Consider the following 54,588-nt stretch of genomic DNA (forward strand, 5'->3'; position numbering starts at 1 on the left):
CGACGCCATCGTCGATACTGGCGGCTTCGCCGCCGGGCTTGTCGGCGGGGCACCGCTCTCCTGCTGCTTGCGCTGCCAGCGACGCAGCATCGTTTGCGTGATCCCCAACTCGGCGCCCACCTCGATCTGTAGCCGACCGCTCGTCTCCCACAGCGCCACCGCCTCGCGCTTGAACTCCTCCGTGAACCGACGCTTCGTCGCACTCGCAATCATACACCTCTTGGCTCCGCAGAGCCTATCATCGGTGTCCGTCAAACCGAGGGAACATCAGGCTTCAGATCCTCGCGGATGCCAGACAGATCCACGAACCGATCTATCGAACGCAATGGATGATCCGCCGGCACGTGCCGCTCCAGGCTGAAGCTGTAGAACAGCGCCTCCTGCGCCACCGTCCGCTCGCCCATCATCGGCTCGTCTCCGCTTACTTCGCGAAGATTGAATCAAACCATCACCACGACTGCAAGCCAGCCATTTTCGATACAATCGGGTCTTACGCGTCGTAACTGGCCACCGACTATCGCGCGATATGCGACGGGCTGCCGCGGCTCATCGCACATTTCTGTCATGTTGACGCGTTAGCATTCAGGTGGGGGTACTCGCGGGGGTGCTTACGGTCCGTCTTAGAAAATTACTCACAATTTCAATTTTTTAAAGTGTGCCGTGGTTGCAAAATCATCCTGCCCCCGCAACCATCACCATACCACAACCGCCCCGGAATATCCCGAGGCGGCTTCTTGCGTTTCTTCCTCCTGGCTTAGACTCGAGGCGCGCGGGCGCTCATCAAGCGCTGGCGGAGCTGAATTCGTCCAACTTAATTTGGTCGGACTCTAAGGGTTTTCTAGCCAACTCTACGCGTATCCAAGTGCGCCATGGCGCGCACCCTCAACCGCTGCGCTTGACCCGCGGGAAAACCGTCGAGCGTTTGACGATGCCATAGGCGAAGCTCGTGTCGATCGCCGCGATTCCGGCAATGGGGTGCAGTTTGGACCCGCTTGATGCCGGGCATGCCACCCGGCTGATGATCCGCCTCAAGCGTGATGTCTTTCCGATGCTCGGCAAGTTGGCACTGTCCGCCATTTTGTCAGGCGAGATGTATTTCTGCCCTGGTGTCTGTCACTGCCAAACAACTGGAAAAGTCTCGAAACCTCGAACCCGGGACGGCTTGTTCGGTCCCTATATATGGATCATTATTCCACATAGCGACTCATAAGATGTCGGGCAGGGTGGAGGGATGTATGCGGAAGTGGCTGATCAAGCACGGGTGCACTGCGGCGTTTTCGCTTATTGGAACGACGGCGATGCCCGTCATGGCGCAGCGGCAGATTGAGGCGTTGGACCGGGGACTGGTGGTGGTCCCGGCCAATGGCGGCGGTAATCTGGTCAGCTGGCGGATCACCGCCAACGATGCGGCGAACACCGGGTTCAACGTCTATCGCGGTTCGACCTTGCTCAATTCCAGCCCGATCACCGACCGCAGTAACTTCGTCGACACGGCCGGATCGTCGAGCTCCATCTATACCGTCAGGACGGTCGTGAACGGTGGGGTGGGCGCAGCGACACCGGCCGCATCAGTTTGGAGCGCGGGCTATCTCTCGGTCCCGATCCAACAACCGACGGGCGGGACGAGCGGCAATTCGGATTACACCTATGCCGCGAACGATGCGAGCGTCGGCGATCTCGATGGCGACGGCCAGTATGAGATCGTGCTGAAATGGGAACCGACCAACGCCAAGGACAATTCGCAGAGCGGCTATACCGGCCCGGTCATCATCGATGCCTATAAGCTGAATGGCACGCGGCTATGGCGGATCAATCTGGGCCGAAATATCCGCGCCGGGGCCCATTATACCCAGTTCATGGTGTTCGACTTCGACGGGGACGGCAAGGCGGAGGTCATGATGAAGACCACCGATGGCGTACGCGATGGACAGGGGGCCGTTATTGGCAGCGCGTCGGCCGATTATCGCAACAGTAATGGCTATGTTCTGTCCGGTCCCGAATATTTGACCGTCTTCAACGGGCAGACCGGTGGCGCGATGGCGACGATCAACTATAACCCGCCGCGCCACCCTGATACCCAGTCGCCCACCTCGGCCCAGCTGAACCAAGTCTGGGGAGATGGCTATGGCAACCGCGTCGATCGTTTCCTGGGCGCCGTCGCCTATCTGGACGGGCAGCGGCCGACGGCGGTGTTTGCGCGTGGCTATTACACCCGCACCACGCTTTGGGCGGTCGACTGGCGGGGTGGCAAGCTGACTCAGCGCTGGTTCTTCGACAGCGACACGGCGGGTAGCCAGTATCGTGGGCAGGGCAATCACAATCTGTCGATCGCCGATGTCGATGGCGATGGCCGTGACGAGATTATCTATGGCGCGATGGCGCTGGACGACAACGGCACCGCATTGTGGACCAGCAATCTCGGTCATGGCGACGCGATGCACGTCTCCGACCTTATCCCGTCGCGTCCAGGACTCGAGCGTTTCGGCGTTCATGAGCAGGTCGGGTCGAACGGTGGGATCGGGTCGGCGATGTTGGATGCGCGGACCGGGGAGCGGATCTGGACGACCAGCGCGAATTCCGACACGGGGCGCGGCTTGGCGATGGATATCGATCCGCGCCATGCCGGAGCAGAGGCTTGGGCGTCGAACAACAATAATCTCTACAGCGCAACCGGCAGTGTGATCGGCACCAAGCCGCCATCGGCCAATTTCGGCATCTGGTGGGATGGTGATCTGCTCCGCGAATTGCTCGATCGCGGCAATATCGACAAGTGGAACTGGATCGCCGCGACCACTACGCGGCTGCTGACCCCATCGGGCACGACCAGCATCAACGGCACCAAGGCCAATCCGTTGCTGTCCGCCGATATCCTGGGCGACTGGCGCGAGGAACTGATCCTGCCGACGAGCGACAACAGCTCGCTGCGTATCTACGCCACACCCTATCCCACCAGCTATCGGCTGAAGACGCTGATGCACGATCCGGTCTATCGGCTGGGCGTTGCGTGGCAGAACACGTCGTACAACCAGCCGCCGCATACCAGCTACTTCCTGGGCGACGGCGCAGACTTGTCAGGCCGGTGAGAATGGCGGCGGTGCGGCGTTATGCAGGGTCGCTCTTCATGGCGGCCCTGATCCTCGCGGCCATCCTCTGGTTCGTAACGAGGAATGGGGATCGTCCGGCAACTGATGCCATCGAGACGGTGACGGTGCGCAGCGTCCCGTCCGCGCCCCGCCCTGCGGGACCGGCTCCCGCCGCCAAGCCCCTGCTTGAGCCCCCGACGGCACCATCGTTGCCCGGCGCCGTTCCGGCCACTTCGGACAGCTTCGTCGGTGAGTGGAGGACCGCGCGGGGTGAGCGGTTACATGTCACAACCGCTGGAAATGATCGCTACAGCGTGACGCTGAACGACGAGCGTTATGACGGCATCCTGAAAGACGGGCATTTGCATTTCACGCGCGGCATTGACGGCGACTGGCTCCAGATGATGGAGAATGAACCCTGTCTGATGCTGGGGAGTGGAACACGCTTCTGTCGGTTGGGGCGCTGATCGGTCATCGCTTGCCAAATGGTGGGGCAGGGCGCTGGACTATCAGTATGGCTTTGACGCCTCTTACCGTCTCCCATATGGTGGATAATAATTCCATTATACGGAGAGGATGGCGATGATCGGCTGGAGCCGCAGGGCATTCCTGATGTCGAGTTCGGCCGCTTTGGTCATGCCCCTGCGGAACGCGGCCGCAGCCCCACTGGCGGAGGCGCGGCGCGATGCGGCCGGATCGACCGGAACGGCGACTTGGCTTGATGGCGCTCCGCCAGAGCAGCATGAGGGCATGACCTGGGGGCAGCCCTGGCCTCGCGGTACGGCCATTGCGCGTGATTATCGACTGGCGTCGGGTGACGCTCTTCAGAGCTGGCCGCTGGCGTGGTGGCCGGACGGATCGATCAAATGGACCGGCCACGCGGTGCCGGCCGATGCGGCGCGGGCCGATGGACTGCGGATCGAGCCGGGGCGGGGGCGGCCATCGGCCAGCACGGTGCAGATCCGCGAAACATCCGATGCGCTGACCGTCATCGTCGGCGACACCATTTGGACGGTCGGGCGGCAAGGGGCGGCGATTATCCGTCAGGCAACGACGGGCGGGACCGTCGTGATGCGGAACGTCGCACTGACCGCCACGGCTCTCGACCGTTCGGAGGATGACGGTGAAGACCCGGCCCGGTTGCTCCGCTATGCAGGCCGGATCGATCGTGCGGTGGTCGAACAAAGCGGGCCGATCCGCGCCGTGATCCGCGTCGAGGGCCAGCACGAAGGGGGGGGCGAGCAATGGCTGCCCTTTTCGCTCCGCCTCTATTTCCATGCCGGGGCGGCATCGGTGCGGATCGTCCACAGCCTGATCTTCGACGGCGATCCCGCACGTCGGTTTATCCGGGGGCTGGGCCTGCAAGGCGATGTGCCGATGCGCGATACGCTGGTCGATCGTCATATTCGCTTCGCCGGACAGGATGGCGGATTGTGGGCAGAGGCTGTTCGGCCGTTGACAGGGTTGCGCCGCGATCCCGGCAAGGCTTTTCGCCAGGCGCAGACCGAGGGCCGGGCCGTCCCACCGATCGCGACCATGGCGCCCGCCGTGCGCGACAAGCTCGACTATATTCCGGCCTGGGGCGATTTCCGCCTGCGCCAGCCCAATGCCGACGGCTTTGCGATCACCAAGCGGACCGGGGCGGGGCATGGCTGGATCGACGTGGATGGCGGCGCACGGGCGGCTGGTCTGGGCTATATCGGTGGGGCGGGGGGCGGCGTCGCCTTTGCCATGCATGATTTCTGGCAGCGCTGTCCGGTGGGGTTGGACGTGACGGGGGCGGCGGGCGACATGGCGCGCTTCTGCCTGTGGTATCATGCGCCCGACGCCCCGGCGATGGACCTGCGCTTCTACCACGACACGATGGGCATGGCCGACTATGCCCATCAGAATCTCGGCCTCGATATTACCTATGAGGATTATGAGCCGGGTTGGGGGGAGGCGACCGGGATCGCCCGGACGACCGAGTTCCGGCTCTGGGCGCTGCCTTCCACCCCGCCGCGCGAGCGATTGGCCCAGATGGCGGCACAAGTTGCCGCATCCCCGCGCATCGTACCCACCAATGCCGCGATCCATGCCGCCGGGGTCTTCGGCATCTGGAACCCGGCCGGTCCTGTCGGGCCGGGACTGCGCGGCATGGTCGAGGCGCGGGCGGCGCGAGAGCTGGATTTCTATATCGGGCAGGTCGATCAGCGGCGCTGGTACGGGTTCTGGAATTATGGCGACGTCATGCACAGCTATGACGACGACCGCCATGTCTGGCGCTACGACATTGGCGGCTTCGCCTGGGACAATAGCGAGCTGTCGACCGATCTCTGGCTCTGGTACGCCTATCTGCGCACCGGCCGTGCCGACGTGTTCCGCATGGCGGAGGCGATGACCCGGCATACGAGCGAAGTCGACGTCTATCACCTCGGCCGCTTCAAGGGATTTGGCACGCGCCACGGCGTGCAGCATTGGGGGGACAGCTCGAAGCAGCCGCGCATCTCCAATGCCGCGTTCAAGCGCATCTTCTATTACATATCCGCCGACGAGCGTTGCGGCGACCTGATGCACGCCCTGGTCGATTGCGACGAAACGCTGCGCCATGTCGAGATCGGTCGTAAGGTCGAGGCGCGCGTGGGCGGTGCCGCGCCGCCCGGCGGAACCGGCGCGGTCGTTGCGGACAAGCCGTTGCCGCCGGGGCAGGTCTTCGTTCAGTTCGGCACCGTCTGGGGACCGCTGGTCGCCGCCTGGATGACCGAGTGGGAGCGCACGCGCGACACACGCTGGCGCGACCGGATCGTGGCCGGGATGCAGTCGCTGGCTGCCTTGCCCAAACAATGGTTCGCGGGCGGGGCGCCCTTCGACCTGGCGTCCGGGCGCTTTATCGGCGGCGGAGACCATGTGAGCATGAGCCATCTGAACGGCGTGTTCGGGGTGTTCGAGACTATGGCCGAGTTGCTCGAATGGGTCGATGTGCCCGCCTATCGCGAAGCCTGGCTCGACTATTGCGCCTTCTACAATGCGCCCGAGGCGGCGTTCCGCGCGAAGACGGGCGAGCCCGGCAAGGGGCGGGGACTGACCCAGGCGCATTCGCGCTACACCGCCTATGCCGCCGTCCAGCGGCACGACCCGGCCCTCGCCCGTCGTGCCTGGGCCGAGTTTACCGGAGCGGGCGATCGTGCCGGACGCGACCAGCGGCGCGGGCCGACGAAGATTCTGCCGCCCGCTGTGCTGAAGCCGGTCGATGAACTGGCCGACGTCTCGACCAACGATGCCGCGCAATGGGGGCTGGCGGCGACCGCCAATCTGGTGCTGCTGACACCCTTGCTGGAGGGGAGCGTGTGATCCATCCCCTGGTCGCACTGGCCGTGGTGGCGACACCTGTGGCGTCGCAAGCCGATGCGTTCCGGGGCAACGACCTATCCCGCTGGCGGATCGAGGCGGAGCCGGGGGCACGGATTTCCGCTCGAAACGGTATCCTCGATATCGATGCCGCGGACGGTGCGACCCTATGGTACGCCCGCGCGCTGACCGGGCCGGTGGCGATCGACTATGAGGTGATGGCGGTAATGGCCGGTGGGCCACATGACGCGGTCAGCGACGTCAATGCCTTCTGGATGGCGCGTGACCCGGCGGTAGCCGGAGGCTCGGTCCTGGCGCGCCCACGCGATGGGCGTTTCGCCAGCTATGATGGGCTGGAGACCTATTATGTCGGGATCGGCGGCAATCGGAACACGACCACCCGCATGCGCCGCTATGTCGGACGGGCAGGGGACCGGCCGCTGCTCCCCCAGCATGACCTGGGAGACAAGACGGCGATGCTGGTACCCAATCGCTGGATGCATATCCGCTTGATCGCGAACGGAAACGAGATTGCGGTCGAGCGCGATGGGCGGCGGTTGTTCACGATGCAGGACGTCGCACCCTATCGCCAGGGTTGGTTCGGCCTGCGCACGACGCGGAGCCATTTGCGGGTGCGGAATATACGGATCACGCCGCTGCCCCGATAAGGCATGGTGGCCGGATCGTCGCCGATCCGGCCATTCCCGCCTTAGAATTTCAGGCTGAGCCCCGCGAAGAAGCGCTGGCCGGGATAGAAGACTTCGGACGTTCCGATATTCTTGATATAGGTGCGGCCGAACCCCTTGTTGATGTTCTGCATTTCCATGAATAGGCTGTAATGCCACTGCGGGAAGCGGAACGTCACCTTGGCGTCGAGATAGCCTTCGCCCTTGCGATAGATGGGCAGGTTGCCGTTGTTCGCATCGGCCACCGTCTGCAACCAGTCGGACCGGAAGTTATAGGCCAGGCGGGCATTCAACCAGCCCTTGTCATAAAAGATGCTGGCATTGTACGTCCATTTCGACAGGCCCGGATAGTCGTTCAGCGGCTGGCCGGTCGCGCTATTGGTCAGGTTGGTGCGCAGTGCACGGGCATAGGTCATGTTGGCGCTGGCGCCGAAACCGTCGAACGGAGCGGGCAGGAAGGTGAAAGCGGTCTGCGCGCTCGCCTCGATCCCGTCGAGCAGTGCGCCGAAGCCGTTTACCGGCTGGCGCACGGTATAGGTTAGGCCGTCCTGGAACAGGTCGACGCCCGAGCGTACGATGTTTTCGATGACAAAGCTGTTCTCATACTTCTTGTAATAGCCCAGGCTGACCAGCGTGTCTTTGTTGGGATACCAAGCTAGGTTCACCTCCCACTGATCGGCGCGGTAAGGTTGCAGCGCCGGGTTGCCTGCGGAACAGGCACTGTCCGCGGCGGCGATGGTCAGATCGTCGAGGCAGTTGATGTTGGGGACGAGATTGGTCGGCTTGGGGCGGGCCATGTTCTTGGCCCAGTTGCCCTGCAGAACGAGGTTGGGCGTGATCGCCAGCTGAAGGTTGAAGGTCGGCAGGATGTCGACGTAGTTATTGTCGAGCGACAGCTGCTGCGCACCGAGCACCACGGTTTCGGGCCGACCCGCCGCGTTCAGGCGGGTCTGGCGACGGACATTGGTTCCGGTTCCGACATCCTTGGTAAAGACATAGCGGACACCGGCATTGCCGGTCAGGCGCATGCCGAACACTTGCTGTTCGAAATTGCCCTGGACGTAGCCCGCCGCGATCGTCTCATTGATCTTCACCTGCGGGATTTGCGGCAAGCCGTTGGCCTGGCGCACCAGCGACTGGTTGAAGCCCGACAGATCATAGAATTGCCCAAGAATCTTCGGATCGAAATTGGCAAAGGCCAAGCGGGTCGGGATGGAGGACGGAATGCCTTGAATGCCCGTGAACATCGGCGCGCCACCGGTCGTCGTACCCAGCGCGCTGATGAGGTTGGCATACTCGTTGCGCGTCAGGAAATAGGTGTTGCCGATCGAGCGCTGCGGCACTGTCGCCGCATCGACGATCTGGGTGTTGTACGACACGTTCGCGCTCGTCTGATAGACGGCGGGCGTCGAACCCGACGCGGGCGTCAGCAAGCGGGAGCCGCCGCCCTGATAGGTGTAATAGTCCGCCCAGCGGAACTGGCCGCCGAAATCGATGCTCCGCAGCGGCCCCAGATCGGTGTCGTAGGTCCCGTCCAGTTTCAGCTGGTTCTCGCTATTGCCCTGATCGCTCGGACGATACTGGACGGTCGGGCCTGCGGCCATGAAGTTTCCGGTCCGCGTGTAGTCGGTATAGATGCCCGGATCGGCGGGGTTGACGTTACTGGGATAGATGAAGACCGGCACGCCCAGGTCGTTGCGGCGGTCGACCTGCATACCGGCGATGCCGGTGCTGAGCGAAATCAGGTTGGTGTTGCCGATCGTACGCGATTCACTGCGCGAGGCAAGCCCCTTCAGTCGCAGGCGGTCGACGTTCCATTCGAAACCGGTGATATAGTAACGCGACTTCTGGTTGTACTGGAAGTCACGGCGCTGAACGCCCAGGATGTTGGACGAGCCGTTATAGTTCGGTGCGGCCGCGCTGCCGATGTTCACCGCGTTGAGCGCCGTCGTATAGCTGGTGACGACATGGTTGGCATCGACGGTCGATGTGCCGTTCTGAATGACCGCCGTGTTCGGAGCCGCCAATTGGTAGCGCTGGATGCGGCCCATATCGAGCGCGTAGTTGACGTCCTGGAGCCGCTGATCGCGGTTGTTCCATTGCACTTCGGCATAGGCGCGGAAGTTGTGCGCAAACTCATACTGCGCCGTGATGTCACCGGACAGGCGCTTGTCGCGGCGCACGAGGTTGCGATAGCGCGGTACGGTCGGAGCCCAGTCATAGAACTGGCTCTCGCACGCGGTACGGCGCGTCGCCGCGCTCTGACTGGCCGACGCGCCGACGCCGGAGCAGCTGGCAAAGCTGTTGAACGCGGAATAATTCGGATCGGCGACCGTCTTTTCGTTCGAACGGTCAAAGTCGGCGATGCGATTCCAGTTGGTGTTGCTGGCGTAATCCTGTCGCGTGGTCACGTCGCTATAGGTGATGTTGGCGAGGACGCCGAGGCCGTCGATCAGGAAATGGGGCGTACCCACCAGCAGGGTTGCACGGGGGCGCCAATCCTTGGTCGTTTCCAGATGCTGGCCGGATAGGTTGACCGTCGCCACCCCCTTTTTCAACTCGAGCGGCTTGCGCGTCTCGATCAGCACGGTGCCGCCCAGGCCGCCCTCGGTCAGCTTGGCCTGATAGCCTTTGTACACATCGATCGACTTGACGAGTTCGGAGGCGAATTCGCGGAAGTCGCCCGCGCGGGCTCCCAGCGCCGAGGACTGGCCGACGCCGTTGATCTCGACGCGGTTGAGATCGGGTTCGACGCCACGGATCGAAATCTGATTGCCTTCGCCGAATTCGCGGCTGAGCTGGACGCCAGTGACGCGGGCCAGGCTGTCGCCGATATTCTTGTCGGGGAAGCTGGCGATATCGTCGGCGACGATCGAGTCGACGACGGTACCCGCATTGCGCTTGCGTGCGATGGCGGATTGCAGCGAGGCGCGTGTGCCGACGACGATGATGTCCCCGGCGCTTGCACCCCCCAGCGGGTCGGAGGACTGGCCGCTTGTTCCGCTATTGTCGTTCTGGCCGTTTGCTTGGGTATTCTGCGCAAAGGCCGGGGTGCCCAGTGCCAGCCCGGCGGCCAGGACGCCCCAGGCCGATGTCCGCAACATGCCGCGCAGGAATGGCCGACCATGGACCTGATGCGATCCGGTGATGGCGACGAAACCGTTCATGGTGTCCTCCCTCTCGCCCCGGTGCCGCCGATGTGTCTCGGCTGACGGTTCTGGGGCCCCCTTACTGTGTAAAATTGTTGTATATGACCACAATGTGGAATGCAATCATATAGATTGGAATTTTCTTCGGGTTCGCTATTCTTGCCTCCGTAGTCGAAATGGCGCGGCAAGCAGCCGGAAAGACGGTGTTTTTGGAGAGGATGGCGGATGAGGAAGCGGACGGGACGGGCGCTACGCGGCGGTATCGCGTCATGGGTTGGGATCGCTGCTGCGATTCCCTTGATGGCGATGCCGCCCGGCGGGAACCGGCAGGTTGAAAGGCTGGATCGGGGCGTCGTCGCTGTTCCGGCCATGGGCGGCGGTGTGCTGGTCAGCTGGCGGTCGCTGGCGGCCGATGCGAAGGGAGTGGGCTTTGACGTCTATCGCGATGGTCGAAAGGTCACGGCGCGTCCCGTCATCGATTCGACCAATTTCCGAGACGCGGCAGGCACGCCGGCCAGTCGTTATGCGGTACGCATGGTCGTACCCGGTGCTGCTGGCGCACTGACCCCCGACGCACCAGTCTGGGCGAAAGGCTATCTGTCCATCCCGCTCGATCCGCCGCCGGGTGGAGTCACTCCTGACGGCCAAGCCTATGGCTATACCGCCAATGATGTGGGGATGGGCGATCTGGATGGTGACGGGCAGCCCGATCTGGTGCTGAAATGGGACCCGACCAACAGCCATGACAACAGCCAGGCAGGCTATACGGGGCCGGTCTATCTCGACGGCTATACGCTGGCAGGCAAGAGACTGTGGCGGATCAATCTGGGTATCAATATCCGGGCTGGTGCGCATTACACCCAGTTCCTGGTGCAGGACTTCGATGGCGACGGTCGCGCCGAGGTCGCGATGAAGACCGCCGACGGCACCATCGATGGTACCGGGCAGGTGATCGGCGATGCCAAGGCCGACTGGCGCGAACATGGCGGAGAGGTGCCGCAGGCCGACAGGACGGGCGCGCATGTGACGGCCGATGGGCGGATGGTCGCTAAGTTGGCCGGTCGTATCCTGACCGGGCCGGAATATCTGACGGTGTTCGACGGGCTGACGGGCCGCGCGCTGGCGACTGCGCCCTATGATCCGCCGCGTGGGCCGCGAAACGATCCGGGCTTTGCGCAGATGGCGAAGCTATGGGGTGATGCCTATGGCAACCGCGTCGACCGGTTCCTGGCCGGGGTTGCCTATCTAGACGGGCGCCATCCCAGCATGATCTTCGGGCGCGGCTATTACGCCCGCACCGCGATTGCCGCCTGGGACTATCGCAACGGCAAGCTGACCGAGCGCTGGTTGTTCGACACCGACCAGCCGGGCAATCAGGACTATGTCGATCGCGGCAATCACCAGTTGAGCATTGCCGATGTGAACGGCGATGATCGGGATGAAGTGATCTATGGCTCAATGGCGGTCAGCGCCGATGGTAAGGGGCTATGGACGCAGCCGCTCTACCATGGCGACACGATGCACGTCGGAGACCTCGATCCGTCGCGCCCGGGGTTGGAGAAGTTCGGTGTGCATGAGCAGATATCGAAGAATGGCGGGGTCGGATCGGCGCTGCTCGACGCGCGGACCGGCGAAATCCTGTGGACTAAGCCCGCCAAGACGGACACGGGCCGCGGCCTCAGCGCCGATATCGACCCGCGTCATGTCGGCGAGGAAATGTGGGGCGCGAACCAGCCCGATCTCTACGACGTGCACGGCAAGGCGATCGGACCGCATCCCAAGGCGACCAACTTCGCCATCTGGTGGGACGGCGATCTGCTTCGCGAACTGCTCGACGGCACGACCATCTCCAAATGGAACTGGAAGACTGGCAAGGCCGAGCCGCTGCTGGTCGCGCAAGGCGCGGCGTCGAACAACGGGACCAAGGCGACGCCAGCGCTGCAAGCCGACCTGATGGGCGACTGGCGCGAAGAGGTGGTGTGGCGGAGCGCCGACAATCGCGAGCTGCGCATCTATACGACGCCGTGGCCGACGACGCATCGGATCACAACGCTGTTGCAGGACCCGGTCTATCGCGCGGGAATTGCGTGGCAGAACACGGCCTATAACCAGCCGCCGCATACGGGCTTCTACCTAGGCATGACCAAGCCGTCCGACACACCGGAGTGAGACGCGAGGCGCAGCCCAGTCAGAGGACTGGGTTGCGTCCCCAGAGCTGATCGTAACGCCAGCCCGACAGGTCCTCGACCACCTCGCGCGTGTGGGGGCTGGCGGGCTCGCGTTCGCCCGCGCGGAGCCGCTCGATCTCGTCCATCAGCACCGCATGGGACGCAGGATCGAGCCGGAAGCGCAGCGACACCCACAGACCGAAGGCGAGCAGCGCCAGCGTGCCCCCGACCATGACGATGACGATCGCATGGACGGTCTGCGCCGACTGGCTGGCGGCACCGGTGACGAAGCCTGAGGCCTGCAGGATTTGGCCGACCAAGATGAGCGCCGCTGCCTGCGACATCTTACGCACGAAGGTCATGACCCCGGCAAAGGCCCCCTCGCGGCGGCGGCCGGTGACGATCTCGTCGACATCGGCCATGTAGTTATAGGTCGCCCAGGGAATATAGTTGAGTGCCCCGCGACCCAGTCCGGCAAACGCCACCGGTAGCACGAAGATCCACCCGCTGGCCCCTTGTCCAGTCCACCACAGGCCAAGGAACAGCAGCACGCCGAGCGCAAAGCTGCCCACCGCAATTCGATAGGCGCGTGCGGGAGAGGCGCGCAGCGCGAAGTTGATGGCCAGCAGCACCGCGACCGTCTGCACGGCATAGGTCAGCCCCGCCAGGTTCGACACCGCCAGCGTCGTGCCGCCCAAGGCGAAGACGACGAAATAGGCGAAGGCCGCATTGAAGATGTCCTGACTAATATAGCCGCCCAGATACATGCCCAGATGCAGTCGGAACGCGCGGATGCGCAGCGTCGAGAAGAGGTTGCGATACAGGTCGCGGATCGCGGCCAGCGGCGTCATCCGCTCCTTCGCCAAGGCCACGGTTTCTGGCGAGCGCCGGCGCTCCCAGCTGAACAGATAGAGCATCGTCGCCGAGAGCATGAACAGCAGGGAAAACAGGATGCCCATGTACAGGTATGTGTCGGGCGAGTCCTTGCCCAGATGCTCGATCAGACGGCCCGGTAGGATGGCGGCGAGAATGGCCGAAATCTGCCCGCACATGATCCGCCAACCGGCGAACTTGGCCTTGGTCCGGTAATCGCTCGCCATCTCGGCGGCCAGCGTCTCGAACGGAATGATCTCGAGCGCATAGACCAGCTCGAATAGGACATAGGTGACGAGGTAGAACCAGAAGCTCTGGCCCGACACCCACATGATCGTAAAGGACGGCAGCAGCGGGATGGCGGCGAGGATGAACGCCCGCCGCCGCCCGAACTTGCGCCCGGCCCAAGTGTTGCCGAACCGGTCGGAGATATAGCCGATGGTTGGGCTCGCCACCGCGTCCAGCACGCGGGCGATGCCGAAAATCAGCGTCGCCTGCGCCGCCGACAGGCCGCAAAAGGTGGTGTAGAAGAACAGCACCCAGGTGCTGATGACCGCCATCGACCCGGCGCCGAGGATGTCGTTCGATCCATAGGCGGCGAAATTGTACCAGCGGACCGGACGGGCGGGGGTGATGGCGGCGGTGGACATCAGATGTAGGTCCGCAGGAATTCGCCGAGCGCGCAGATCGCGAGGCTCTGGCCGTACGGCATCGAGGTCAGCGCGATGTCCTTGTAGAACTGCATCGTGTCGCCCATCGCGGTGCCGAAGCTGACCTGCTTCAACTCGCCCTTGTCGTCGATATTGGCAAGAACCGCGCGGATCGCCTTGATGCCGACCGCTTCGTAATGGCGTGGCAGGTATCCCTTCCGTACGGCCTTCAGAATGCCATAGGCGAAACCGGCGGTCGCCGACGCTTCAAGATAGCTGGTCGGATCGACGATCAGCGTGTGCCACAACCCACTCTCGTCCTGATGCTCGGCCAGCGTCTTCACCTGCGCGGCGAGCGTGTCGATCAGGAAGGTGCGGAAGGCATCGCCCGACTCCAGGTCGAGCATCTCGATGATCTCGGGGATCGCGATCGTCACCCAGCAATTGCCGCGCGCCCACAAGGCACCTGCGAAATTGTGGCGCCCGTCGAAGGTCCAGCCGTGATACCAGAGGCCGGTCTGGCGATCGAACAGATATTTGATGTGGATGAGGAACTGGCGCTTGGCCTCCTCGATATAATGCGGTCGATCGAGGATTTGGCCGATGCGGGCCAAGGGCAGAACGCTCATCATCAGCGTGTCGTCCCACATCTCCTGCGGGTTCTCGTCGTTGAAGACGATATGCTGGAAGCCGCCTTCCTCGGTCTTGGGCAGGCCGTCGTCGGCCATCAGCCATTCGGCCCAGATGTCGAGATAGGGGAGGTAGGTCTGGTCGCCGGTCTGCTCGTACAGGTTGGCGAGCGTCAGGAAGGGCGACATGGTGTTGATGTTCTTGGTCGGCGTGCCTGCGGCGAAGCGGTCCTCGAACCATTTCAGCATCACATCCCAGGCGGCCTGATCGCCGGTCTGCTCCCAATAGCGGTACAGGCCGAACAGGCCGATACCGTGGGTCCATTCCCAGTCGTTCCACCCCTTGGTGTCGATGACGCGGCCATCCTCCAGGCGGAGCAGGAACTCGCCGGTCTCGTCCTTGATGTTGACGAGGTTGTCGATCAGCTTGGCGATCTGCGCCGTCACCTCGGCGCGGGGGATGTCGTGATTGAGGGCTGCCACGGGAAAGTCTCTCCGAAGGATCAGGGGGTGGGATAGAGGTCGCGATAGGCGGGCGCGGCCACGTCGGTGACCGCCACGCCACCGCGCACGTGATGGAGGGTGACGAGCTTGACCGGCTCGATCGCGTTGCCGGGCGCGCCGTCGCTGGTGACGGCCAGCGCCAGCGTATTGCGGCCGCGATGGTGCAGGATGCCGTCCGGGATCGGGAACACGCGTTGCGGCCCGACATTGGCGACGAACTGGCCCATATTCCAGCCGTTGACGAAGATCAGCATGCGGTAGCGACCGGGCGAGCGCGGTGTCTTGGGATCGCCGATCTGGAGGCCGATCGTCGCGTCCTCGCCCTTGGGCACGGACAGGTCGAAGACGGTGCGATACCAGCTGGTGCCGGTATAGGGCTTGGCGTCGGCTAGCTTGAGCGACGGCCATGCGCCGTCGGGGAAGCCCGGCAGCGTCCAGCCCATGCGCTCGCCATACAGACCGCCATTGTTGCTCGGGCCTCGCGCGACGTCCTTAAGCTCTTCGCCGCTCGCACGGCCCTGGATTTTCCACGCGATCGGCACGGCAAAGCTGTCGCCGCCCGGCCGCGCGAGCGAGACGGAGATCAGCCCGCGCGGTTCCTTGTGTGCGTCGTCGACGTCGAGGTCCCAGTTGTGACCGTTCACCCGCACCATCGCCGCCAGCACATGCTCGCCGGGGGCCTGTGCCTCCCGGGGCAGGGCGAATTCCGCGACGCCGGTCGTGATCGGCCGGGGCAGGCCACCCGCCAGCTCGTGCTGGCCGACCAACTGGCCGTCGAGGAACAGCTGCAGCATCCCCGCGCCACCCGCGCCGTAATGGATCGTGGCGGTCTGCGCTTGCGGCGAGCCGGTGAAGCGGCCGCGATACCAGACGTCGCCGTCGTGGAAGCCATAGGAGTCCGCGCCGAGATTGGGCTGGCCGGTCGGCGGGCGTATGGTTGCGACGTTGCGCGCCGTGCCCGCCACGGTCCAGCTAGCATCATCGAAATTGGTCCGCGCTTCGGGCGAACCCTCGGCATAGCGCCACGTCGCCGCCATCAGGTCGGGGAGGGCCAGAGCCTGGGGCGCGGGCAGGGGGCGTCTGGCGATCAGGCTGCCGCTGACCGAGTGGGTGACGGGCACCGCCTGTCCGTTCCAGCGGACTGCACGGACCCGGCCCCAGACTTCCAGCGGTGCCGCGGTTTCGGTGTCGCCGGTCAGGTCGAGCGTGTTTCCGCGCACCGTCGCACGGCGCACCAGCGCCGGACCACGCTCCAGCAGCGCCTCCTGTCGGAAGAAGCTCTGCCCCGCCGCAACGTCGCCGATCAGCAGCAAGAGCGGTGCGCGACCGCCCCCCTCGATCCGCACGCGGGCGAGGCCGTTGTGCGTGTAGGTCAGGCGCAGGTCGCCCTTCGCGGCGTCGAACGCATTCACGACCTCGCCTTCAACCACCGTGACCTTGGGCGCGCTCGTGTAGCGCAGCACGGTCTCACCGGATTCGCCCGCCCGGCCGTAGAACAGCGCGACATCCTCCGCGCCGTGGCGGATCGTCGTCTGCAATTCGGAGGTAGAATAGACCAGCCGCTGCCGTTCGAGATTGACGCCCGCCACCAGCAGCTTTGCATCGCGCCCGTGCAGTTCGTTGGCGAAGCTGTAGCGCCCGTCGGGCAGGTCCGCAGTGATGGTGAAGCGCGCATCGCCGGTCGCGTTGGACGGCTTGGGCGCGACGAACAGCAGACGCGCGTCGGTGTCGGGGTTGCGGTCATGATAGACCTGCACCGCATCGCTGCCGGTGATCGTGACCGGTGGCGCCTTCTCCAGCCGCGCGAGATCGGGCACCGCTTGCAGGAACTGGCCGATCTGCTTCAGCTCCAGTGCCTTGGGCCGCAGGTTGCGCGCCTCGTCGATCGCCGACCCGTAATCGTAAGAGGTATAGACCACCGGCGCGGGCAGCCAGCCCCAGCTCGTGCCGCCATAGCCCATGTAGATGCTCTGGATCGCGATACCGTTGGCGATGTTGGTGCCGTAGAACACGCGCTGGTATCCGCTGCCGCGCTGGATTGCGTTGCACGGATACATGCCGTTCGATCCCCAATAATCGAACCAGCCGCCACCGAACTCCGCGATGAAGCCGGGGGTCTTCGGCGAGGCGCTGGCGCCGCCCCTCGCGCCGCCGGGGCCGTAAAGGCCCCAGTCGGGGGCGGGGGCGCCCCTGGTCGGCTTGTTGTCGACGCCGCACACGCCGCCGGGATAGCCGTCGAACGCGTAGAGCTCCTGTGGCCCCGGCACGGTCAGCAGCACGTCGGAGCTCTTGGGCACCCAATAACCGTTGCGGCCCTGGTCGTTGTGGAACATCGGCACGGTGATCCCGTCGGCGCGGGCCTTGTCGTACAGATGCTGCATGTAGCGGCCCTGGGCGGGGGTGGTCAGCGCCAATTCGTTCTCGATCTGGTGGAGGATGACGCTGCCGCCTCGGCCCAGCTGATGACGCGCGATAATCGGGTTGATCCGGTCGAGCCATTCGTCGACCGCTGCGAGATATTCGGGATCGTCGGTGCGCGCCTTGCCCGGCTGATTGACCAACCAGCCCGGAAAGCCACCGCGCGACAGCTCGGCATTCACATAGGGCCCGGCGCGGGTGATGACATAGAGCCCTTCCTCCTGCGCCATGGTCAGCACGCGCTCAACGTCGCGGATGCCGGTGAAGTCGTAGACGCCTTTCTTCGGGCTGTGAAAACCCCAGTCGATATAGATGGCGACGGTGTTGAAGCCGCTGGCCTTCATCTTCTGCAGGATGTCGCGCCACAGATCGGGCGAGGGCAGGCGGAAGGGGTGGAATTCGCTCGACCAGATCAGCGTCGGATTGCCGTCGATGCGTAGCGAGCGGCTGTCGAAGGTGACGCGCGGCACCTCGGTCGGCGGCGCGACCTGGGGCGCGGCGGCACCGGCCAGCAGCAGGGCGGCAGCCAGGCTCATGCGAAGTGGAACATCGGCGTCAGTGGTGCTTCGACCGGGCGGTTGCCCGGCTGCACCTCCATCAGGTCGGCCATGTAATCCCACCACCGCTGCATGACCGGCTTGCCGGGAAGCTCATCTCGCTTGTCTTCGGGGTGCAAGCGTAGGACGGCAAAGAGTGCGTTCGTCTCTTCGTCGAGGAATATGGAATAATCGTGGATTCCCGCCTCGCGCATTGCGTCGGCAAGGTCGGGCCAGATCGCGTCGTGGCGGCGGCGATATTCCTCCGCCATGCCGGGCTTCAGCATCATGCGGAATGCGATCGGCTGGCTCATGCATCGTCTCCAGGAATATTGAGGCCGTGGCGGTGGGCGAAGGTCGCGAAGCGCGCGAGCCACGGGTGGGGCTTGCCGTCGGGGCCGATCAGGCGGGGGCCATGACCGCCGGTTTCGACGATATGGAGTTCCGCGGGACGGGGCAGCGCGTGGACCGCCTGGAACATGGCAATGCTGTTGGCGACCGGCACGACGGGGTCGTCGGCGGCATGGCCGAGAAAAGTCGGCGGCATGTCGGCGGGCAGGTTCAGCTCGGCGGAATAGCGCGCGGTCGTCGTGGCGTCGGGGGTTTTGCCGAGCAGTTCGTGTTTCGACTGACCATGGGCGAAGCTCTCGGTCATCGTGATGGCCGGGAAGAGCAGGCCGACGGCCTTTATCGTTGTCGGCTGGCTGTCCGCCGTGTCGACCGGACTATACGTCTCAAGCGCCGACCGGGACGCTAGCCGCGCCGCGAGATGTCCACCGGCCGAAAAGCCCATCGCCGCGATGTTGGTCGGATCGATGCCCCATTCCCGCGCGCGCGAACGGATGACGCGCAGCGCGCGCTGGGCGTCCTGCAAGGGCGCATCGGGGCCAGCCGCCCATCCGTCATGCGGCAGGCGGTAGAGCAGGTCGAAGGCGGTGACGCCCTGCGCCGCAAACCAGCGCGCGACCGGCGACGGCGCGCGCCCGACCGCAACGCGAGCATACCCACCGCCGGGGATCAGCAGTACCGCCGCGCCGGTCGGCTTCGTCGCGGGGCAGACGGTCAACATCGGCGTCGCGACATGTGGCCAGGCGATATTGTCAGCCGGCCCATTGGGTGAGCGCAGCACGAAATCGTCCACCACCGGCGGACCAGGCATACCCGGCGGCGTGGCGGGCCAGATCGGAAAGCGGCTGGCGGCGGAGGCCGCGATGGCCACGCGCGGCGTTGCGGCGAGCGACAGGCCAGCGGCGATCAAGGTGCGTCGGTCGAGCGTCATGGTCAGTTCCCTGCCGGTCGTTCGCTGCTGGTCGTCATGCTCGCCGCAAGGCGAAAGCTCTCCGGTACGGGCGGCTGGCCGGGGTCGAAAGGAGGCAAGTCTCGCCGCACGAAGCGGGCGAGCAAGGGCATGGCCCGCATCCGTTCGGCAATGTCGCGGGCCAGCACCCATGCGCCGTAATTGTCGTGATGCGTCGCGTCGCGTCCGCCATCGTTAAAGGCGAGTGGCGCACGTGCCGGTCCCAGCGCCTCGTAGAAACGGATCGAATCGGCGTTCAGGTCGATCACCGGCACATGTTCTTCGGCGCCGACCGCGCGGACGGCGGCGGGATAGTCGCCCAACGTCTGCTTGATATGACCATCGACCGTCCATTGGCGCCGTTCGGGCGAGGTAATCAGGATTGGCGTCACGCCGCGCCGGCGCAGCTCGGCGATATAGGTGCGCAGATAGGTACGATAGGTCGTCGCGGCCTCTACATAGGTCTGCGGCCACTGCATTTTCTGGTCGTTGTGCCCGAACTGGATCATCGCGACATCGCCGGGCTTAGCGCTCGCTAGCACCTTGTCGAGCCGCAGCTCGGTCAGGATGGATTTGAGCGTCTCGCCCGACTCCGCATGGTTGGCGACCGCGACGGTCGGCGACAGGAAGACCGGCAGCATCTGCCCCCAGCTGGCGGCCGGTTCGGCGGGCTGGTCGGTCACGGTGGAATCGCCCAGCAGGAACAGCGTCGGCACTTCGACAGGTGCGATCGTGACGTGGCGCAGGCCCGGCGCAGCACCGAGGATTTCCAGCGTCAGCCGGTCGTCCCAGTTGCGCGACCCCAGTTCGCGTGGCTTCAGCCGCACCGCGCTTCCCCCCGGCGCGTTGGCGGGCGGGGGGCTAAGGGCAGGCGTGCGCACATTCACGATGAAGCGCCGCGTCACGATTTCGCCCGGCCGGATATGCACCGCGTCGAGCATCAGGCGACGGCTTTCGGCCTTGATCGTGGTCTCGGTCGCGCGGTCGGGGTCGCCCAGAGTCACGGTGACCGCATAATTGCCCGGCAGCACCGCGACCGAGAACAGGTGCGGATCACCCTCGAACCCGTGATCGCCGTTGAAGCGATGACCGGCTTGCGCGATCAGGTCGAAATCGCGCGAAGGGGACTGGGCGGATGCGATGCTTGCCACGGTCAGCGCCGCCATGGCGATCAGCTGGCGCATGACGGCCCGCCCGCGGGCGTGGTGCGGGCCAGCGCCGGACGGTCCTTCAGGATATGGCGGGCGATCGGCAGATGCGTCTTCGCTAGTGCGTCCGCGATCAGGTCGGCGATCCGGCGCGCGCCGAGTTCGCTGAAATGCGTATCGTCATCGACCGCCTCGGTATAGCCGGGCAATCCTTCGCCCTTGGCGTAATGGAGATAGTAGATGCGCGAGCCATCCAGGCCGATGCCGTCGATCCAGTGCTCCGACAGGGCCGCGAGGTCGATCAGCGGCACATGTTCCTGCTTCGCCACGCGCCTCGCCGCGTCCGAATAGGTCGGAAAGCTGGGCACGACATGGCCGTCCTTGAACGCGCGCCGCGTGACGGGGGTCAGCAGCACCGGTCTGGCCTTGGCGGCACGGGCGACTGCGATGAAGTGCTTCAGATTGGCTTCATAGTCCGGGATGGGGGTATAGCGTTCGGGTTTGGCCTGGTTCGCGTCGTTATGGCCGAACTGGATAAGCAGCGTGTCGCCCGGCTTCAGGTCCTGGGCGATGGCGTCCAGCCGTCCCTCGGCCATGAAGCTCTTGGTGCTGCGCCCGCCGATCGCGCGATTGACGACCGTGACCTCCGGCCCGACGGCGCAGCGGAGCATCGAGCCCCAGCCGGACAGCGGATATTTATCGGGCCGATAATCCTGAGCGGTCGAGTCGCTGGCGATGAAGATGCGGGCGGGGGGCATCGCGTGAGGGGGCGCCCCTGCGAGCAGCAGCGGCAGAGCGGCGACCAACAGTCCGACAGACGCCCGATGACGCTTCGCCATGCACCCGCTCCCTTGTCATGCCTTGCGAACCTGTCCGGTCCGCTTTCCCGAACTATGCGCATCAATCCCACATAGTGCAAGACAAGTTTGCTATCTGGAATGAATTTAACGGCCTTCTTTCTCCCGCCAGCCCAGGTCGCGGCTGATGGCATGGGCGGTGGCCAACACCTCGCCGGTCAGCGTGGTCATCCGGTCGTCCGACATATATTGCGCCGCGCTCGACACGCTGATCGCCGCAACGATGCGGCCACTGGCGTCGCGGATAGGGGCCGCGACACAGCGTATCTGGTCCTCATTTTCCTCCAAGTCGTAGGCGCAACCCAGACCGACATAGCCGCGCATCCGTTCGAGCCAGATCGCATAATCGGGGGCTTTGGGATCGCCGCCGCGCTCCTCCTCAAACCGCTGGCCCCAGACCCGCACATCGTCGTCGAGCATCAGCGCCTTGCCGAGGCCCGTGGAGGTCATGGGCTGGCGGTCGCCGACCCGGCTCGATATGTCGACCCGGCGGCGGCCCGGAATCTTGTCAAGATACAGCGCCTTGTCGCCGTCGCGCACGCCCAGATGGACGGTATCTTCCGATGCGGCGGCCAGCGCCTCGATATGGTCGCGGCCGATCTGGACCACGTCCGCCTGCTGCTGCGCCAGAAAACCGAGCTCGAGCAGCTTCGGTCCCAGGCGATAGCCCTGACGCGGCGTGAAGATCAGGAAGCGCCGGTCGATGAGTGCGCTCGCCAGCCGGTGCGTCGTGCTGCGCGTCAGGCCCAGCCGCTCGGCCAGTTCGGCCAGTGCGATAGGGCGGTCGGCGACTTCGTCGATCAGGTCGAGACCGCGCAGCAGCGTCTGGCTGCCCGTCGGCCCCTTGGTCTCGCTGGATTCGGCTTTGGCGGTTTTGGCGGGTGCGGGCATCGGAAAGGCTCTCCAATCGCGCCACAGTGTCTGCGTGCGCGTACCATATTGTGGAAGTGTTTGCCCGGACGGGGTGCCGCTGTCGAGAACAAAGCGCGTCGATGCAGCGCTATCACGGCCAGAATGGCGTGTTCTGTGCATTCGTCTGGATCACCCGGTCCAGAATGATCGCCGCGCGCGCGTCCCAGCCATCATGCGACAGCACCAGCCCATCGACTTCCAGTCCGTGGACATGTCGTGCCCATAATCCCCAGGCTGGCAGGGGACCGAACATGCTTGGCTCGGGATACGCGTCGGGACATTCCTCGGGCGTTCGCGCGGCGTCCTCCGCCGTGCCGCCGCCGCGATAATGGAGGCTCAGGCGTGCGAGCGTCACGTCGCAAATCGGGCGGTGCCGCAGTCCGGCAATGATTAGCGGATAAGGATGAGCGATGCCGGTCGCCTGGATGTCGGTCAGGCTTATATCACGCATCGCGCCCACGCCCGTACCTTCCGGCCCGCGTCCGCGATGACCCAGGCGCAGGAAAACCGGGGCGCTGGTCACGTCGGCCATGGACAGCCGTCGCGCAGTCACCCCTTCCATAATGCCGCCATCGACCACTTCCAGCGCCAGCCCCCGGCTGCGGTCGAAGCGGCAATCCTCGATAACGATATCGCGAAAGCCGCCATTGCTCTCAGTGCCGATCTTGATCCGGCCGGTGGGCCCGTCCCGGTCCGGCGCGAGCTGCTGAGTCGTGCCGAACCGCCCGTCCAGCATCGTTCCCCGATCATAGCCTGACACGGTGCAGTCGCGTATGATGATATTCTCGACATCGATCGGGTGGCCCATGGCCAGGCTGCTCTTGATGACGATAGCATCGTCATTGGGCGTGTTGACCCGGCAGCGCGTCACGGTCGCATGACGCACGCCGTCCAGGTCGATCCCGTCGCGTTCGCTGTCGATACGCAATTGATCGAGCGATACATGCGTGCAGCCGGTCAGCAGAACGGCGATATGCCCGCCGCGATCGATGGTCAGTTCCTCGATTGTAACGCCATGGCAGTCGCGCAGTGCGATCGCCTTGTTGCCGTGGCCGTGCATCGCCTCGAACCCCGGTTCCAGCGCGGCAATCGCGGCAGCGCTCATGCCCTGCATCGACAGTGGCCGTTCGCCGAGCTGGGCCCGCCAGCGCGATCCGGGGCCGTTGCGGGTCAGCCCTGTTCCCTCGATCCGGCCCGGCCCGGCAATGGCGATGTCGTGCAGCCCGTCGCCCCAAATCAGGCTGTTATGCCAATGGCTGTGCCCGAAATCCTGATAGAGCTGGTCTCCGCGCGGTTCGGGATCGTCATAGCATCCGGCGTGCCGCGCCGGATCGGCTGCCTCGATCACCGCGCCCTCGGCCAACCACAACGCCACGCCGCTCGCCAGTTGGATCGAGAAGCAGAGATAGCGCCCGGCGGGCAGCGTCACCGTCCCGCCGCCGGTGCTCCCGACATGGGCAATGGCGCGGTTGATCGCGTGGTGGTCGAGCGTTTGCCCGTCGCCGCGCGCCCCGGCTTGCACCACGTCCACCGATTGCCGGGCATGGACCGGCGCGGCGAAGCGCATGGTCAGGGCCGGGCCTTCGCGATCTCGACGGCGTAGACCTGTTGCCCGCCCTGCATGTTGGAACGGAAGACCAGCCATTTGCCGTCCGGCGTGAAGTTCGCGTTGGGTTCCAGCCGGTAATCCTGGCGCTGCATATTGACGAGCTTTTCCGCCTTGAAAACGCCGGGCTGGATCAGCGCATCGGCATCGGGCGCACGGATGCCCGCGACATCGGGAATGGGGCGCGGGCGGAACAGATAGAGCCATTTGCCGTCGGACGAGTGGGCGACCATTTCGCGGTCGCCGCCATCGCCCGAGAAGAGCTTGCCGTCCGGCGAACTGTTGAAATGCACCGACCACTCGTTGCGGTTCAGGTGGTATTGCGTGCGCTTGCCGGTTGCGACGTCATAGCCCGCGACCCAGAAATCCTCGCCGCGCGGGGTTTGCAGATCATACCAGACGGTCCGCCCGTCATGGGAGAACCACTCATGCCCGGCGATCTCCATGTTCATGGTGCGGGTGTGGATTTTCCGCGGCATGTCGTTGGACCGGTCGATCCGCATCAGCCAGAGCCGGTCGACCTTGTGCCATGGCCCCTCGTGACAGAACATCAACAGGCCCGGATCGGTCGGCGAGAATTGCAGGTGGTTCAGCCAGTCGGTCGCGCGGTGAACGATGCGCTTTTGCCCGGTGCGCGTGTCGATGACGAACATCGCCATCGGCACCCGCGCCTCCAGCCGCTCGTTCATCCGCACTTCCTTCGCCTCGGCATAGGTCAGCGGTTTCCCATCCGGGCCTGTGGCGCGATAATCGGCTTGGTCGTAGCGGGCGTCCTTTTTGGCAAAGAGCGCGAGCGTGTCGGACGAGGCATTGGGATCGGTTTCGACACCGCCCAGCAGCGTTTCGTCGGCATTGATCGTCTGGATGTCGCCATGGTCGATGGCGGCCACCTTGCGAACTTTGCCGCTGTCGATATCGGCCGCCCATATGGTCTTCGCTCCCTGACCGTCGGCGGCTTGCGTTTGGTAATAGGCGGTCCGCGTCCGATGCCCGGTGAAGAGCAGGCGGAAGGGCCCCGTGATCGGCACCACCGTCTTCAGCGCGCGGGTCTTCAGGTCGACCGACGCGATTCCCTTGGGCGTCGAGATCAGCAGCTTATCCCCCTGCGGCGTATAGCCGTTATAGTTGAAATAGAGGCTGGCGCTGCCCGGCTCGTCCGACAGCCGGACGATGCGGTGGCCGGTATCGGGATCAATCCACTCGCGCCGTGCGGCCGTGTCCGCCGCGTGCGCGACGGACGGAGCGGTGAGCGCCAGCAGCAGGGCAGCGCAGAGCCTCATTGCAGGTTCACGAACGCGCCGCCATCGACCAGCAGCGCCGCGCCGGTGACGTAGCGCGCCATGTCGGAGGCGAGGAAGACGGCAGGCCCCGCCATATCCTCCGGCACGCCCAGCCGCCCGAGCGGCACGCGGCCCTCCATATATTTGCGCTTGGCCTCGTCGGCGAGATCGTCCTTGTTGATCTCGGTCAGGATGGTGCCGGGCAGCAGCGAGTTGCAGCGGATGCCGTGACGCCCCAGCGCGATGGCGGCCGACTGCATCAGCGAATGCAGCCCCGCCTTGGTCGGGGTGTAATGCGTCTGATACTCGCCGCCGACCAGCGCCGAAATGGAGGAGACCGCGATGATCGATCCGCCATGGCCCTGCTTGACCATCTGCCGTGCCGCCGCCTGGCACATATAAAAGCCGCCATGCAGGTTGACCCGCATCGTCCGCTCGAACGTTTCGACGGGCATGTCGAGGAAGCTGTGGAAGGGGCAGATTCCCGCATTCGACACCATCACATCGACCTTGCCGAACGCCTCGACCGCGCGCGCGATGAAATCGGTCGCGGTGGCCGGGTCGGCGACGTCGCCCCGGATCGCGATCGCTCGGCGACCATGCACCTCGATTCCGGCGATGCACTGCTCTGCACCCGCCGAATCACGGGCATAGTTGATCGCGACGTCCGCGCCATGTTCGGCCGCCCCGATGGCGATCGCGCGACCAATGCCCGTCGAGGCGCCGGTGACGACCACGGTTTTTCCTTCCAGTAGCTTCACGGCCTTGCTCCTCATCCTGTCCGTCTGCTCACTTCGCCGATCGGTTTTTGCAAAACAACCAATTGACCTTCTGAGTCTCAACAATTGGCATACTATTCCATAAAGTGAGAAAGTAAAGCCGGGAGGATCGGATGCGGGGCGGTTGCCAAGGGACGCGGGTCGAAGAGGGCGGGCAATGAGCCTGTCGCGGATCAAGCATGTCCGCGCCTTTGTCGCGCGCGGGGCGGGGGCCGATTATCACGATCAGGGCGCAGGCCACTGGATCGACGATCACATCGCCACGCCGATGAGCCGCTATCCCGAATATCGCCAGTCGCGGCAGAGCTTCGGCATCAACGTGCTCGGCACGCTGGTCGTCGAGATCGAGGCGGACGACGGCACGATCGGCTTCGCGGTGACGACCGGGGGCGAGCCCGCCGCCTATATCGTCGAGAAGCATCTCGCCCGCTTCCTCGAAGGCCGCAGCCCGCACGAGGTCGAGAAGATCTGGGACCAGATGTATTTCTCGACCCAATATTATGGGCGCAAGGGGCTGGTGGTGAACGCCATTTCCGGCGTCGACCTGGCGCTATGGGATTTGCTCGGGAAGCTGCGCGGCGAGCCGGTCTATCACATGCTGGGCGGCGCGGTGCGCGACGAACTGCAATTCTACGCCACCGGCGCGAGGCCCGATGTCGCCAAGGAGCTCGGCTTCATCGGCGGAAAGCTGCCGCTCCACCACGGCCCGGCCGAGGGGCTGGAGGGTATGGAGAAGAACATCGCACTGCTCGCCGATATGCGGGCCAAGTGCGGCGACGATTTCTGGCTGATGTACGACTGCTGGATGGCGCTCGACCTCGATTATGCCACCCGGCTCGCGCACCGCGCCTGGAACGAATGCGGGCTGAAGTGGATCGAGGAGGCGCTTAGCCCCGACGATTACTGGGCCTATGCCGAGCTGCGGAAAAAGGTGCCGCCGGGCCTGCTCGTCACCACCGGCGAGCATGAGGCGACTCGCTGGGGTTTCCGTATGCTGATCGACATGGGCTGCTGCGACATCATCCAGCCCGATGTGGGCTGGTGCGGCGGCGTGACCGAACTGATCAAGATCGCCAATTACGCCGACAGCCGCGGCGTGATGATGATCCCGCACGGATCGTCGGTCTACAGCTATCATTTCGTCATCACCCGGCACAATTCGCCCTTTGCCGAATTCCTGATGATGCACCCCGGCCCGACCGAGGTGGTGCCGATGTTCGCGCCGCAATTGCTGGGCGAGCCGGTGCCGCAGAACGGCCGCATCCGCGCGAGCGCGCTCGACAAGCCCGGCTTCGGTGTCGAGCTGAACGCCGATGTGCCGTTGCATCGCCCCTATACGCACTGAGGATTTTTCCATGAAGCTCTGTCGTTACGGCACCCGCGGTGCCGAAAAACCCGGTCTCGTCGATGCGGACGGCCGCATCCGTGACCTGTCCGGCGTGATCGACGATGTGACTCCCTCGGAAATCACGCCTGAGGCGCTGGCGCGTCTCGCCGCGATCGATCCGGCCAGCCTGCCGCTGGTCGAGGGCGAGCCCCGCTACGGCGTGCCGGTCGCCGGGATCGGCAAGTTCATCGCCATCGGCCTCAACTATGCCGATCATGCAGCGGAATCCGGGCTGCCGGTTCCGCTCGAGCCGATCTTCTTCACCAAGGCGATTTCGTGCCTGACCGGCCCCAACGATCCGGTGATGATCCCGAAGGATGCGGAAAAGACCGACTGGGAGGTCGAGCTGGGCGTCGTGATCGGCAAGACCTGCCGCTATGTCGAGCAGGCGGATGCGCTGGATCATGTCGCGGGCTATGTGCTGGCCAATGACGTGTCCGAGCGCGCTTTCCAAAAGGAGCTCGGTAGCCAGTGGGACAAGGGCAAGGGCTGCGACACCTTCGGTCCGGTCGGCCCCTGGCTGGTGACGCCGGACGAGGTGGGCGACTGCCAGGACCTCGACATGTTCCTCGACGTCAACGAGCGGCGGATGCAAACCGGCAATACCCGGACGATGATCTTCCCGGTCGCCGAGTGCATCGCCTATGTCAGCCGCTTCATCACCCTTCATCCCGGCGACCTGCTGATCACCGGCACCCCGCCAGGCGTGGGGGAGGGGCAGAAGCCCGACAAGATCTTCCTGAAGCCGGGCGATACCATCCATCTGGGCATCGCCAAGCTGGGCGAACAGCACCAGACCTGCATTCCCTTCGCCCTGGAACTGCCCCGGTGACCGTCTTTGGGGGGCGCTTCGCGGGACGGTCCGCGATCGTGACCGGGGCGGCCTCGGGGCTGGGCTGCGAGGTGGCGCGGCGCATCGTCGCCGAAGGCGGATCGGTCGCGCTCTGGGATGTCGATGGCGACAAGCTGGCGGCGTCGGCGAAGGATGTCGGGGCAGCCCATTGGGACGCTTTCGATGTCGCTGATGCGGGGGCAGTCGAACGCGCCACCGCCGCCAGTGTCGCGGCGCTGGGCAAGATCGACGTGCTGATCTGCTCGGCGGGTATCACCGGCGCCACCGCCAGCGTTCAGGACTATCCGCTCGACAGCTGGCAGCGTGTGGTCGAGATCAACCTGAACGGCGTCTTCTATTGCTGTCGCTCGGTAGTGCCGCATCTGCTGGCGAACGGCTATGGTCGGATCGTCAACGTCGCCTCGGTCGCGGGCAAGGAGGGCAATCCCAATGCCTCGGCCTATTCGGCGACCAAGGCGGGGGTGATCGGCTTCACCAAGAGCCTCGGCAAGGAACTGGCGGGCAAGGGCGTCATCGCCAATGCGATCACGCCGGCAACCTTCGAAAGCCCGATCCTCGCCCAGCTGCCGCAGAGCCAGGTCGATTACATGCGCAGCAAGATCCCGATGGGTCGGTTGGGCGAAGTGAGCGAGACGGCGGCGATGGTGTGCTTCATGGCGTCGGAGGAGTGCAGCTTCACCACCGCCTCGACCTTCGACACATCGGGTGGGCGGACGACCTACTGATGATCCCGTTCGTCGACGCGCATATCCATCTGTGGGATTTGGGGCGGCTGCGCTATCCGTGGCTGACCCCGCCCTTCGCCGATGACGGACCGAACGGCTCGGTCGAAGCGATCGCGCGGACCTATCTCCCCGCCGACTATCGGGCGGAGATGGCGCGGTGGAATGTCGTCGGTGCGGTGCATGTCGATGCGGGGGCGCATCCCGGCGATGCGCTGGCCGAGACCGAGTGGCTGGAGGGGCTTGCCGAGGCGGACGGCTTGCCGAGTGCCATCGTCGCCTTTGCGGCGCTCGACGATCCCGATCTCGATGCGACGCTGGCCGCCCATGCCCGGCATCCGCGCGTTCGGGGCATCCGCCATATCGTCAACTGGCATGGCGATCCGCAGCGCAGCTACACCCCGCATGATGTGACGCGCGACGAAGCGTGGCAGCGGGGTTTCGCCAAGCTCAGCGCCCATGGGCTGTCCTTCGACCTGCAATGCTATCCGGCGCAGATGCCGGGGCTCGCCAATCTGATCGCCCGGCATCCGGATATTCCGGTGATCCTGAACCATGCGGGCATGGCGATCCCCTGCGATCCTGACGGTATCGGAGAATGGCGATGGGGCTTGGCGGCACTGGCGGCCTGCCCGAATGTCTCGGTCAAGCTGTCGGGCTTCGGTTTTTCCCGACGCGACTGGACGCCGGCCTTTGTACGCGACACCGTTCGCACCGTCATCGACCTGTTCGGCACCGACCGTGCTATGTTCGCCAGCGACCTGCCGACCGATCGTCTGTTCGGCGCCATCGATGCGCAGATGGAGGCTTGTCACGCCGCCGTCGCCGAGTTCGCCGAAGAGGATCGCCGCGCCTTATTTGGTCGCAATGCCGACCGCATCTATCGATTGGGGCTGGGCTGCTGACCGCGCCAGCCGGACAACACAGAATTTTGGGAGTAAACCGCATGTACGATCGCACTTACTACGCCACTCACCCGGACATGATGGAATGCGTTTCCAATGATGAGCTGCGCGACCGCTATCTGATCCCTGACCTGTTCCGCACCGGCGAGTGCGTGCTGAACTACACCCATGCCGAGCGTTTCGTGATCGGCGGCGTCGCCGTGGGGGACGCACCCGTGAAGCTGCCCGACCAGACCGAGCCGAAGTCGGCGGCGGGGCATCCCTTCCTCGAGCGCCGCGAGCTGGCCATCGTCAATGTCAGCGCCGTCGAGGGCCGGGTGACGGTGGACGGCGAGGTCTTCACGCTGGGCAACAAGGATTGCCTCTATGTGACGATGGGCGCCAAGGAAGTCCTGTTCGACGGGCAGGGCGCGCGCTTCTATCTTGCCTCCTGCCCGGCGCATAAGGCGTTCCAGACCCGCAAACTGGGCATCGCCGACGCCAATGCGCTGGAGCGTGGCAGCCTGGAGGAATCGAACGAGCGGACCATCTATCAGCTCGTCATTCCGGGCGTTTGCGACAGCGCCCAGCTGGTCATGGGCCTGACCGTCCTGAAGCCGGGCAGCGTTTGGAACACCATGCCCCCGCACATCCATGAGCGGCGGAGCGAAATCTATTTCTATTTCGAGCTCGACAATCTGGAGAGCGACCGCGTCATGCACTTCATGGGCGAGGGCGAGGCAACCCGGCATCTGGTCGTGCAGAACGAGGAAGCGGTGATCTCGCCGCCCTGGTCGATCCACATGGGCGCTGGGACCAAGGCCTATGCCTTTATCTGGGCGATGGCGGGCGAGAACCAGGATTATACCGATATGAACGTGCTCGACATCTGTCAGCTGGCATGAGCGTGATGGCCAATCCCTTCGATCTTTCGGGCCGCGTCGCGGTCGTCACCGGGGCCAACACCGGCATCGGCCAGGCGATCGCGGTCGCGCTGGCGGCGGCGGGTGCTGACGTCGCCTGTGTCGGGCGCACGCCCGCCGAGGAGACGGTCGAGACCATTCGGGGGCTTGGCCGCCGGGCGGAGATCGTCACCGCCGATCTGTCGACGATCGAGCCGGTCGACCGCATCGTCGCGGAAACGCTCGGCCGCCTCGGCCGCCTCGACATCCTGGTCAACAATGCGGGAATCATCCGCCGCGCCGACGCCGTGGACTTCACCGAAGAGGATTGGGATGCGGTGGTCGACACCAATCTGAAATCGGTGTTCTTCCTGTGCCAGGCCGCCGGGCGGCACATGATCGCGCAAGGCAGCGGGCGCATCATCAACATCGCGTCCATGCTGACCTTTCAGGGCGGCATTCGCGTGCCAAGCTATACCGCATCGAAATCGGGCATCGGCGGGCTGACCAAGCTGCTCGCTAATGAATGGGCGAAGCACGGGGTGACGGTCAATGCGATCGCACCGGGCTATATCGCCACCAACAACACCGCCGCATTGCAGGCTGATACGGCGCGTAACACCGCGATCCTGGACCGTATCCCGGCAGGGCGTTGGGGCGATCCGGCGGATCTTGGCGGGGCAGCGGTCTTCCTGGCGTCGGATGCGGCGGCCTATGTCCAGGGGCATATACTGGCCGTCGATGGAGGGTGGCTGGCCCGCTGAGGCGGGTTGGATAGCCTCCAGCCCTCCAGCGCCGTTCGCCCACGGCCTCGGACGGTCCGGAAGGCTTGCGCATTTTCATGCCGCTGCGACCGATGCGTCGCAGCGGCATTCCTGTCTCGATGGGATGATCGTCAGAGTGTCATAGACGGTATCAGGCCCATTTCGGCCGATCCATTTCCGCCTATAAAAGACTGACAACCCCTATGGATAGAGTGCAGCTTTAGCAGAGCGTGCAATTGGGTCTCAACATATTGAGATTTAGTAGGGTGATGGGCTGTGATTGTTTACAGCTGTCCCAAGTTTCTACATGGAATTGTACACAATAAGGTGGCCGGGGTGCATGATTTTTAAAGCCAGCATGCAGGTAGCGATGCATCAGCATCGCCACCAACACGCAACGCTGGCCCAAATTTAGATGATTCCGCCGCGAAGGTCGTCACGTTGGTACGGCGTGGCCGATAACTTCCTCAAGTCACGCGGCGCAGCCGAAGGCATCGTCGTCGTCGTCCGGCCCACCGGGCGCCAGGTCGAGCGCGAAGCCGCGAGCACGACTTTGCTGATCCAAGACCGAATTCGGTTTTGCCTTTGTGGTTGGGGCCGCCTTGTTTCGGCGCGCCGCCGGTTTGCGGGGCGCGGCTGACTTGCGGGGCGTGGCATCGTCGTTGATGCGGAAGAAGGCGATGCTCTGCTGCAATTCGTCCGCTTGGCTGGCCAATTCTTCGGAGGTCGAGGTGATTTCTTCGGACGCCGACGCATTTTGCTGCGTTACAGTGTCGAGCTGCTGCAACGCCTGATTGATCTGTGACGTGCCGACATCCTGTTCGCGGCATGCCGCGCTGATTTCGGCGACCAGTTCGGCGGTCCGACGAATATCCGGTACCAGCTTGGTCAGCATCTCGCCGGCCTGCGCCGCTGCCTGCACCGTGTCGCCCGATACTGCGCTGATCTCGGCGGCAGCGGTCTGGCTGCGTTCGGCCAGCTTGCGCACTTCCGACGCGACGACAGCAAAGCCGCGCCCGTGTTCCCCCGCACGCGCGGCCTCGACCGCCGCGTTCAGCGCCAGGAGATCGGTCTGACGCGCGATTTCCTGCACGATGCTGATCCTGGCGGCGATGGTGCGCATTGCATCGACTGCCTTTTCGACCGCAACACCGCTAGCTTCGGCGTCCTTCGACGACTGGCGGGCGATCTTCTCGGTCTGGGCGGCGTTGTCGGCATTCTGTTTGATGTTCGCCGCCATCTGTTCCATCGACGCCGAGGCTTCCTCGGCGGCGGCGGCCTGTTCGGTTGCACCTTGACTCACCTGCTCTGACGACGCGGAGAGCTGCTGGCTGCCGGCGGCGACATTGTCCGCAGCGCTTGTCGCATCGCCGACCACGACCCGCAGCCGTTCGACCATCGACACCAGCGCGTGGCCGAGCTTGTCGCGGTCGGACAACGGGGTGTGGTCAATGGTCAGGTCGCCTTCGGCAATCTGGTCCGCCAAAGTTGCCGACTTGCGCAGGCCCTTCGTCATCGCGACCATCGCATGGCCCAGTCGATCCTTATCCGATAGCGGAACATAGTCGACGGACAGGTCACCGACCGCGATGGTATCCGCCAATGTCGCCGACTTGCGCAGGCCGTTCGTCATGGCCACCATCGCATGACCCAGCCGGTCCTTATCCGACAGCGGTTTGTGATCGATCGACAGGTCGCCCTCTGCGATCGTGTCGGCCACGCCGGCGGTCTGGCGTAGATTGCCGACCATGTCGTTCAGCGCGTTGGTCAGCAGTCCGACCTCGTCGTTCGACTGGACGGTGGCGGTTTGCGACACGTCGCCCTGTGCGACCGCATCGGCCAGATCGGTCGCCTGGCGCAGGTTACGACGGATCGCATTGGTGACCACCAAAGCCACCGCCGACGCGATAGCCAGCGAGACCAGCGCCACGACCAGCATCAACCAGTTGAGCGTACGAGACAGGGCAGCCCCGTCGGCTCGCGCGGTTTCGGCGGCCTTCAGCTGATAATCGGACAGACGGCCGATCTGTGCCGTGGTCGGGTCGATCCCGGCATACATTTCGGTATCGGCGAAGTGGGCCAAGGCGGCACTGTCATGTGCCTGGATGATCGCGTTCAGCCGTGCCACTGTCTGATCCGACTGGTTCATATTCTGGCGGACCTGCGTCACGACCGAGCGTTCTTCGTCGGTCAGGCTCGTCTGCATATAAGCAGACCAGTCCCGGTCGATGATCCGCTTCGCATCTGCGATCGAGGCGCTGGCCTGGGCCCAGTCGAGCTTGCCGGCGCGCAACTTGTGCGTGGTATCGACGATGTTGATGGCATAGGCATCCGATACCGCCTTGAGTTGGCGGACCGGCACAAGGCGATCGTCATAAATCGACGTCATTGCCCCGGTCAGCGCGTTCATGCCGTAAAAGCCAGCGCCGCCAATGATTGCCGCGATGGCGATCCCTGATGCCAGCTGGATCGTCAAAATCCGGGTGCCGATGGAGGTGAACTTTGCGCCGGTGGCCTTCATAATTGCATCCCTGTAATTTCCGAAAAGGGTAGGGAGGCAAGATTTAAAACACAGTAAATCGATTGTATGTCATTGATGTTGCGTGATTTTTAATGAGTAATGTGATTCGTTTTGCACAACAACAAAATAATCATCTACTCGATCATCCTTTGTGGACGTTGATTGATCATGAATGTTCGGCATGAAATCGGTGAAATTTTCAAAATAGCTAGGTTGATCATGTCACGACGCTCGGCGGAACCGAGACATTCGGGATAATAGATTGAACCTTAAAGGGATTGCGGGACATGGCGGCGCAGAACGAGAAATCGGGGAGGTCCGGATATAGGGGCGGGAAAGGCGCTTCTGCCCGACCATATCCGATCAAGCGCAGGCAATACGCAGCAGTGACGCCAAACCGATGATCTCGGGTGGGGGCGAGCATGACTTGCGCGCCCTATGTGATAGGCAAGGCGAACAGCGCCTTCGGCCGGGGCCAGCATATCCAAGTCATGATGCTCGGCTGGCGTTTTTCGTCAACCCGACGATGCGCGCAAGTTTTGTCGTCTCACCAGCATTGGGCTGGGTCAACTCGACGTCATCGAACTGAACGAAGCCTTGGCCGCCCAAGTGATCGTGATCCTGCTTGATCCGGGCCTTGTTCCCGACCAGTGCCGTGTGAACAGCAATAGCGGTGCGATCGCTCTCGGTCATCCTGCGACCACATCGCAAAAATCTGGATGTCAGAGCCAGATCGGTTCATCGCCATTCGATCCACCAGACGCTGGTACTGAAAAAATTAGGTACTGAAAGAGTTTAAGTCGCAAGCGCGATGGGGACGCGGTAAATATCGTTCGCCTGCCCCCCCAGTGCGCGACACAAGTCCAATCCAGCCTTCAATAGCGGAAGGGCCAATTCCGCCGCATGCTGCTCGCTTAACCGCGCATCGGGTCCCGCCAGGCTGAGCGCGCCGACCAGACGGTCGCCGTGGCCGAGCAACAGGTCGCCGAGGCGGATCACCATGCCCTCGATTGCGATCGGCACGTTCACTTCGCCGGGGCCGTCCTTGTAGGGACCATGATGCGTCACGCCAGATGCAACGACCGGAAAGGCATTTCCGACACGGCGGCGCGCCGCCCGCCGGTGTGGTGGGGCAGATGCTGTCCGTCGATGGCCGAGGAGGTGTTCTCGCTTAGGCCGGTTCCTCTTCACGGTACATTGTGGGTCGGCGACGTTCGATCCAGGCGTAGAGGCTGGGCAGGAGCACGAGAGTAAGGATCGTTGAGGTGATGATCCCGCCGATGACCACGGTGGCGAGCGGTCGCTGCACCTCCGCGCCGGAGCCGGTCGCGATCGCCATGGGGATGAAGCCGACCGAGGCCACCAGCGCGGTCGACAGGACGGGGCGCAAGCGATCATGCGCGCCGCGGCGCACGGCCTCCTCGGCGGGCAGGGCATTGCCCTCGCGACCGTCGCGCAAGGCATTGATATGGTCGACCAGCACCAGCCCGTTGAGCATCGCGATGCCCGACAACGCGATGAAGCCGATCGCGGCGGTGATCGAAAAGGGCATGCCGCGCAGCCACAGTGCCAGCACGCCGCCCGTTACCGCGAACGGTATGCCGGTATAGACGATCGCGGCTTCGCGCACGCTGCCCAGCGCCGCATAGACGAGCGCAAAGATCAGAATTAACGCGGCGGGGACGACGATCGACAGGCGCTTCTGCGCGGCCTCCAGCTGGTGATATTGCCCACCGAACTCGATGCGATAGCCCGGCGGCAGCTTGACCTGCCCATCGATCGCGGCCTGGGCGCGCTGGACATAGCCCGCCAGATCGCTGGTCGACAGATTGACCATCAGTGCGGCGCGGCGGTTGGTATCGTCGTGCAGGATCGGCTCGACGATGCGGGTTTCCTTCAACCGGGCGACGCGGGACAGCGGCACCATGCCGTATTCGCCGACTCGCAGGGGTAGCGCCATGATCGCGGCGGGATCGGCGCGCAGCGAGTCCGGCATACGGATCACGATGGCATGGCGGGCGGGGCCGTGCGGGATGAAGCCGACCTCCGCCCCCGCCAGCGCGTCGCGGATCGCGTCGTTGACCGCCTGCGCGCCCAGGTTCAGGCGGATCAGCGCGGCACGGTCCAGTTCGACGACGATGCTCTTCGGCCGCCCCGCCGTCTCGAACTCGACGCCCTCGGTGCCGGGCAGTTTTTCGAGGATCGCCTTGGCCTGTCCGGCGGCGCGTTCCAGTACGTCGTAATCGTCGCCGTAGATCTTGACCGACACGTCGGCGCGCACGCCCTCCAGCATTTCGTTGAAGCGCATCTCGATCGGCTGGGCGAATTCGAAATTCTGGTCCTTATAGACTTGGCGCACGACCTTTTCGATCCCGGCGATCAGCTCCTGCTTGGTGCGGGGCATCCCGTCGCCGGTCGGCCAGTCCTTCACCGGCGTGTAGAAGATGTAGAGGTCGTTCTCGTTGGGCGGCATCGGGTCGGTCGCGACCTCGCTGGTGCCGATGCGCGAGAAGGTGTGGCTGATCTGAGGGAATTTGTGGCGGATCGCGCGTTCGGTCGCCTGCTCGATGGCGAGGCTCTGTTCCAGCGACATGCCGACCGGGCGATAGACCATGGCGGTGATCGCGCCTTCATCCAGCTGCGGGGTGAATTGCGAGCCGAGCGACTTGAAGGCGAGGAACGCCGCCGCCAGCAGCATCAGCGCGCCGATGACGAGGATCGCCGGGTGGCGCAATGAACGCTCCAGGACCGGCGTGTAGACCCGCTCGGCTACCGCAACGAAGCCCTTGGGCGCGTTTTCGTCATGCCCCCGCGCAGGCGCACGCAACGCCCAGGCCGACAGCATCGGCACGATGGTGAAGGTCCAGAGCAGCCCCGCGACGATCGCGAGCATCACCGCCTGTGCCATCGGCTGGAACAGCTTGCCCTCGACCCCGCCCAGGCTGAGCACGGGGACGTAGACGAGCGCGATGATCGCGATGCCGAAAAAGGTCGGTCGCGCGACCATGCGGGCGGCATGGGCGACCGTTTCGCGCCGTTCGTCGGCGGTCAGGTCCTCACCCTTTTCGGCGCGGCGCAGGGCGAGCAGGCGCAGGCTGTTCTCGACCACCACGATCGCACCGTCGACGATCAATCCGAAGTCGAGCGCCCCCAGGCTCATCAGATTGCCCGACAGGCCGATGGCGTGCATCCCGCTGACCGTCACCAGAAAGGCGAGCGGGATGACCAGCGCGACGATCAGCGCGGCGCGCCAATTGCCCATCACGAACAGCAGGACGATCGCGACCAGGAGCGCGCCTTCGCCCAGATTGCGCTCGACGGTATGGATGGTCTGATCGACCAGATCGGCGCGGCTATATTGCCGATCGATCACCATGCCCTTGGGCAGCGCGGCGGAGATGTCGGGCAGGGCGTCCTGCACGCGCAAAGCGGTCTCGCGGCTGTTCTGCCCGACCAGCATCATGACCGTGCCCAGCACCGTCTCGCGGCCATTCTGGGTCGCGGCCCCCTGACGCGGCGCGGCACCGGTGACGACCTTGGCGAGGTCGCGGACTTGGAGCGGCAGGACGCCACCGGCGAACTTGACCGGGATGGCGGCGATCTGGTCGGCGGTCATCACCCGCGCATCGGTGCGCACGGTGAAGCGTTCCGCCCCGCGCCGAATGATGCCGCCGCCTGCATTCTCGACATTCTTGGCGACTGCCGCGGCCAACTCGCCCGCCGTGACGCCGTGCATCGTCAGCCGGACGGGATCGGGCTCGACGACATATTGCTCCTCCAGCCCGCCGTTCGAGTTGACGTCGGCGACACCCGCGACCGCACGCAGCATCGGGCGGACGGTATATTCCTGCGCCTCGTACAGGGCCATCAGCTGCGCTTGCGCATCCAGTCCCGGCGGCGGCTTTCGCCATTCCAGCGTATAGTAGAAGATCTCGCCTAGCCCGGTCGTGATCGGCGCCAGCTGCGGCGTGCTGCCCGGCGGCAATTGGTCGCGCACCGCTGCGAGCCGCTCGGTGACGAGTTGGCGGGCCTTCAGTTGGTCTGTGCCATCCTTGTAGAGGAGCGTGACCTGGCTCAGGCCGGTCTTGGTCAGCGAGCGTGTCTGATCCAGGCCCGGCTGGCCACCCATGGCTCGCTCGATGGGCAGGGTCACCAGCCGCTCGATCTCCTCCGGCGCGAGGGCGGGCACCGTGGTGTTGATCTGCACCTGAACCCCGGTGATGTCGGGGATGGCGTCGATCTGGAGATTGGTAAAGGACCATAGCCCGATCGCGGCGATCAGTGCCGCGACCAGCGCAACGCCCAGCCGGTGGCGGGTGACGAGATCGAGCCAGCGCTTCATCGGGCGAGCGCCGCGCCGCCGTTGAGCGCGCGCAGCTGGAGCAGCGCTTCCAGCGCCTCGCGCCTAGTGTCGAGCACGGCATTGACTGCCTCGACATAGGATTGCTGAATCTGGGTATAGGTGGTCAGCGGGATCGCGCCGAGGCGATAGTTGCGGTCGGCGTCGGCAGCGGCCTGCGCGAAACGCTGCGGCGAATTGCCGTCCCATTTGGCCAGCGCCTCGCGCTTGGCCTCATATTGCGCGGCCTGGTCGAACACGTCGCGCGCGATCCGGCGCTCGACGTTGATGAGGGTCGCGTTGGCCTGAGCCTGCTTGCCCTGTTCGACCGCGACATCGCCCGCCTGACGGTTCCACAGCGGGATGGTGGTGGACAGGCGCATCCCGTAATTGGTCTCGCGAATGTCGGAGCGGGCGCGGTCATAATAGGGGCCGACGCTGACCGTCGGGATACGCGCCTTGCGGGCCAGATCGACGCGAAGTCCCTGCTGGGCGAATTGCGCGCGCAGGGCCTTCAGCTCGAAATTATTCTCGCTCGCCCGGTCGGCCAATACTTGCCCTGAGGGCAGGGCGGGCAGCGACATGTCGGGCCGCACGATACGGATGCGTGCGGCAAAAGGGGCACCACGCAGCTGGTTGAGTTCGTAGAGGATCGAATTGGCTTCGGCATCGGCGGTCGCCGCGCTCCGCTCGGCACTGATCGCGCTGGCCTGGAGCGAGGCGGCCTCCAGCTGCGGCGAGGGACCTGCCGGATCGCGCGCGACGATCACCCGGGCGAGGGTGCGCATCCGTCCCGCCACCTCGCGCGCCGCCGCCGCCTTCTCGTCCGCGGCAAACAGGCCATAGCCGAGCGACCGGGCGCGCGCCGCCAGCGTCGCGTCGAACTGCTGCAACCCGATCCGCGCCAGCCCAACCTGTCCGTCGGCGATCGCCCGGCGCAGCGCGATGCGGCCGCCGAACTCGATCGGCTGGACCACCGAGACCGCATAGGTCATCCCCTCGCCGGTGACCGCGCCGCTGGTCGGGTCCTGCGCACGGCGCTGGCCGAATTCGACCACCGCTTCCGGGTCGGCCCAGCGCCCGGCCGCCTCGCGCTCGACGCCTGCCGTCTCGATCTGGCGCTGATAGAATTGGCGCTCGGGATTGCCCGCGATGACATTCTGGACCAGCGCGTCCAGCGTCATCGCCTGCTGCTGCGCCGCTGTGGGCGCGGCCAAGACCGTCGCCGCCACCCATCCTGCCAAAGCCGTGATCCGCATGTCGTCCCCTGCGCGGTATTCGATCCCGGCGCGCTAGACGAAATGCCGGAGGGCCGTCGACTAAATACCGATTTAGGGAAGGGCGTCGTCGGATCGCTCCGCCTTTGTTGTAATGACTATCAATACTAAATCGTAATTTCATTGACGCTGTTGTGTGTCTGTGGCGATTGCAGGTCCATGACGCGGATATTGTTGATCGAGGATGATGGGGGCACGGCGGCGGAAATATTGCTGGAGCTGACCGCCGCCGGGCATGACGTCCGGCACGTCGGCAGCCTGGCGTCGGCCGCGACGGTCCTGAGCGGAGATGGGGGCGATTTCGATCTGCTGATCCTCGACCGGCAGTTGCCCGATGGCGAGGGGCTGGCGCTGCTGTCCGATCTGCGGGGGCAGGGGCGGCGTACGCCCGCTTTGGTGCTGAGCGCACTTGGCAGCCTGGATGACCGGGTGCGGGGCTTGCGTGCCGGGGGCGACGACTATCTGCCCAAGCCCTTCGCGCTGCTCGAACTGATCGCGCGGGTCGAGGCGCTGCTGCGTCGTCCCAACGACACGCGCGAGACGCGACTGATCGTCGGTCCGCTCGACCTGGACCTGCTCACCGGACGCGCCACCCGCGCGGGACGAGACCTGGAATTGTTGCCGCGCGAGCTGAAGCTGCTCGATTACATGGTCCGGCGGCCGGGGCGGATCATCACCCGCTCGATGCTGCTCCAGGATGTCTGGGGTTATACGTTCGAGCCCAACACCAATGTCGTCGATGTTCATATGGGCCGCCTGCGCCGTAAGGTGGATGGCGAGGGTGAGGCGCCGCTGATCCGCAACGTCCGGGGGCAGGGCTATGTCTTTGATCTTCACTGATCCGCGCGCGCGGGCGACGTGGCGCTGGGGCGGTGCGCTGGCGGCGATGCTGGTGCTTCAGTCGCTGGCGCTGGCGGCGGTCTTCTGGGTGCTGGCGGGCGACAATCACCGGCGCGAGATCGAGCATCGGCTGAGCGATGACTGCACCTTCTTCCGCCTGACCCCCGCCGCCGAGCGGTCCGAGGAGTTGCGTGAGAAGCTGGACCGCGATCTCCACCGCGACCTGTTCCTGGCGCTGTTCGATCCGAACGGGCGGCGGATCGCGGGCAATGTCGCGCGGATACCGCCGGGCGCGCCGGCGGGCGGCTCGTTCGTCGCCACCGTCGCACCCACGGAATTGCCAGGCAAGCGCAGCGACGAGGCGCGGGTGCAGCTGTGCCCGATGCCGGACGGCACCCGCCTGCTCGTCGGCGTCGATCTGGACGATACGGTGGAATCGATGCGGCTGGTCGGCCAGTCGCTGTTCGTCGGGCTGGTGCCGGGCATTCTGCTGGCGCTGGCCTTCGGGCTGATTGCCGGGCGGCGCGCGGCGCGGCAGGTCGATGCCGTCCGCCGCCTGACCGAGCGGATCATGGCCGGCGACTTGTCCGAACGGCTGCCCGTTGCGCGCGATCCCGACAGTTTCGGGCTGCTGTGCGCCGACATCAACCAGATGCTCGACCGGCTCCAGCTGTTGGTCGGCGACATGCGCGGCATCGGCGACGACATCGCGCACCAACTGCGAACGCCGCTGACTCGATTGCGTGCGCGGGTCGAGCGCGGGATGCGCGACGATGCCGATCGCGATGCGTTCGCCGCGACGGCCGAGGCGACGCTGGCGGATGTCGACACGCTGCTGGGTATCGTCGCCGCGCTGCTGCGCATCCGCGAGCTGGAGGATCACGCCCGCCGCAGCCGCTTCGCACCCGTCGACCTGGCGCAGCTGGTCGAGGATGCGTGTGATCTCTACCGCCCGACCGCCGAGGATCGCGGCATCGCCTTGTCCTATGCGGTCGCTGCCGTTCCTCCGGTCGAGGGCGATGCCAGCCTACTGATCGAGGCGGTATCCAACCTGATCGACAATGCGATGAAATTCGGCCCCGTCGGCGGCACGGTGCGCGTCACGCTGTCCGTGGATGGTCGCGACATGGTGCTGAGCGTCGCTGACGACGGCATCGGCGTGCCTGCGGCGGAGCGGGCGCTGGTGCTACAACGCTTCTATCGCGGGCGTGTCGACCAGCCGGGGGTCGGGCTGGGCCTGCCGCTGGTCAAGGCGATTGCTGATCTGCACGGCTTCACGCTGGCATTTGCTGCGCAGGGCAGTGTGGTATCGATCCTCTGCCCCAGTGCGGCACAGTAAAGAGGAATTCCGACAGGTCGCGTTCGACGCCGGAGCCTCTACAACCGGATCAAGAGCGATGCGTTATGCTTCTGCCCTGTCCGTCGACAACAGTCTCAGCGCCACCGCGCCATAGAGACACGCCAAGACGGCCATGACCGATAACGGGCCGATCGCTTCGGCTGTACTGGCACCCATCTGGTTGAAGCGGACGAACAGGTGCATGGCGGGCGTCGCCGGCGACGCCCAGGCCAGCGTCGCGAGCCAACCGGGCATCTGGTCGAGTGGCCAGGCGAAGCCCGCCAGGAAGACGAGCGGCACGGATGTCGGGATCAACAGCTTCAACGCGGCATCACCGTCGCGCACCGCATGTCCGATGGCCAGCCCCAGGGCGGACACGGCGGCTGCAAACAGCGGCATCGCCAGCGCCAATCCGGCCATGTTGCCGCCGCGCGGTATATCCTGCACCCAATAGGCGAAGCCGAAAAAGAAGGCCTGTGCCAGCAAACCGATGAGGATCATCGCTGCCCAGGTCCCGAGCGCGGCGGACAGGCCGGTGAAGGGCGCATTGCGCCGCCGCCGCTCGGCCGCCAGTCGCGCCGCGGCAAACAGCAGCGTCTGTTGCAGGATGATATTGGCGACGGCCGGGAAGATATAGTCGCGATACCCGGCGGTGGTGTTGAACAGCGGCTGCACGCGCACCAGTCGGCCGGGATCGGGCAACCGGCGATCGATCGTCCGCGCGCGCTCGGCCACCCGGGTGAGCAGTGTGTCGACCAGCGTCTGGGCGATCGCCTCGGCCCGGGTGAAATAGGCGGCGTTGACGACCAAGGCGATGCCCGTACCGGGCCGGGCGGCGGCGGGATTGGTGACGATGCGGTCCAGGTCGCGCGACAGCAGCAATATGCCGTCGGCGCTACGATCGAGCAGCCGGTCCTCGCCCGTCGCCATGTCGGGGGCCATGCCGACGATGCGCACCGATCGACTGGCCGACAGCGCCCGGACGATCGAGCGGCCTAGCGGCGAATGGCCCTGATCGACCACGACCAGTCGCATCCCGACCGATTCCTGCTGCGAATAGGGCGCGGGATAATAGAAGGCGTAGAGCAGGACCGAGAGCATCGCCAGCGACAGCAGCGCGCGGGTCGTCGCGACCTCGATCAGCGTTCGCTCAAAGGCATCGCGCAGCGTCATCGGGCGTTCGCGCTCCGTCCGAACAGCCAAAGCCCGGCTCCCCCGGCCAACGCGGGATAGAGGAGCATCGCCCCCGCCTCGACCAGCAGCGGCCGGGTATGCGCGCCGATCATCACGTCCATCTCGAACCGGACATAATGGGTGAGCGGCAGCACCGCGCTCCAGACGCGCGCGAACCACGGCGCCCCGTCGATCGGCAGCGATGCCCCCGAATAGGCAAGCGCCGAGCCCGCGACGATGACGGCGGCGGACAGCGCGGTCGCGACCTCGCGCGTGACGACGATCAGGAACAGCGCGACGCCGACGGTCGCCAGCGACAACAGCCCCAGTCCGGCGGCCACCGCCCAGATGCTGCCCAGGAAGCGATAGTCGCCGAGGAGCGTCAGGGCGATGATCCAGACGATGCCCCACAGCCAGCATGCCAGACCATGGGGGGCCAGCCGTCCGACCAGATTCCACCGCGCGCGCGGCGTGGCGCGGGCATGGCTGGCGAAGGCGCGATCAACCATCAGCGGCGCGACCGCGCCGATGGCCGACACCGCGAACAGCAGGTGAATGACCGCCGGGCCCAGCAGCAGCCCCAGATACCATCCCAGGCTGACGGTCTGGTTGCCGAGCAGCGTTATGCGCACGCCGGGAAGCGGGTTGGGCAGCGACACTATGCCGTTCGACCCGACCAAGCGTGGCGTCGCCTGTGCGATGGCCTGCGTCGCAGCGGCGCGCATCGTCGCTTGCGCGATCGATCCCGACGCCAGGAACTGGGCCTGGTACAGGATCTCGACCGGCGGCGCGTCGGCCCTACCGACGCCGCGCGGGATGACCAGCACCGCCAGCGCCCGCTCGGACCGGATCATGCTCAGGGCAGGAGCGATATCGGGAAGGACCGCGACGACCCTCAGCATCGGCGATCCGTCGATCGTCCGCCGGATCGCGCGGGCGATCGCGCCGCCATCGCGGTCGACGATCACCACAGGCTCGTCGCGCAACGACCCGCCCGAGATCATCGCTCCCATCAGCGCGAGCAGAAGGGCGGGCATCAGCGTCAACAGGATCAGGTCGACCCGCGACCGCCCAAGCCGCGCGATCTCCGCCCACCAGCCGCGCGCCATGGCGGAGCCCGGCGTCATCGGTCGAACAGCACGCTCATGCCCGGCCGCAGCCCTTCGACCCGACCCACCGGGACCAGACGGACCTCGAACCCCCGCACGTCATAGCCGCGCGACTGGCGATCGGCGCGGAAGGTCGCGAACTCGCCCTGCACCGCCAGATGGCGGACACGGAAGGCCACCGTCCGGTCAAGCGCGGGGACCCGGCCCTGGAGCACCTGTCCCTCGGCCAGCCCGTGCAGCGCGTCCTCGCGCACGGTCAACAGCACATAGGGATGGTCGATATCGACGATCTGGAGCGCGGGCAGCACCGGACTGACGATCTCGCCGGGCTGGAGCAGGCGGCGGGATACCTGGCCCGCGATCGGAGACACCAGCCGCGTTTCGCCCAGCAGGGCGCGGGCTGTGGCGTCGGCGGCTTCCGCCACGCGCACCTGCGCCTCGGCAATGCGGCGGGTCTGCGGCCGGGCACCGGCCAGCGCCTTGCGATACTGGGCCCTGGCCGCCTCCGCCGCGCGGGCGCTGCTATCGCGTGCGGCGCGCGCCTCGTCACGACGCTGCGCGGCGATCACGCCTTGGGCATAGAGCGTGTCGGCACGACGCGCACTGACCGCGCCGAGATCCGCAGTGGCCTGCGCCGCCAACCACGTCGATTTCAGCGTGGCGACGTCTTCCTGCCGCGCGCCTTCGTCGGTCAGCGACCGGGTGGCGCGTGCGCCGTCCAGCGTGGCGGAGGTCTGCGCTGCGGCATTGCCCAGCTCCGGGCTCGACAGGGTGGCGACGACCTGGCCCGCGCGAACCCGGTCGCCCTCCTCGACGAGCAGCCGGTCGACGCGGGCCAGCGCCTTGGTCGCGACATTCACGCTGTCCGCGTCCACCTCGCCCTGCAGCGGCGGCATCGCCGGACGGCTGGCGAGCCACAGGCCGATGGCGAGCAGCACGACGATCACCGCCAATGCGGCGTAAAGAATCAAACGGTTTCGCCGCGTGGGCGGCGCTTCCTGCATGTCTTCGGTCATTGCGCCCCTCCCGCCGTGACATGCTGATCGGCGCGGCGAAGGAAGTCCTCGAATTCGTGCATTCGTCCGCTTGCCGTCAGCAATCCCGCCAGGGCCAGATCATATTCATACGCGGTGGCGACCCGCTGTGCCCGCGCGGCGGCCAGTGCCGCCTCGGCACCGGCGACGCGCGTCACCGTTCCTTCGCCTTCGCGCAGGGCAACACGTTGCACGCGCAGATTTTCGGTGGCGGCCGCGATCGAGCTGTCGAGCAGCAGGAAGGACCGGCGTGCGCCTTCCACCAGGTTCCAGGCGCGGCGGATCGCTTCGCTCGCTTCCTTGCGGGCCGCGCGTCCCGCATCGGCGGCGGCCAGTTCCCCCTCGCGCGCGGCGGCCAGCGTGTGGCCGCGATCCAGGCTCGACAGCAGCGTCAGGCGCGCGCCGACACCGACCACCCAGTCCGGCTCGGTGGGCAGTGCGTCGCGCCTGTTCGCGTTATACTCGCCGAAGCCGAAGACCTGCGGACGATAGCGCGCCTTGGCCAGATCGACCGCCGCCCCGGCCAGCTCGCGCGACGCATCCGCCTGGCGGGCGAGTGGCACGTCGCCTTCGCGGCCCAGGAACGTCTCGACCGGCGGCAGGACCTGGCTGGAGACGAACAGGGGCGTGGACGGCGCGACCTCCGGCAGGTCGAGCGCGTCGCCGAGATCGCGGGCGGCCGCCTCGTCCGCCAGCAGGGCGCGCTGCAGGCCCCGTTCGGCCGTGTCGCGGGCGACGGCCGCCTCCAGCGTGGTGGCGTGGGGCGTCACTCCGGCGGCTTCCGACTTGCGGACATCCTCGTACACGGCACCCAGGGCCTCCCGGCTTTGCTGCGCCGAATCGCGTAGCGCCTGCGCCGCCAGCCGTCCGAAATAGACCCGGACCAGGTTCAACTGCGCCAGATCGCGGGCCTGCCCGGCGCGCGCCTCCGCCATGGTCGTGCCCGCGCGTGCACCGCGCTGGATGGCCGGGATCGCGCCGCCGGTATAGATGGGCAAGGCGGCCTGCACGGTCGGGCGGAATACCGTGTCGCGATACCGATAGGACAGGCTGTCCGGGATCAGGGCGAAAAGGCCGGGCAGGGCCCGGTCGATGCGGCCCACCACCTCGCCCGCAATCTGCTGAAAGGCGGGTGGGAGCGATCCTGGGACGGTGGACAGGAAATCCTGCGTCGCACCCAGCGCACCGGCCCGCGCGTCCGACAGATCAACGGCCAGCGTTTTCTGATATTCCAGCAGCTGGGCGGCAGCGGTGACGGTCGGGCGATGGAGGGTGCGGGTGGCGGCCGCCGCCTCCCGCGCCGCCGCGATCGCATGGTCCGCGCTGGCAAGCGCCGGGGATGACGCATCCAGGCGCGCCCGCGCCGCCGCGAAGGTCAGCGACGGCGCCTGGGCCTGCGCGGATGCCCCCATGGTCGCGGCGATCAGGACGAGGGTGATACGCATGGGGGCAGCATAGCGAGCGCGACGAAACCTGTCTCGCGCCGTTCTGCTCCAACTCCTATGGGATCAGCCGATCGGCCCGCAGCCGCTCGAACAGCGCGAAGAAGGCGTCGTCGGTCGGCTGGTAGCCCGCGAAGCCGAGGCGTCGGTCACCACCTCGAACGGGCGGCCGAGGTCGGCGGCTTGGACGTGTCGGACGCAAAGAACCTGCGGTCACGGCTTTGCGAATGGGCGCAGCAGTACCGACAGTGCGGCTCTTAGCGGCCGCATATTCTGCCGCGCCGTGAGCCATCGCTGCGGGGATCGAACAGCAGCGGGCGGGGCTCATCCCGCCAGTCGCGTCAACGGCGCACCTGTACAACTACCCCGGCGGGTTTCTGGCCACCTATGGAGGAAAGGGGGCACTCAAGAGGATCGCTGGAGGTCGATCAGGCTGCCCGGCTCGTCGGTGGGTGGCGGAAATTGGCTGTGCGGTGGTGGGCCTGGGATCGTGATGGGGATGCCGCATCGACGTTGAACCGCATCACTGACGCCATCAGCGTTTCGCATTCCTGCGCCAGCACGCTGGCCGCTGCGGTCGACTCCTCGACCATCGCGGCGTTCTGCTGGGTTACGGAGTCGATCTCGCCGATCGCGATATTGACCTGGCCCAGGCTGTGCGCCTGCTGTTCCGAGAAGCGGGCTATGACGTCGACGACGGTGCTGACGTCCGAAACCTTGCCCATGATCCGTTGCAGCGCATTGCCGGTTTCGTCGACCAGCACCACGCCCGACCGAACATGCTCGATGGCGGAAAGGATGCGCGCCTTGACGTCCGAGGCCGCATCGGCCGAGCGTTGCGCCAGCGCGCGGACTTCGGATGCGACGACGGCAAAGCCCTTGCCCGCATCACCCGCTCGCGCCGCTTCGACGCCCGCATTCAGCGCAAGGAGATTGGTCTGGAAGGCGATGCCGTCGATGACGGTGATGATGTCCACGATCTCGCGGCTGGCCTGGTCGATGCCGTTCATGGCGGTGATCGACTTGGCGACGATCTCGCCGCCCTTTTCGGCCTCGTCGCGCGCCTCCGTCACGGCGCGATTGGCCTCGCCCGCGCTGACGGCCCCTTCGCGAACACCTTGGGTGATTTCGCCGACCGCGGCCGCCGTTTCGCGCAGGCTGGCGGCCTGCTGCTCGCTACGCGCCGACAGATGGTCGGTGGCCTGACGGATTTCCTCGATGTTCGAGCGGATGGTGCCCGCGCTGCCGCGCACATCGCTGGTCAGGCCGGAGAGGTTCTGGACGGCGCGATTGAAGTCGGTGGCCAACTGGTGGAAGGAGGGCGGCAGGTCGGTCAGGCGAACGGTAAGGTCCGCCTCGGACAAGCTGTGCAGACCGGAGCCGATGGCCTGCAAGGCCAGTTCGCGCTCGCGATCGTCGCTGACCTTGGCCTTGGCGGCATCGCGGAAGACGACGACAGCGCGGGCCATGTCGCCCAGCTCATCACCCCGCTCGCTGCCCGGTACTTCGATATCGTTGCGACCGCGGGCCAGCTCGGCCATCAGGCGGGTGAGTGTCGTGATCGGCCGTGCGATGCTGCGGCTGAGTACGATCAGAAGGGTGATGACGACGCCGATCATCATCACCCCGCCCAGGAGCAGGGCCACGATGGCGGTACCGATCGCAGTATTCTGCGAGGCGGCATTGCGGGCGATCGCCGCCGTTTCCTGGTCGCGAATGGCGCGGAGGGGAAGCACGATGTCGCTGGTCAATACGGCTTTGCCGGCGTCGCGGACCGCCTGCTGCGCTTCGTCGCGCCGCCCCGCCTTGACCCAATCGGTCAACCGGTCACTCCATGTTCGCCGCCACTTGGTCTTCTCGGCATTGGACTTGCTCAGCAGCGCCAGTTCATTCGGGTCGCTCAGCATCGCGGCCAGCTCGCGGCTGGTCGTGTCATACTCCTTGCGCGCTTCCTCGTAGGACTTGAGATAGCTCTTGTCCGCCGTCACCAGGAAACCCCGCAACTGGCTGTTCTCACGCAGGATCGACGTCTCCAGGGTCAGTGCCTTGGCATAGACTTCTTGGGCATGATTGTTGCGCTTGGTGGCGTCGCGAATTTCCCAGATGTTGGCGAAGAACACGATCGTCATGATCGCGGCCGACAGACTGACGATCAGGAACGATACCCCCAGCTTCTTGGGAATGTTCATGTTCGTGAGCATTATGCGTTTCTCTCAAAAGGTCGGGCCAGAGACGATGCGCGAGGATCAGTCCGATTGTCGGTGTCGGAACCGTAGGAATGCCGTTGACCATTCCGTCTGTCGGTGGGGAACGCGATAGCGAGGCCGGGGACAGGAATGCCCCAAGCCATCACGGATGGCGCTAAACACAGTCGCACTGTCGCCCAATGCTTGGTCGCCATCATGCCATGTTAACCTTCGATTTCGTCGGACAAGTGCTAAGATCACCCGGTTAATTATGGGTGAATTCGTCGATCGCCATCCGCCCCGATCGGGCATTACGCGGGTAACCATTCGATCCAGGCCCCGTACGGGTGGCAGTGGGCGAGCACGCAGTCGCGGCCGTCCGGCCAAGAGCGTAGTCGCAGTTCGACCCGCTCCCGCGCCTCGTCCCACTCGAAACCGATACAAGCCAAGGGCTTGGTTTGTGTCGCGGCCGCTCCGGCCTGTCGCAAGCTCGCCTCAATCGACGAACGGCTCTCCGCGCCGAGATATTGCAGGATCATCGAATGCAATAGGACGCGATGCCGACGATCCGTGCCCGGTGTCGCGAGGCGCGCCGCCAGCCAGGTTGCCGCATCGCCGGTGTCGAGTCGGGGCGGATGCCGACGCGCAATCGCCAGCGCCCGGTCCAGCCGCTCGGCGCGCTCAGGCTGGTCGGCGAAGATGAAAGACGCGAGCCGCTCGCACGCCGCCGGATCGTTAACGTCGAGCGGGTGGAGATCGACCCCGCGCGCGTCGCTCACCGCCACGACGGTATCGGGCGGCGGTGGACCACGCCATTCGGGAGCGATCCGCACCGTCGAGCCCGACTTGCCCGTCCGAACCCCGCCCAGATCATAGGCATAGTGCGCCAGATTGAGGTTCAGCCCCGCGCTGGCGCCGATCTCGAACAGGTCGAAATCATGACCATAGTCTTGCGCCAGCACCATCAGGGCGGCGTGAAAGGCTGCCGCTCGACCGATTTCGTTGGTCTGCGGCACGCGCAGCAACCAGTCGACCAGAAACTCGTCATGGCTCGCCAGAGCCAGAGCGACCGCCTCGTCGAAGCGATCATGCGTCCCGGCATAAAGAGCCGTGAGTTGCGGCTCGACCCTGCGTCGCGCCAAGGCATGGAGAGCGGCATTGATCCGCATCGCGATCGCGGAGGATGCAGCGGTATTGCCCCAGGACCGGATCAGGGCGGCGCTGAGCGGGGCCTTGTCGAGCTGCCGGTCCACGGCCGCCAGCAGATCGGCCACGAAGGGTGTGCCGATCGCCCGCATGACCAGCGACTGTCGGTACAGTTCGCTCGGGCGTGCGGTCGGACCATCCGAACCCGGACACATGGTATTGGAATGCTCCGGCTGCATCGGTCGCCTATGACGCTGGGAGAGTGGTTGGGAAAATACGCCCCGGGAGGACATGAAAGTCCATCCCGAGGCGCATCACCCGGTCAGGCCGGATCAGAAGTTGAAGTTCGCGCCGGCGCTGAAGTTACGACCGACGAGACCTGCATAATGCCAGCTGCTCAGATAGTTCGGATTGCTGGTATAGGCTGCCGCCGCCAGCGGAGCGCGGGCATTGGTCAGGTTCTGGACACTGAAGAAGAAGCGGAAATCGTCATTGACCCGCACGCCCAAGTTCAAGTCGGTATAGATGAACGGGCGGACGAAGCACTGGTTGTTGACGTCGCTACCCGCAATGATGGGCACCAGCGTGTTCTTGCACGACAGGTCGATCACGCCGTTGACCGGCTGGATACGATCGGCCGCCACCTGCTTGATCCGGCCGACATAATAGGTCGTGCTGGTCAGCGAGAAATTGCCGACTTCGATCGTGTTCTGCCAGTTGCCGCGAATACGCGGGGTGCCGCCACCCGACGACAGTTCGTACGGCCCCAGCGTACCCGCATATTTCTGCACGACGCCCGCCGGGGTGACGAGGTCGAGGCGAAGCACGCGGGTCACGTCGACACGGCTGATGAACTTCACGCCATTGGCAAGCTGGACATTGGCATTGGCCTGCATGTCGATGCCCGAGCTGACCATATAGTTGGCGTTGACGTAGGGCACGTCGAACACCAGCAGGCGAGGCAGGGCGTTCGGGTTGACGGGATCGGGCGCATCGATGACGTTGCACTTGTAGCCTGGGCCCACCTTGGCCAGCGCGGCGCATCCGTCGGCCGCATTGGTCTGGCTGTAATAGGCATTGATCGCTTCTGAGCGCAGCGGTCCGCTGACGATCAGGTTCGACTTGCGGATATTATAATAGTCGACCGTGACGTTCAGCCAGCGCGTCGGGTTGAGGATCGTGCCGACGGTGAAGCTGCGCGACACTTCCGGCAGAATGTCGGGATTGCCCTGCGCACCACTGCCGATGTTGTAGGAGGTGGTGTATGCGGGACTGCCCGGATGCGCCGCGGTGAAGCTGGCGGGCGGGTTGAACGTCGAGAAGCCCGAATAGCTGCTCGCCGGGTTGTATTCCGCGAAGGTCGGCGCGCGGAAGCCCTGCGAATAGGTGGCCCGCAGCGAGAATTCGCGAACCGGTGTGAACTTCGCACCGATCTTGGGCGAGAAGTGGCTATAGCCCTGCGAATAGTGATCGTAACGGCCCGAGACGTTCAGGTCGAACGAGCGGAGGAAGGGCGCATCGATTTCGAAGAACCCGGCGGTCACGGTCTGGCGACCCTGGGCCGACGAGGTGTTCAGGTTGTAATAGGACAGATCGAAATTCTGATTGCGGTTCATCAGCGTTTCGCGACGGACCTGGAAACCCGCACCGACATTGAGGTCGCCGCCCGGCAATTCCATCAGCGACTTCAGCAGCGAGCCGCCGATCGTCGCGACCGTCGAATAGGACGGGGTGGTCCGGTCCGGCGAAATCTGATTGCGCACGGCCTGCGTGTTCTGCTCCGGATTAACGAAGTTGTACGCGCCGGTGTTGATCGCGCTCAACAGACCCTGGATATTGATGAAGCCACGCTGCGTCACCGCGAAATTGTCGCGGGCATAGACGCCGTTCAGGCGGAACCTGAAGCCGTTGCCCAGATCGCCAGAGATGCCGCCCGTCGCGCGGAACACGTCGACATAACGATGGCTGCCCGCCGGGATGTCGCCGAACAGGTAGAAAATGCGCGCGGCGTTCTCGGCCGGGTTGGCACCGGCCACCGCATAGGGGTTGTTCGGGTTCAGGCGACGATCGGCGGCGTTGGCGCAGTTCACGCCCGCCGAGCAGACATACATGGGCAGGACGATACCTGGGCTGCTCGACGCCAGCGCGGCCGAACCGCCGAACGGCTGGGTCTGGCGGATACCCGCCGGGGTGCCGCGAATGTCGACTTCGGAATGCGAGTAGCTGCCGCTGGCAAAGGCTTCCCAGCCCTCCGCGAGGCGAACGTTCAGGCGCGCCGTGGTCGAATAGCGCTCTTGGCGCGGCTGGATGATGCCGTATTCGTCGGGCAGGTTGTGCTTGCAGCCCGTACCCTGCGCCGCGCCCGAGGTCACCGTGAAGGTGCCGAACGGGCAGGCGTTCGGATTCAGCAGGCGATACTGGTTGGTCAGCGGCGAGCCGACCTGGCCCGCCAGCGGGTTGTTCAGATCGGTCTGACGGACACGCGTGACGACCGCCTGCGGGTTGGCTTGCAGAAGCGAGTCGTCGTTGCGGTTGCGATCCTGCAGGCCACTCGGGCTCAGGTCCAGCGTGTTGAACGGATAGCCGCGGCTGTTGTTGGTGATGTACCCGTCATAGGTATATTCACCGTTGACGTAGAAGTTGAAGCCCTGCTCGCGATAATCGCCGATACCGGCGGTCAGCGTGGCACGGTAGTGCGAGCCATCGGCCTTTTCGGTAGTGCCGCCCTGGACCGAACCCGAAATGCCCTGGACGTTCTTCTTGCTGATCAGGTTGACCACGCCGCCAATGGCGTCCGCGCCATAGGTCGAGGAGGCGCCGTCCTTCAGGACTTCGACACGCTCGATGGTGCTGAACGGGATCGAATTCAGGTCGACATAGGCGTTATGGCCGTCGTCGTTCAGCGGGAAGTTGGCCGAGCGCAGGCCGTCGATCAGCACGACGGTGGACGAAACGCCCAGGCCGCGCAGCGACACCGCCGCGCCACCGGCCGAGAAGCCGTTCTTGAAGCCGGTCGAGATCGAACCGGCGCTGTCGGCGGATACCGAGCGGATCGCTTCCTGCGCGGTCGTGATGTTCGCGCGCTGGAGCACGTTGGAATTCACCACGGTCACGGGCGAGATCGAGCTGGCATTGGAATCCCGGAACAGCGTGCCGGTGACGACAACCGTCGTCCCTTCCGCCGTGGCGGGGGCGGGGGCTGCCCGCTTGATCTGGAGGTCCTGTTTCGTCTGCGCCTGCTCAGGCGCGGCAGCGTTCTGGTCGGCGGCGTCTGCCGTCTGAGCCGGTGCGGCCTCCTGCGCATAGGCCGGAGCCGCGATCGCCGTCAGCAATGCTGCGGTCGAAATCCCCAGGCGCAGTTTACCGAATGCGGAATTCATCGAAGTCACGTAGCTCTACCCCCTGTGATGCAGCGGCGACTTGCGTCGCGGCTACCCCGCTCGCCATGAACCGGCACAGCGTTAGACGGGCGCCTATCACCCACGAAGTTACCGGGGCGTTAAAAAGGATAGGGCTTTGCAATAAGGTGGTATGGTAATGGTTTTTCTATGAATTAGAAGAACATGCGCCGACATTGTCATACTTTGCGATATATAAAGTCCTGCGCGGTGAAGGAGATAAGCATTGCCGTGTTTCCCGGAAATCATGCCGTTGATAGGCCAGCTCGTCCGACGAAGACGAGCAATGCGGCAAGGCCGTTCTACCAAGGACCAGATTATAGGCGAGCTGCGTGAGCGCGGCACTTGGCGGATACTTCAGATCGGCACGTCTTTCCGGCTGATGCTGGTGAAGCCGTAGGTCCGATAGCGGCTTTCCACCTTACGCCCGGACAGGGTGATTTCGGTATAGCCTTCCGGCGTCCCCAAAAACGATCCACGCCAATCGGCCCCCGCGACGGCACCGGTGGTGATAAAGGACATGCCGTTCAGTTCGATCCTTTCGTAGACATGGCTATGCGCCTGAAGCACGGCCATGACGCCATGCTCGCTAAGGATGCGCAATACTTCCCGCCCGTTCGTCACGAAGGTCCAATTGTGGGGCGTGTTCAGCCAGCTTTCCGGCTCGTAGCAATACATCGCGGTCACGAGGGGAATGTGTGTGATGGCGATGATCCGCGCGCCCTGGGGCTGGGCGGCGAGATCGGTACGCAACCAGTCGAGCTGCGCGGCGTCCACGCGTCCTTCGTAATTCCGGTCTGTTGTGATGCCGACCGAGTCCAGCACGACGAAATGCACGCCCTTGTGATCGAAGGAATAATAGGTCGGGCCGAAGCGATCGATATAGAAATGCTTGCCGAAGTCGGGGGCGGTGGGGGCAATTCCGCTCTTCGCGAACACGCCCAGACAATCGTGATTGCCGAGCACATGACGCACGGGCTTGCGCAGATGCTGCCGCTCGGTCCGCTGGTACAGGTCCATCAGCATGGTCGCGCGCTCGCGGCTGGCTTCCAGCGCGTCTTCGATCATATCGCCACCCTGCACGACAAAATCGACGTTGGAAGCCGAGATTTGCTCAAAGCACATCGCGCAGGCGCGATCCGCGTCGAGTTCGGGTCGGATATGACAATCCCCCACAAAGGCAAAGGTGAAGTCGGGCTGCGCCGTCATACCGTGCGCCTTCGTGCCGAGCGAGAGCAGCGGGGCGGCCGTGGCCAGCTTTAGGAGATCGCGTCGTTCCATGCGGCACCAGATGTCGGAGGATGGGGGGCAGGGGGATCGGGGGGGGGGCGGCACGTGATGGCGCCCCCCCCCCGAGGAACAAGGATCAG

41 protein-coding genes and 1 pseudogene are annotated in these 54,588 nt (G+C 65.1%); 15 read left to right on the forward strand and 27 right to left on the reverse strand.

The window, feature by feature from the left end:
- Together SSA01S_RS11070 and SSA01S_RS19520 are read right to left on the reverse strand one after the other, a co-directional pair.
- Positions 1 to 213: transposase (locus SSA01S_RS11070; RefSeq protein ID WP_156477757.1), on the reverse strand; the 213-nt coding region annotated here is incomplete at its 3' end.
- 56 nt (positions 214 to 269) lie between these two features.
- Positions 270 to 407, reverse strand: a pseudogene (locus SSA01S_RS19520) (IS5/IS1182 family transposase); the annotation flags it as partial.
- Between the two features lie 539 nt (positions 408 to 946).
- Here SSA01S_RS19520 and SSA01S_RS19135 point away from each other — a divergent pair.
- The 5 genes from SSA01S_RS19135 (at position 947) to SSA01S_RS11090 (ending at position 7,078) form a co-directional block, all read left to right on the forward strand.
- Positions 947 to 1,210: a hypothetical protein gene (locus SSA01S_RS19135; RefSeq protein WP_156477758.1), complete on the forward strand. Its 264-nt coding sequence runs from the start codon at positions 947 to 949 to the stop codon at positions 1,208 to 1,210.
- Positions 1,211 to 1,235: 25 nt separating this feature from the next.
- Positions 1,236 to 3,083, forward strand: coding sequence for a rhamnogalacturonan lyase (locus tag SSA01S_RS11075; protein ID WP_061780412.1), 1,848 nt, complete (start codon positions 1,236 to 1,238; stop codon positions 3,081 to 3,083).
- A 38-nt stretch (positions 3,084 to 3,121) separates the two neighbouring features.
- A complete protein-coding gene (locus SSA01S_RS11080; protein ID WP_156477759.1) occupies positions 3,122 to 3,550 on the forward strand; it encodes a hypothetical protein in 429 nt (142 codons plus the stop codon).
- A 109-nt stretch (positions 3,551 to 3,659) separates the two neighbouring features.
- Complete coding sequence (locus tag SSA01S_RS11085; RefSeq protein WP_244885664.1) at positions 3,660 to 6,413, forward strand: exo-rhamnogalacturonan lyase family protein; 2,754 nt, start codon at positions 3,660 to 3,662, stop codon at positions 6,411 to 6,413.
- The gene (locus tag SSA01S_RS11090; protein WP_061780414.1) at positions 6,410 to 7,078 is read left to right on the forward strand and encodes a DUF6250 domain-containing protein; all 669 of its coding nucleotides are present in this window, start codon (positions 6,410 to 6,412) and stop codon (positions 7,076 to 7,078) included. Before SSA01S_RS11085 ends, SSA01S_RS11090 begins: the two co-directional genes overlap by 4 nt.
- Positions 7,079 to 7,119: 41 nt before the next feature.
- Here the strand turns inward: SSA01S_RS11090 and SSA01S_RS11095 are convergent, their stop codons facing one another.
- Entirely contained in the window at positions 7,120 to 10,263 is a 3,144-nt protein-coding gene (locus tag SSA01S_RS11095; RefSeq protein ID WP_240954718.1) for a TonB-dependent receptor, read from the reverse strand.
- A 207-nt stretch (positions 10,264 to 10,470) separates the two neighbouring features.
- On the opposite strand from SSA01S_RS11095, the gene SSA01S_RS11100 reads away from it, so the two are divergent.
- Positions 10,471 to 12,414 carry a rhamnogalacturonan lyase gene (locus SSA01S_RS11100; RefSeq protein ID WP_082795048.1) on the forward strand — a complete coding sequence of 648 codons (1,944 nt, stop codon included), beginning with the start codon at positions 10,471 to 10,473 and terminating at the stop codon, positions 12,412 to 12,414.
- A 19-nt stretch (positions 12,415 to 12,433) separates the two neighbouring features.
- On the opposite strand, the gene SSA01S_RS11105 is transcribed toward SSA01S_RS11100, so the two are convergent.
- The 11 genes from SSA01S_RS11105 to lra1 form a co-directional block, all read right to left on the reverse strand.
- Positions 12,434 to 13,936, reverse strand: coding sequence for an MFS transporter (locus SSA01S_RS11105; protein WP_061780415.1), 1,503 nt, complete (start codon positions 13,934 to 13,936; stop codon positions 12,434 to 12,436).
- Positions 13,936 to 15,048, reverse strand: coding sequence for a beta-galactosidase BglB (gene bglB, locus SSA01S_RS11110; protein ID WP_061780416.1), 1,113 nt, complete (start codon positions 15,046 to 15,048; stop codon positions 13,936 to 13,938). Before bglB ends, SSA01S_RS11105 begins: the two co-directional genes overlap by 1 nt.
- Before the next feature lie 20 nt (positions 15,049 to 15,068).
- Positions 15,069 to 18,023, reverse strand: coding sequence for a beta-galactosidase (locus tag SSA01S_RS11115; protein ID WP_061780417.1), 2,955 nt, complete (start codon positions 18,021 to 18,023; stop codon positions 15,069 to 15,071).
- On the reverse strand, positions 18,020 to 18,337 hold the full coding sequence (gene rhaM / locus SSA01S_RS11120; RefSeq protein WP_061780418.1) for an L-rhamnose mutarotase: 318 nt from the start codon (positions 18,335 to 18,337) through the stop codon (positions 18,020 to 18,022). The genes SSA01S_RS11115 and rhaM overlap by 4 nt, the downstream gene beginning before the upstream one ends.
- The gene (locus SSA01S_RS11125; RefSeq protein ID WP_061780419.1) at positions 18,334 to 19,302 is read right to left on the reverse strand and encodes an alpha/beta hydrolase; all 969 of its coding nucleotides are present in this window, start codon (positions 19,300 to 19,302) and stop codon (positions 18,334 to 18,336) included. Before SSA01S_RS11125 ends, rhaM begins: the two co-directional genes overlap by 4 nt.
- A 2-nt stretch (positions 19,303 to 19,304) precedes the next feature.
- Entirely contained in the window at positions 19,305 to 20,504 is a 1,200-nt protein-coding gene (locus SSA01S_RS11130; protein WP_061780420.1) for a rhamnogalacturonan acetylesterase, read from the reverse strand.
- Entirely contained in the window at positions 20,492 to 21,307 is an 816-nt protein-coding gene (locus tag SSA01S_RS11135; RefSeq protein WP_061780421.1) for a rhamnogalacturonan acetylesterase, read from the reverse strand. Before SSA01S_RS11135 ends, SSA01S_RS11130 begins: the two co-directional genes overlap by 13 nt.
- Positions 21,308 to 21,412: 105 nt before the next feature.
- A complete protein-coding gene (locus SSA01S_RS11140; RefSeq protein ID WP_061780422.1) occupies positions 21,413 to 22,216 on the reverse strand; it encodes an IclR family transcriptional regulator in 804 nt (267 codons plus the stop codon).
- 112 nt (positions 22,217 to 22,328) lie between these two features.
- Positions 22,329 to 23,804 carry a rhamnogalacturonidase gene (locus SSA01S_RS11145; RefSeq protein WP_061780423.1) on the reverse strand — a complete coding sequence of 492 codons (1,476 nt, stop codon included), beginning with the start codon at positions 23,802 to 23,804 and terminating at the stop codon, positions 22,329 to 22,331.
- Positions 23,805 to 23,806: 2 nt separating this feature from the next.
- Complete coding sequence (locus tag SSA01S_RS11150; protein ID WP_061780424.1) at positions 23,807 to 25,123, reverse strand: oligogalacturonate lyase family protein; 1,317 nt, start codon at positions 25,121 to 25,123, stop codon at positions 23,807 to 23,809.
- Positions 25,120 to 25,884, reverse strand: coding sequence for an L-rhamnose 1-dehydrogenase Lra1 (gene lra1 / locus SSA01S_RS11155; protein WP_061780443.1), 765 nt, complete (start codon positions 25,882 to 25,884; stop codon positions 25,120 to 25,122). Before lra1 ends, SSA01S_RS11150 begins: the two co-directional genes overlap by 4 nt.
- A gap of 175 nt (positions 25,885 to 26,059) precedes the next feature.
- Here lra1 and rhmD point away from each other — a divergent pair, with 175 nt between their 5' ends.
- From rhmD to kduD, 6 genes are read left to right on the forward strand one after another with little or no spacing between them, the layout of a single operon-like run.
- Positions 26,060 to 27,247, forward strand: coding sequence for an L-rhamnonate dehydratase (gene rhmD, locus SSA01S_RS11160; RefSeq protein ID WP_061780425.1), 1,188 nt, complete (start codon positions 26,060 to 26,062; stop codon positions 27,245 to 27,247).
- A gap of 10 nt (positions 27,248 to 27,257) precedes the next feature.
- Positions 27,258 to 28,121, forward strand: coding sequence for a 2,4-didehydro-3-deoxy-L-rhamnonate hydrolase (locus SSA01S_RS11165; protein ID WP_061780426.1), 864 nt, complete (start codon positions 27,258 to 27,260; stop codon positions 28,119 to 28,121).
- Positions 28,118 to 28,867 (forward strand): SDR family NAD(P)-dependent oxidoreductase, encoded by a 750-nt coding sequence (locus SSA01S_RS11170; RefSeq protein ID WP_061780427.1) that lies wholly within the window; start codon positions 28,118 to 28,120, stop codon positions 28,865 to 28,867. The genes SSA01S_RS11165 and SSA01S_RS11170 overlap by 4 nt, the downstream gene beginning before the upstream one ends.
- On the forward strand, positions 28,867 to 29,769 hold the full coding sequence (locus SSA01S_RS11175) for an amidohydrolase family protein (RefSeq protein WP_061780428.1): 903 nt from the start codon (positions 28,867 to 28,869) through the stop codon (positions 29,767 to 29,769). The genes SSA01S_RS11170 and SSA01S_RS11175 overlap by 1 nt, the downstream gene beginning before the upstream one ends.
- A 41-nt stretch (positions 29,770 to 29,810) precedes the next feature.
- Positions 29,811 to 30,653, forward strand: coding sequence for a 5-dehydro-4-deoxy-D-glucuronate isomerase (gene kduI / locus SSA01S_RS11180; protein ID WP_061780429.1), 843 nt, complete (start codon positions 29,811 to 29,813; stop codon positions 30,651 to 30,653).
- 5 nt (positions 30,654 to 30,658) lie between these two features.
- Complete coding sequence (kduD, locus tag SSA01S_RS11185) at positions 30,659 to 31,414, forward strand: 2-dehydro-3-deoxy-D-gluconate 5-dehydrogenase KduD (protein WP_061780444.1); 756 nt, start codon at positions 30,659 to 30,661, stop codon at positions 31,412 to 31,414.
- 472 nt (positions 31,415 to 31,886) lie between these two features.
- Here kduD and SSA01S_RS11190 read toward each other — a convergent pair whose 3' ends face one another.
- Positions 31,887 to 33,935: a HAMP domain-containing methyl-accepting chemotaxis protein gene (locus SSA01S_RS11190; RefSeq protein WP_156477760.1), complete on the reverse strand. Its 2,049-nt coding sequence runs from the start codon at positions 33,933 to 33,935 to the stop codon at positions 31,887 to 31,889.
- Between the two features lie 489 nt (positions 33,936 to 34,424).
- On the reverse strand, positions 34,425 to 34,628 hold the full coding sequence (locus tag SSA01S_RS20170) for a hypothetical protein (protein ID WP_061780430.1): 204 nt from the start codon (positions 34,626 to 34,628) through the stop codon (positions 34,425 to 34,427).
- Here SSA01S_RS20170 and SSA01S_RS20175 point away from each other — a divergent pair.
- Positions 34,545 to 34,724 carry a hypothetical protein gene (locus SSA01S_RS20175; RefSeq protein ID WP_272867555.1) on the forward strand — a complete coding sequence of 60 codons (180 nt, stop codon included), beginning with the start codon at positions 34,545 to 34,547 and terminating at the stop codon, positions 34,722 to 34,724. The genes SSA01S_RS20170 and SSA01S_RS20175 overlap by 84 nt on opposite strands.
- A gap of 6 nt (positions 34,725 to 34,730) precedes the next feature.
- Here SSA01S_RS20175 and SSA01S_RS19525 read toward each other — a convergent pair whose 3' ends face one another.
- From SSA01S_RS19525 to SSA01S_RS11210, 3 genes are read right to left on the reverse strand one after another with little or no spacing between them, the layout of a single operon-like run.
- Complete coding sequence (locus SSA01S_RS19525) at positions 34,731 to 35,126, reverse strand: RraA family protein (protein ID WP_156477761.1); 396 nt, start codon at positions 35,124 to 35,126, stop codon at positions 34,731 to 34,733.
- Positions 35,107 to 38,277, reverse strand: a complete 3,171-nt coding sequence (locus SSA01S_RS11205) for an efflux RND transporter permease subunit (protein WP_061780431.1) — start codon at positions 38,275 to 38,277, stop codon at positions 35,107 to 35,109. Before SSA01S_RS11205 ends, SSA01S_RS19525 begins: the two co-directional genes overlap by 20 nt.
- The gene (locus SSA01S_RS11210; RefSeq protein WP_061780432.1) at positions 38,274 to 39,533 is read right to left on the reverse strand and encodes a TolC family protein; all 1,260 of its coding nucleotides are present in this window, start codon (positions 39,531 to 39,533) and stop codon (positions 38,274 to 38,276) included. The genes SSA01S_RS11205 and SSA01S_RS11210 overlap by 4 nt, the downstream gene beginning before the upstream one ends.
- A 177-nt stretch (positions 39,534 to 39,710) precedes the next feature.
- Here SSA01S_RS11210 and SSA01S_RS11215 point away from each other — a divergent pair, with 177 nt between their 5' ends.
- Positions 39,711 to 40,391 carry a response regulator transcription factor gene (locus tag SSA01S_RS11215; RefSeq protein ID WP_061780433.1) on the forward strand — a complete coding sequence of 227 codons (681 nt, stop codon included), beginning with the start codon at positions 39,711 to 39,713 and terminating at the stop codon, positions 40,389 to 40,391.
- Positions 40,372 to 41,730: a sensor histidine kinase gene (locus SSA01S_RS11220; protein WP_061780434.1), complete on the forward strand. Its 1,359-nt coding sequence runs from the start codon at positions 40,372 to 40,374 to the stop codon at positions 41,728 to 41,730. Before SSA01S_RS11215 ends, SSA01S_RS11220 begins: the two co-directional genes overlap by 20 nt.
- Before the next feature lie 63 nt (positions 41,731 to 41,793).
- Here SSA01S_RS11220 and SSA01S_RS11225 read toward each other — a convergent pair whose 3' ends face one another.
- The 8 genes from SSA01S_RS11225 to SSA01S_RS11260 form a co-directional block, all read right to left on the reverse strand.
- The gene (locus SSA01S_RS11225; RefSeq protein ID WP_240954719.1) at positions 41,794 to 42,933 is read right to left on the reverse strand and encodes an ABC transporter permease; all 1,140 of its coding nucleotides are present in this window, start codon (positions 42,931 to 42,933) and stop codon (positions 41,794 to 41,796) included.
- Positions 42,900 to 44,030 carry an ABC transporter permease gene (locus tag SSA01S_RS11230; protein WP_240954720.1) on the reverse strand — a complete coding sequence of 377 codons (1,131 nt, stop codon included), beginning with the start codon at positions 44,028 to 44,030 and terminating at the stop codon, positions 42,900 to 42,902. The genes SSA01S_RS11225 and SSA01S_RS11230 overlap by 34 nt, the downstream gene beginning before the upstream one ends.
- Complete coding sequence (locus SSA01S_RS11235; protein ID WP_061780436.1) at positions 44,027 to 45,028, reverse strand: HlyD family secretion protein; 1,002 nt, start codon at positions 45,026 to 45,028, stop codon at positions 44,027 to 44,029. The genes SSA01S_RS11230 and SSA01S_RS11235 overlap by 4 nt, the downstream gene beginning before the upstream one ends.
- On the reverse strand, positions 45,025 to 46,491 hold the full coding sequence (locus SSA01S_RS11240; RefSeq protein ID WP_061780437.1) for a TolC family protein: 1,467 nt from the start codon (positions 46,489 to 46,491) through the stop codon (positions 45,025 to 45,027). Before SSA01S_RS11240 ends, SSA01S_RS11235 begins: the two co-directional genes overlap by 4 nt.
- Before the next feature lie 425 nt (positions 46,492 to 46,916).
- Positions 46,917 to 48,689, reverse strand: coding sequence for a methyl-accepting chemotaxis protein (locus tag SSA01S_RS11245; RefSeq protein WP_240954721.1), 1,773 nt, complete (start codon positions 48,687 to 48,689; stop codon positions 46,917 to 46,919).
- 296 nt (positions 48,690 to 48,985) lie between these two features.
- Positions 48,986 to 50,059: a DUF2332 domain-containing protein gene (locus SSA01S_RS11250; RefSeq protein ID WP_082795050.1), complete on the reverse strand. Its 1,074-nt coding sequence runs from the start codon at positions 50,057 to 50,059 to the stop codon at positions 48,986 to 48,988.
- Between the two features lie 93 nt (positions 50,060 to 50,152).
- Complete coding sequence (locus tag SSA01S_RS11255) at positions 50,153 to 53,200, reverse strand: TonB-dependent receptor domain-containing protein (RefSeq protein WP_061780438.1); 3,048 nt, start codon at positions 53,198 to 53,200, stop codon at positions 50,153 to 50,155.
- A gap of 375 nt (positions 53,201 to 53,575) precedes the next feature.
- Positions 53,576 to 54,499, reverse strand: a complete 924-nt coding sequence (locus tag SSA01S_RS11260) for a metallophosphoesterase family protein (protein WP_061780439.1) — start codon at positions 54,497 to 54,499, stop codon at positions 53,576 to 53,578.
- Positions 54,500 to 54,588 lie beyond the last annotated feature (89 nt).

The sequence above is a fragment of the Sphingomonas sanguinis NBRC 13937 genome (assembly GCF_001591005.1).
GTDB lineage: Bacteria > Pseudomonadota > Alphaproteobacteria > Sphingomonadales > Sphingomonadaceae > Sphingomonas > Sphingomonas sanguinis.

Excerpts from the sequence above, each read along its gene's own strand:
- SSA01S_RS11075 (WP_061780412.1), top strand. The coding sequence starts at position 1,236 with ATGCGGAAGTGGCTGATCAAGCACGGGTGCACTGCGGCGTTTTCGCTT.
- SSA01S_RS11080 (WP_156477759.1), top strand. The coding sequence starts at position 3,122 with ATGGCGGCCCTGATCCTCGCGGCCATCCTCTGGTTCGTAACGAGGAAT.
- SSA01S_RS11085 (WP_244885664.1), top strand. The coding sequence starts at position 3,660 with ATGGCGATGATCGGCTGGAGCCGCAGGGCATTCCTGATGTCGAGTTCG.
- SSA01S_RS11095 (WP_240954718.1), bottom strand. The coding sequence starts at position 10,263 with ATGAACGGTTTCGTCGCCATCACCGGATCGCATCAGGTCCATGGTCGG.
- SSA01S_RS11100 (WP_082795048.1), top strand. The coding sequence starts at position 10,471 with ATGAGGAAGCGGACGGGACGGGCGCTACGCGGCGGTATCGCGTCATGG.
- SSA01S_RS11105 (WP_061780415.1), bottom strand. The coding sequence starts at position 13,936 with ATGTCCACCGCCGCCATCACCCCCGCCCGTCCGGTCCGCTGGTACAAT.
- SSA01S_RS11115 (WP_061780417.1), bottom strand. The coding sequence starts at position 18,023 with ATGAGCCTGGCTGCCGCCCTGCTGCTGGCCGGTGCCGCCGCGCCCCAG.
- rhaM (WP_061780418.1), bottom strand. The coding sequence starts at position 18,337 with ATGAGCCAGCCGATCGCATTCCGCATGATGCTGAAGCCCGGCATGGCG.
- SSA01S_RS11125 (WP_061780419.1), bottom strand. The coding sequence starts at position 19,302 with ATGACGCTCGACCGACGCACCTTGATCGCCGCTGGCCTGTCGCTCGCC.
- SSA01S_RS11130 (WP_061780420.1), bottom strand. The coding sequence starts at position 20,504 with ATGCGCCAGCTGATCGCCATGGCGGCGCTGACCGTGGCAAGCATCGCA.
- SSA01S_RS11135 (WP_061780421.1), bottom strand. The coding sequence starts at position 21,307 with ATGGCGAAGCGTCATCGGGCGTCTGTCGGACTGTTGGTCGCCGCTCTG.
- SSA01S_RS11140 (WP_061780422.1), bottom strand. The coding sequence starts at position 22,216 with ATGCCCGCACCCGCCAAAACCGCCAAAGCCGAATCCAGCGAGACCAAG.
- SSA01S_RS11145 (WP_061780423.1), bottom strand. The coding sequence starts at position 23,804 with ATGCGCTTCGCCGCGCCGGTCCATGCCCGGCAATCGGTGGACGTGGTG.
- SSA01S_RS11150 (WP_061780424.1), bottom strand. The coding sequence starts at position 25,123 with ATGAGGCTCTGCGCTGCCCTGCTGCTGGCGCTCACCGCTCCGTCCGTC.
- rhmD (WP_061780425.1), top strand. The coding sequence starts at position 26,060 with ATGAGCCTGTCGCGGATCAAGCATGTCCGCGCCTTTGTCGCGCGCGGG.
- SSA01S_RS11165 (WP_061780426.1), top strand. The coding sequence starts at position 27,258 with ATGAAGCTCTGTCGTTACGGCACCCGCGGTGCCGAAAAACCCGGTCTC.
- SSA01S_RS11175 (WP_061780428.1), top strand. The coding sequence starts at position 28,867 with ATGATCCCGTTCGTCGACGCGCATATCCATCTGTGGGATTTGGGGCGG.
- kduI (WP_061780429.1), top strand. The coding sequence starts at position 29,811 with ATGTACGATCGCACTTACTACGCCACTCACCCGGACATGATGGAATGC.
- kduD (WP_061780444.1), top strand. The coding sequence starts at position 30,659 with ATGGCCAATCCCTTCGATCTTTCGGGCCGCGTCGCGGTCGTCACCGGG.
- SSA01S_RS11190 (WP_156477760.1), bottom strand. The coding sequence starts at position 33,935 with ATGAAGGCCACCGGCGCAAAGTTCACCTCCATCGGCACCCGGATTTTG.
- SSA01S_RS20170 (WP_061780430.1), bottom strand. The coding sequence starts at position 34,628 with ATGACCGAGAGCGATCGCACCGCTATTGCTGTTCACACGGCACTGGTC.
- SSA01S_RS11205 (WP_061780431.1), bottom strand. The coding sequence starts at position 38,277 with ATGAAGCGCTGGCTCGATCTCGTCACCCGCCACCGGCTGGGCGTTGCG.
- SSA01S_RS11210 (WP_061780432.1), bottom strand. The coding sequence starts at position 39,533 with ATGCGGATCACGGCTTTGGCAGGATGGGTGGCGGCGACGGTCTTGGCC.
- SSA01S_RS11215 (WP_061780433.1), top strand. The coding sequence starts at position 39,711 with ATGACGCGGATATTGTTGATCGAGGATGATGGGGGCACGGCGGCGGAA.
- SSA01S_RS11220 (WP_061780434.1), top strand. The coding sequence starts at position 40,372 with ATGTCTTTGATCTTCACTGATCCGCGCGCGCGGGCGACGTGGCGCTGG.
- SSA01S_RS11230 (WP_240954720.1), bottom strand. The coding sequence starts at position 44,030 with ATGACGCCGGGCTCCGCCATGGCGCGCGGCTGGTGGGCGGAGATCGCG.
- SSA01S_RS11235 (WP_061780436.1), bottom strand. The coding sequence starts at position 45,028 with ATGACCGAAGACATGCAGGAAGCGCCGCCCACGCGGCGAAACCGTTTG.
- SSA01S_RS11240 (WP_061780437.1), bottom strand. The coding sequence starts at position 46,491 with ATGCGTATCACCCTCGTCCTGATCGCCGCGACCATGGGGGCATCCGCG.
- SSA01S_RS11245 (WP_240954721.1), bottom strand. The coding sequence starts at position 48,689 with ATGCTCACGAACATGAACATTCCCAAGAAGCTGGGGGTATCGTTCCTG.
- SSA01S_RS11250 (WP_082795050.1), bottom strand. The coding sequence starts at position 50,059 with ATGCAGCCGGAGCATTCCAATACCATGTGTCCGGGTTCGGATGGTCCG.
- SSA01S_RS11255 (WP_061780438.1), bottom strand. The coding sequence starts at position 53,200 with ATGAATTCCGCATTCGGTAAACTGCGCCTGGGGATTTCGACCGCAGCA.
- SSA01S_RS11260 (WP_061780439.1), bottom strand. The coding sequence starts at position 54,499 with ATGGAACGACGCGATCTCCTAAAGCTGGCCACGGCCGCCCCGCTGCTC.